The following is a 56,440-nucleotide window of genomic DNA, read 5'->3' as shown; positions in this document are numbered from 1 at the left end:
CAGAGCAGTGCATGGAGGCAATGCCCTGCAGCGGCAGCAGGTAGTTCATCACCGAGAACATCCCTTTCTTCATTTCGCCACCGTACCAGGTGCCGCCGATAAGCTGGATGCGCTCGGTCAGGTTGAAGGCGATGAAGTTTTCCGAGTTCAGGCCCTGCTCTTTCCACTGAGGGTTAGTGCATTTCGCACCGTTCATCACGATAAAATCAGGCTCGAAATCCTGTAATTCCTCATCGGTCGGGCGAATAAACATGTTCTTCACGAAATGCGCCTGCCAGGCAACTTCGGTAATGAAGCGCACTGAAAGACGGGTGTCGGCATTGGCGCCACAGAAGGCATCAATAATGAACAGACGCTTGCCGGAGAGTTGATGAGTGACGAGTCCTTTCAGATGCTGCCAGGTGTCCTGGGAGAGCGGCTTATTGTCGTTCTTCCCTTTACCGTTATCTGCCCACCACAGCGTATCGCGGGTGGTGTCGTCACGGACGATATACTTATCTTTCGGCGAACGGCCGGTAAAAATCCCGGTGTCCACGGCGATAGCACCAGTGTTCGTCAACACACCTCGCTCGTATCCTTCCAGTGCTGGATTGAGCTCTTCCTGATACAGCGTATCGTAATCGGGGTTGTAGACGATTTCCTGGACGTCGTTGATACCATAAGCCTTGAGATCTTGCGGGGTTAAATCTTTAACGCGCATGTCACTGCTCCTTAGCCAATATGTACTGCCTGAAATTGTAGGGTTTTTCTTAGGATGTTAACCGCGACGGGGCTCATAGATTTACGTATCTGGACAAAACCCTTCCTGACGGAAAACGCTGTGACTCCTGTCACGAAGCAGGGCGGATTATCGCAGGATTCGCTTTTTTGTGGGGGGAAATGTTCTCAAAAGGTTAAATCATGGAGTATTTAACCGGAAGAATGTGAATGTAATCGCATACATGTAAGAAAGTTACGTAAGGGTTACATTACGAAAAACGATTCAGCTTAAAGGCAAGTTTTCCCCTCACCGGAAGTGAGGGGAGGAGGCATTAATGAACCTGCGGGTCTGCCGGGGAGGCGTTGTTGCGGATCTCGGCGATGTCCATCGAATTGAACACGTAGTGAGAACCACAGTAGTCACAGTTCATATCGATTTCGCCGTCTTCAGCCATGATGCTGTCGATCTCTTCATCCGGCAGGGTACGCAGCGCGCCCGCACAGCGTTCACGAGAACAGGTACATTTGAACTCTACGTCCTGCGGATCGTACAGCGTCACCTCTTCTTCGTGGTACAGACGCCACAGCACTTCGTTCGCTGGCAGCGTGGACAGCTCTTCAGTTTTGATGGTTTCAGTCAGAGCCGCCAGATGATCGAAATCATTGCCCTGGGCATTCTGTGCAGGCAGCACCTGCAGCAGCATACCGCCCGCCGCCAGTTGGCCGTCCACCACGCCTGTGCGGATAAACAGGCGCGTTGGCAGCTGTTCGGAACGCATGAAGTAATCTTCCAGGCAGGCGGCCAAAGTATCGCCTTCCAGACCCACTACGCCCTGATAGCGCTCGCCTTCTTCTGGGGTAATCGTGATCACCAGGAAACCGTTGCCGACCAGCGTTTTAAGATCGGCACCTTCCGGGACTTCTCCCTGAACGCGAGCCACACCGCGCATCTGCTGCTGGTTATTGCCGTTGATCACCGCCAGCGTCATCGGGCCATCACCCTGCAATTGTACGGTGATGTCGCCTGCAAACTTAAGCGTTGCCGTCAGCAGGCTGGTCGCGACCAGCAGCTCGCCGAGGATGGTCTTCACCGGCTGCGGGTAGCTGTGGTTTTCCATAATCTGTTTCCAGGTTTCGGATACCGTAACCAGCTCGCCGCGAACGGCAAATTGCTCAAACAGATAGCGATGTAATTGGTCGTGTTGGGACATATTTTTCTCTCTTCGAACGGCGATTACTCATGTTCGCCGTGTTTAAATTTCATCAGGTCGCGACGTTCTTTTTTATCCGGTCGCCTGTCCGGATGCGGCATGGTCAGGGCATTCATCTTGCGCGCTAAAGCCACTTTCTCGCGCTTTTCGATGCTTTCGGCCGTCTCTTCATACATCAGGGCCGCAACGACAGCCGGGCGACGATTTTCGGTAACGGCTTTGACGATCACCGTGCGTTCATCGTTACCCTGGCGCAGTGTCAGCGTGGCGTTCAGTTCGACAAGCTTACTTGGTTTACTGCGTTGCCCGTTGTAATGGACCTTACCGCCATCGACCATTTCGCGGGCCAGAGCGCGTGTTTTATAAAAACGGGCGGCCCACAGCCATTTATCCAGTCTTACCCCCTCGGAGGGTTTATCTTTCATGGCGTCTCCTTCACGTTGAGTGAGGGGATCATCCGGCGATAGTCGTTGAGTGCCGGATGCCGCAGATAGCTTTTATCCGCCAGGCCGGAATCAGGATTCGTCACGCCCAGGCAATAGCGAATACCGAATTTTGCCGCCGAATCCAGAATCGGTTCACTGTCATCAATGAATAACGTTCTTTCTGGCTGCAAACCGGTCTCTTGTGCCACCGCCTGCCACAATCGCTGATCCTCTTTCGGATAACCAAATGTGTGGGTGGAAAGTAATAAATCAAGGTGCGACGCCAACCCGGTATGTTCGAGCTTCACCGCCAGATTGTGCGGATGCGCGTTAGTCAGCAGAATACGGCGCTTGCCACTTGCTTTCAGGGCATCGAGAAAAGGCACCGTATCTTCACGCAGCACCGCGTTCGGCCCTTGCGCGGTGGTCATAGCGCAAATATCCAGACCGAGCTTGTCGCTCCAGTAATCCAGGCAGTACCAGTTTAGCGTATGCTGCACGGCGTGATACTGCTGGCGAATATAATCCTGCGCTTCCGCCGGAGTGATGCCCTGCTGCGCGCCATAGGTTTCAGGCACTAGCTTTTGCCAGAAATGGGTGTCAAAGGCGAGGTCGAGCAGCGTGCCGTCCATATCCAGCAGGACGGTATCAACGTCCTGCCAGGCGATATCAAGATGCATGGGGGGAACTCTCCAGCGGAAATATACGTGCGCGACAGGTTAGCATAACTGTCGCGCAGCGGTATTATCCGATCAGGCTGTCAGGCGCGGCGATGAGCTTGGGATTGAGGCAGTTTTCATAGTATTGCTGAATCTCGGCCAGGCGCGTACGAGAGCGCTGATAGCGGCGCAGCGCAGCGATTCCGTTCCAGATAATGCACACCAGCATCGCCAACATCAGCAGGGTAGTGGCAATGTAACGCCATAATCCGGCGCTGTCCGGCATGCGGTGAAGTTCGACGTGGCGGGTGCCGTTGGCATCGGTAAAGATACCCGTCACAATGCCCTCAGCGCTGAACGGCGTTTGCATCAGCATTTGCGCCAGACGCTGGAACTCGCCCCATTGTTCCTGAGCCGGGTAATCATACAGCGCCACCGGCGGATAAGGCTGATCGACCAGATCGCTCCCTTCATCGCTGATAATCACGAAACCGCCCGGTGCCGGGCTGTTTAACGCCTGGGCCGCGCGGGTGGTTTCACGCATGACGAAAGGCGCGGTGGATGTGGCGACCAGATTCTCCAGTGATTCGGCACTCACCGGGCGCAGCAGAACGTTTACGCCGTCAAGTCGCCCTGCGTCAGCGCGTTTCACCAGCGCTTCCCAGTCTTTACTGTTCCCGAGATTGACCAACGCGTTTTTGAGGCGCACACACTCATCGTCGGCGGAACAGAGATCCTGCGTTTTCATCACGATGTCGCCGAAATCATCCAGCAGCACCATGCCTGATTTCTGAATCGCTGCGCGCAGAGACTGGCTGACGCGGGAATTGTCTTCCGGTTTTGGATGCAGTTGGCGGTTCAGAGCCTGAGTTAAAGCCGTTGCTTTGCCGACGGTGTCGGATTCCGGCAGCGGCAGCGGTGGGGCGTCATTCCAGACTATCTGCGAACAATCAAAAGGCGTGAACGGAGAATTTTGGCGCGTGTTCCAGGTCCCGGGCGCGTGGATATTACACATGCCCGTTCCTTTCAGCTTCAGCGTATCACCGACGCGAACGCCTGCATCTTCCAGTTGATTCACGCTGGTGGCTTCAATGGTTTGTGCGCCTTTGATCCATGACAGGGTGAATTTAATCGGCATATCGAGTGGCACCAGCAGAATCAACATCGCCAGCACCAGCGCAGCGCCACCGGCGATAACGGTACTGCGAAGCCAGTGCTGGAGCGGGAAGTTTTTGACTTCATCATGAAGGGACAGGAAACGCCCCTGGCGCACAACGTGGCGGTCGAGATAAATATCAATATCGGTTTTTTGCCCTAAATCCTGGGCAATCCACGGCTGCCAGTGGCGCGGATAGATGAGATCGATAATCCCGAGCGAGATGTTGTTGATATGTTCCTGATCGTTCTCGCCGAACAAACCCCAGCGCTTAGGCGTACCGCGTAAGCAGTGGATTTCGCGCAGCGTCGTTTTTGCCGGAGCCGCAAATAACCCCCACAGACCAGCGCCCAGCAGCAACAGTGCACCGCCCGCCAGCCAGGGTGCAAAAACGTCCGGTGCCATCAGGCAGAAGAAAAAGAGCACGAAAGCGGCAACGATCAGCACTGCCTCACGAATTCCGTCCGGACGGCTGAGGGCATACTCCTCGTGCGTTTCCTGGCGAATGTTAAGCAGTTCAATCTGTTCAGTTTCTTCACCACGAATTGACGCCTGTGTGGAGCTTGTGCGCTCCAGCGCAAAGCGCGGTGCTTCCTGAACATATTCACTCAGGGTGTGACCATTCAGAGCAATGACCAGCGGAATAGAATCTGTCGGGATCAGCTCAACGCTATTTTCATCATTGATGTATTGTTCCCAAAACGGCGGCAGATGCACTTCGACTGAATCGAGATAGTAGCGCCACTTGTTGGGATCGTCGGTGGTAATGCCATAGCGGGTGATCGAGCGCGTCACGCACAGCACGGTGTCGCTTTGCGCGTTGAGCGTCAGGGAGATCGGCGCAGCGCTGGCGCCGGTCGGGCCAGGTGTCTGCTGGACACGGTTCAACGTATCAAGATAGTTTTCAATTGCGCTGCGTTCTTCGGGCGCCAGTTTGCGCGTAGTTGCTCCGGCAAAGGCGTTTAAAAATGGCAGGCGATATCGCCGCTGTGCCCGGCGCCGGTATAACCAACCTGCGAGTAGTGCGCAGGCCAGCAGTGCAGCGAAAAATATCAAAATGGTGCTCATGCTTTCCCCATCTTACTAATTTACAGGTGTTGTCAGTTGCACCTTTTACAGTGAATGAGTCTCTGTGGTTGGCTATCGGCAAGCATGGAGTCGAACTTGAGCATTTTGAAGCGCATCCCAGTGACCGCAGATAATAGCAAAGGCAACCCTGGCGGGATATCAGCAAATTCCTGGAGTTATTTCAACCTCTTGACTTTTGCGCTGAAATGAGGATTAACTCACGCTAGGTTGCAAAAATGTAAATAAAGAGCGATTGACATTGCCGAAACCGTGCGGCATATCGCACAATGCACTCAGTTCACACAGCAAAGACCCGTCAAGATGAGCAAACCCTTACAAAAACCCACCATTTTGAATGTTGAAACCGTCGCCAAATCACGCCTTTTTACCGTGGAAAGTGTCGACCTGGAATTCAGCAACGGCGTGCGTCGCGTCTATGAACGTATGCGCCCGTCCACGCGCGAAGCGGTGATGATCGTTCCTATTGTTGACGATCACCTGATTTTGATTCGTGAATATGCGGTGGGGACAGAATCCTATGAATTGGGCTTCTCAAAAGGGCTTATCGACCCAGGTGAATCTGTTTTCGAAGCCGCGAATCGCGAGCTGAAAGAAGAAGTGGGCTTTGGCGCGAATGACCTTACGTTCCTGAAAAAGCTGAGCATGGCCCCGTCCTATTTCTCCAGCAAAATGAATATCGTGCTGGCAGAAGATCTCTATGCGGAAAAACTGGAAGGGGACGAGCCTGAGCCGCTGCCGCAGGTGCGCTGGCCGCTGGCGCATCTGATGGATTTGCTGGAAGACCCCGATTTTAACGAAGCCCGCAATGTCAGTGCGCTGTTCCTGGTGCGGGAGTGGTTGAAAGGGCAGGGGCGTTTGTAGCCCATAAAAAAAGCCGGGTGGCGGCTTCGCCTTACCCGGCCTACGATCAGGTTTTGTAGGCCCGGCAAGCAACGCGCCGCCGGGCATCAGGACCATCAGAACAGCTCGTGCGTCTCGCCGTTATCAATCAACTCGGTTCCCACCTCATGCACCGCCTGCGTCGTAGGCTGCGTGCCCTCAATGAAGAACTCCGCGCGGCTGTTGCCGCCGTTCGCTAACTGACCGGTGCTGCGATCGATATTTACCGTCACCACGCCAGGCGGCGGGGTAAGCGGCTGTTCCGGTACGCCCTCGAGAACCGCTTTCATGTAAGCGTCCCAGGCTGGCTGAGCACTCTTCGCGCCGCCTTCATAACCGGAAATCTGGTCCTTAATCGCCCCGGATGCTGACGTGCGGCCTAAATCACGACGGTGATCGTCAAAGCCAATCCACACGGAGGTCACCACGCCCGGGCCGTAACCGGAGAACCAGGCATCTTTCGAGCTGTTGGTGGTCCCGGTTTTACCGCCGATATCGTGGCGCTGTAAATCCCGACCCGCGCGCCAGCCTGTGCCCTGCCAGCCCGGCTCACCAAAGATGTTAGTGTTCAGGGCGCTCTTGATCAGGAACGACAGCGGCGTGTTGATCACGTGAGGAGCATATTCCTGCGCACCGCTCTGAGCGACCAGCGCCTGGTTAGCCTGCTCCAGCTGCGGTTGTGGCACGGTGGAATTCTGCTGCTCCTGAGACTGAGCCACGTCTTCCATGTCCTTGTTATCCAGTACGTTTGATTTTGGCGTATCGCCATAAATCACCGGAATATCGCATTCTGGACAGGCAATTTTCGGTTTCGCCTCAAACAGCACGCCGCCCTGATCGTTTTCAATTTTGCTGATGAAATACGGATCGACCAGGAAACCGCCGTTAGCCATTACCGAGTAACCGCGAGCTACCTGCAATGGCGTAAAGGACGCAGAGCCGAGCGCCAGGGATTCGGTATGCACAATGTTTTGCGCCGGGAAACCGAAACGTTGCAGATATTCTGCTGCGTAATCGACGCCCATTGCGCGCATCGCGCGGACCATCACCACGTTTTTGGACTGCCCCAGACCCTGACGTAAACGGATTGGACCGGAATACTCCGGCGGGGAGTTTTTCGGCTGCCAGTCAGAACCTGCACCTGCATCCCAGCGTGAGATCGGCACATCGTTGAGGATACTCGCCAGCGTCAGCCCTTTATCCATCGCCGCGGTGTACAGGAACGGTTTAATGTTCGACCCGACCTGACGCAGCGCCTGCGTGGCGCGGTTAAATTTGCTCTGATTGAAATCAAAACCACCGACCAGGGCCATCACGGCACCGTTTTGCGGATTGATTGACACCAGCGCGGAGTTCACGTCTGGAACCTGTGCCAGCCACCAGGCGTCATTCACCTGACGGACCCAGATTTGTTGTCCGGTTTGCACGACGTCGGTGACTTTACGCGGCGTCGGGCCTTGCGCCGTATCGGAGCGATACGGACGTGCCCAACGGATACCGTCCATTCGCAACGAAACAGAGGTTCCGTCGGCCATCATCGCGGTGGCTTCTTGCGGGTCAGCGCTGGTCACAACCGCCGGTAACAGTGGCCCGTAGGTCGGCAGTGTTTTCAACGAGTCGATGATTTTTTTGCTGTCCCATGCGCTTTCACCCACTTTCCACAGCACGTTCGACGGGCCACGGTAGCCGTGACGCATATCGTAATCCATCACGTTGTTACGCACCGCCTGCTGTGCCGCTTGCTGCACTTTGCGGGTGATGGTGGTGTAAATACGATAACCATCTTCGTACGCCTGCTCGCCATAGCGGCTCACCATTTCCTGGCGGACCATTTCCGTGAGATACGGCGCGGAGAAGGCGATTTCAGGAGCGTGATAGTTAGCGTCAATGGCTTCGTTACGCGCCTGATCGTACTGAGTCTGGCTGATATAGCCTTCGCTCAGCATACGCGACAGCACCACGTTACGACGTGCAGTCGCGCGGTCGAGGGAGTAGAGCGGGTTGAACGTTGACGGCGCTTTCGGCAGACCGGCGATCGTCGCCATTTCGCTTAAGCTCAGCTGTTCGACAGGTTTACCAAAATAGACCTGCGCCGCCGCGCCGACGCCGTACGCACGATAACCCAGATAGATCTTGTTGAGGTAAAGCTCGAGGATCTCGTCTTTGCTCAGCAGCTGTTCGATGCGGATGGCAAGGAACACCTCTTTGATCTTACGGGTCAGCGTTTTTTCCGGGCTCAGGAAGAAGTTACGCGCCAGCTGCTGCGTAATGGTACTGGCCCCCTGAGAGGCATGGCCGGAGAACAGCGCGACGCTTGCGGCACGGAAAATCCCCACTGGATCGACGCCGTGGTGTTCATAGAAACGACTGTCTTCCGTGGCGATAAAGGCTTTCACCATCACCGGTGGAATCTGGTTAAGGGTCAGCGGGATACGACGCTTCTCGCCGTACTGGGCGATGAGTTCGCCATCGGCGCTATAGACCTGCATTGGGATCTGGAGTCGCACATCACGCAGCGTGGCGACATCGGGTAGTTGCGGCTCAATATATTTGTACAAACCATAAATCGAGCCTGCTCCCAGCAGAATGCAACAGACTGCAAGGATGAATAAATACTTTACGAACTTCACTGGAGATTTCCCATTCAGTTTCACTTGGGCAGTTTCTAAACAATCGCGCGGTAGTATAAAGGCAAGCCTGAAGCATTGATAGAGCCGTCAACCTGACGGGCGATAAGGAGATCGTGAAGTATGGCTTTCAAAACATGGCGAACGGGTGTTCACATTCAACAAGATAGAGTTTTAGCCGCCTCTCTCACCCAAGAGCGCACCGGGTGGCGTTTGCGCCGCTGGTGGCAAATCCCTGTGGCAGCGGGTGTTATCCGCGATGGGCAAATTATTCAGCCGCAACAGCTGGTTGCGGCGCTTAAAGAATGGAGCCAGGCCTTACCCCATCATCACCGGCTCTTTATCGCGTTCCCCGCTGCCCGTACGCTGCAAAAGACGCTACCTTGCCCGGCGCTGACGTTACGCGACAGCGAGCAGGCTTCGTGGATTGCTTCTGCGATGTCACGCGAGCTGGAAATGCCACCCGACGCGCTCTGTTTTGACTACACACAGGACACCTTTAGCCGCTCATTTCAGGTGACAGCGGCGCAAAATAAAGAGGTTGCAGCGCTTTTGACGTTGGCAGAATCGCTGCGACTGCACGTTGCGGCCATCACGCCGGATGCTTCGGCGCTGGCGAACTTCCTGCCGCTTCTTGATCCGCCTGCCCAATGCGTGGCGTGGCGCGACGGCCAGCACTGGTTGTGGGCAATGCGCCATCAGTGGGGGAGAAAGACCGCTGATGAGGCGAAAAGTGTGGCCGATTTGGGCGCTTTGCTAGCGCTCAACCCTGATGACATCGCGCTTTTTGGCGTTGAACAACGCGATCCCTTCAGCGTGATTTCACACTGTCAGCCGCCGTTGCCCGAATGCGGAGCGGAATTTACCGTCGCCCTGGCCCTCGCGATGGGGGAATTGTTCGAGTGAAAATCACAAACTTTCTCCCCTGGCGGCACCGGCGACAACAACACTGCTGGCGTTTTTGGGGACTGCTGTTTATCGGCTCATTGCTTGTCTCTCTTGTGACGGTGATGAGCCTGCGAGCTGTCAATGGCCTGAAAACACGCGTGCTCGAAGCGCATCTGGCGAGTGAGACGGCGATTCATCAGGCATTGATCGCCCGCCGCGCGCAGCAGGCACCGCCGCGAACCCCAGAAACGGGAGTGCTCCACGCCAGAACGCAGGCCTGGCAAAAGGCGCTGGTTTCACTGGCGTCAATCATGCCGGATCAAGCCTGGCTGACACAGATGCGCTATCAGCAATCTCGTCTTGAATTGTCAGGCTATGCAGCAACGCAGTCCGCGCTCGTCGGGCTTGGGGAATCACTCAGGCAGTTGCCCGGTTTTAGCCTCGGGCCAGCAGGTGAAATGCTGCAGGATGCTCAGGGGCGCTGGACGTTCAGTTTTACCCTCACGAGCCAGGGGTGAAATGTGCACATCCTCCATGAACGCTGGTATTCGCTTCACCTGCGGACACGCATTTTGTGCTGGAGCCTGGGCTCTTGCCTGATGTTTTTAGGGACCTATCTGGCGCTGGTCCGCCCGACTATTCAGCCGCTGTTGCAACTCGAGGCAAAACGAAACCAGCTTTCTTCTGCCCAAACGGCACTGTGGGTAGTTGCGGCGCAGCCACCGCTCGCTCTGGCAGAGCCTACTGTTCAGGCCTCTATGCCCTTTTCGCCGCTGGATTTCCAGGCCGGTGGTGTGCGTCTGGTGCACTGGCTACCCGAGACAAAGGGCGGCGCGTTAACGCTGGATGCTGACTGGATGCAGATCCCCAATGTGTTTGAGCGGCTTGCACGGTGCGGGATGGACGTCAGCGCGTTTTCTGTGGTGCCAGGAGAGTCGACTCTGCGACTGGTTGTACAACTGGAGAGTCCCAATGCGAACTGAACTGCGCTGTTTGCTGATCTGTTCTCTGATTTTTATCACCGGAATGCGCGACCCCTTCCATCCGCCGGACGATCGCTGTTCAGCAGGAACGTTAGCGCACTGGCGATATCAAGGGCTAATCGAAAACGGAAATTCTGTAGGTATCGTTAAAGATGAACAGCAGCGCTGGCATCGCGTCAGGCAGCAAGAAAAGCTGCCTGCGGGTTGGCTCGTGCTCGCTGTCAATGAAATGGAAATGGTCGTCGGGCTTGGTGAAGAGTGTGAGCCGAAGGAGTGGCGATGGCAACGAGAAGGAACGAACAATGAAAATCGCAAAAATAGGGGTTCTGCTGGTGATGTTCAGCCTGCCGACGCAGGCCACCGCGCCGAAACCCGTCACGCTGGCGGTGGATGACGTCCCGGTGACGCAGATTTTACAGTCGCTGGTGGAGCTGGAAAACCGCAATCTGATTGTTTCGCCCGATGTCACCGGCACGCTGTCGCTGCATTTGACGCATGTACCGTGGCGGCAGGCGCTGCAAATCGTCGCGACGAGCGCCGGGCTGATATTGCGAGAAGAGGGCGGTATTTTTTATGTGAATACCGCCTCCTGGCAGCGTGAACAGCAGACGCAAAAAGAAGAAGAGCAAACACGCCTGAAGCTGAATGTACCCTTGGCCTCGCGCACGCTGTCTCTTGCCTACGCCGACGCAAGCGAATTACAGAAAGCGGCTGAAAAACAGCTCAGTCCAAAGGGAAGTCTCTCCGTGGACAAACGCACGAATCGCATTCTGGTGCGTGATATTCCCCCCGTCCTGGATGCCCTTCAGCACTGGGCAGAGTTGATGGATTTACCCGTCGCACAGGTGGAGCTGGAAGCACATATCGTCACGATCAATGAAAAAAGTCTGCGCGAGCTGGGCGTGAAATGGAATTTGGCAGAAGCGCAAAGCACCGGTTCGCCTGGGCAAATCACCACGCTAGGTGCTGATCTTTCCGTGGCTAACGCGACGACGCATTTAGGATTCAATATTGGTCGAATTGACGGCAGGCTTTTGGATCTGGAATTGTCTGCGCTGGAACAAAAGCAGCAGTTAGAGATCATCGCCAGCCCCCGGCTGCTGGCCTCTCATATGCAGCCCGCCAGTATCAAGCAGGGCAGCGAAATTCCGTATCAGGTTTCCAGCGGTGAAAGTGGAGCAACGTCGGTGGAGTTTAAAGAAGCGGTTCTCGGCATGGAGGTCACGCCCGTGGTGTTACCGAATGGTCGGGTGCGGCTCAAGCTGCACATCAGTGAAAACATGCCTGGGCAGGTTTTACAGCAGGCGGATGGCGAAACGCTGGCTATCGATAAGCAGGAAATTGAAACTCAGGTTGAAGTTAAAAGTGGTGAAACACTGGCGCTGGGCGGTATTTTCTCGCAAAAGAACAAAACAGGCAGTGACAGCATTCCTGGCCTCGGTCGTCTTCCCTGGGTTGGGCAACTTTTTCGCCATGACGGGAAGGATAATGAGCGGCGCGAGCTGGTGGTATTCATCACCCCACGTCTGATTAGTATTCAATAATGGTCACGATCCCCGCGAGGATTTTGCGTTCAGTTTGTTGCAGATGTTTGACGTGGGGCATGAATTAGCATACAAGGAGTACCGATTTGAGTTTCAGCTTCTCCTAATCTTACCTCTTGTTGCCTTAAGCATCTGGTGTGGTGATTTAATTCAGTTGCCAAACAAGCAGGACTACTGAGATAATTTTTAGTCTGACTCTCGCACTATCGCATATGAGGTTTCAGTTCATGTCCTGCTACGCTGTGTGTTTGCGCAGCGGGGATTACCATTAACGAATAGTCTTAGTAGTACCGAAAAAATGGCAGAGAAACGCAATATCTTTCTGGTTGGGCCTATGGGTGCCGGAAAAAGCACTATTGGGCGCCAGTTGGCTCAACAACTCAATATGGAATTTTACGATTCTGATCAAGAGATTGAGAAACGAACCGGAGCTGATGTGGGCTGGGTCTTCGATGTAGAAGGCGAAGAAGGTTTCCGTGACCGTGAAGAAAAAGTTATCAATGAACTTACGGAAAAACAGGGCATCGTGCTGGCGACTGGCGGTGGTTCTGTAAAATCTCGCGAAACCCGTAACCGTCTCTCCGCCCGTGGCGTTGTGGTCTATCTTGAGACGACCATAGAAAAACAGCTGGCACGTACACAGCGCGATAAAAAGCGTCCGTTACTGCAGGTTGAAACGCCTCCACGTGAAGTTCTGGAAGCATTGGCCGGTGAACGCAATCCACTGTACGAAGAGATTGCTGATGTGACCATTCGTACCGACGATCAAAGCGCTAAAGTAGTTGCAAACCAGATTATTCATATGCTGGAAAGCAACTGATTCTGGCTTTATATACACTCGCCCACGGGTATAAGCATTTAAGGTGGATGTCGCGTCATGGAGAGGATTACAGTTACTCTCGGGGAACGTAGTTACCCTATCACCATCGCGGCTGGCTTGTTTAACGATCCAGCTTCCTTCTTACCACTGAAAGCGGGTGATCAGGCTATGCTTGTCACCAACGAGACTTTGGCTCCGCTTTATCTCGACAAAATTCGTCATCTGCTGGAACAGGCAGGTGTGAAGGTCGACAGTGTGATTCTGCCTGATGGCGAGCAGTATAAAAGCCTGGCGGTACTTGATACCGTCTTTACCGCATTACTGCAAAAACCGCATGGTCGCGATACGACACTACTTGCCCTGGGCGGTGGTGTTGTTGGCGATCTGACGGGTTTTGCCGCGGCAAGTTATCAGCGTGGTGTTCGTTTTATTCAAATTCCTACCACGTTATTATCGCAAGTCGACTCCTCTGTTGGCGGCAAAACGGCCGTCAATCACCCGCTTGGCAAAAATATGATTGGCGCCTTCTACCAGCCCGCTTCGGTGGTGGTGGATCTCGACTGTCTGCAAACCCTGCCAAAACGCGAGCTGGCGTCTGGCCTCGCTGAAGTGATCAAATACGGCATTATTCTGGACAGTGAATTTTTCATCTGGCTGGAAGAGAATATGGATGCGCTGCTTAACCTTGACGGTCAGGCACTGGCATATTGCATCCGCCGTTGTTGTGAGCTGAAAGCCGAAGTCGTTGCAGCAGACGAGCGGGAAACCGGCTTACGTGCTTTACTGAATCTGGGGCATACGTTCGGTCATGCGATTGAAGCCGAAATGGGCTACGGCAACTGGCTTCACGGCGAAGCCGTCGCTGCGGGCATGGTCATGGCCGCTCGCACATCTGAACGTTTGGGTCAGTTCACCAAAGAAGAGACTCAACGCATCATCACGCTGCTGGAACGTGCGGGTTTACCCGTGACGGGCCCACGCGAAATGTCTTCGCAGGCGTATTTACCCCACATGATGCGTGATAAAAAAGTATTGGCTGGCGAGATGCGTTTAGTTCTCCCGCTGGCAATAGGGAAGAGTGAAGTGCGCGGCGGAGTGTCGCATGAAGTGGTTCTTGGCGCGATTGCTGATTGCCAGCAGGCGTAACAACTAGAAAGGTCTGGCTACTGTCAAAGGTAGCTATTTAGATTCAGGTGCAATGCAACGTCGTAAGCATGAGCCTTTGAGTGGGGTGTTAAATGGATGAATTCAAACCAGAAGACGAGCTGAAACCCGATCCCAGCGATCGTCGTACTGGTCGTTCTCGTCAATCTTCAGAACGTGATAACGAGCCGCAAATCAACTTTGACGATGTTGATTTGGATGCAGACGATCGTCGTCCGTCACGCAATCGCAACGCGCGTGATGAGCGAGAAGAAGAAGGTTATGAGTCCGAAGAAGATTCAATGGACGAAGAGCCTGTAGAGCGTCGCCCGCGCAAACGTAAAGCGGCAGCCAAAAAACCGGCTTCCCGCCAGTACATCATGATGGGCCTTGGCGTATTCGTACTGCTGCTGTTGATTATCGGCATCGGTTCTGCGCTAAAAGCACCGTCAACGAATTCAAACGAGCAGACACCTTCTGCCGAAAAGAGCATTAATCTTTCGGGGAACGACGCTGCCGATCAGGCCAATGGTGCACAACCTGCGCCAGGAACAACCTCTGCTGAGCAGACGGCGGGTCAGACCGCTAATGCCCCGCAGGATGTCTCCTTGCCGCCGGTTTCCTCGACGCCAACTCAGGGCCAGGCTCCTGCTACGCCTGAAGGCCAGCAGCGTGTTGAAGTCCAGGGTGACCTGAACAACGCGCTGACCCAGCCGCAGAGTCAGGATCAGGTGAATAACGTGGTGGCGAGCTCAACTTTGCCAACCGAGCCTGCGACCGTGGCTCCGATTCGCGGCGGTGCGGCTCAACCGCAAACCGCAGCAACGGAAACCAAACCGCGTCAGACTCAGACCCAAACCGCGCCGCGTCAGGAACGTAAACAGGCTGTCATCGAACCGAAGCGTGAAACCAAACCGCAGACGGTTGCGAAAACGCCAGAAGCGAAACCTGTTGCTCAGCCTAAGCAGACCGAAACCGCAGCCGTGAAAGCGCCTGCTGCAACGACGACTGCACCAAAAGCCACGGCGACCACCGCGCCAGCGGCCACTCCTGCACCAGCAGCCACGGCAACAGCCGGAGCAGCGACAGCAGGTAAAACAGCGGGCAACGTCGGTTCGTTGAAATCAGCGCCTTCCAACAACTACACGCTTCAGTTGAGCAGCTCTTCCAGCTACGACAATCTGAACGGCTGGGCGAAAAAATCCAATCTGAAAAACTATGTGGTTTATCAGACGACCCGCAACGGACAACCCTGGTATGTGCTGGTAAGCGGTGTGTACGCGTCTAAAGACGAAGCAAAACGTGCAGTAGCGGCGTTACCTGCTGATGTTCAGGCGAAAAACCCGTGGGCGAAACCGATTCATCAGGTTCAGGCTGATTTGAAGTAATGGTTAAAGCGCAGGATGCTGTCGGAGCTTTTTCCACAGCCGGAGAAGGTGTAATCAGTTAGTCAGCATGAAAAAAAATCGCGCTTTTCTAAAATGGGCAGGGGGGAAATACCCCCTGCTAGACGATATTAATAAACACCTGCCGAAAGGCGAGTGTCTTATCGAGCCCTTTGTGGGCGCTGGGTCGGTGTTCCTGAACACCGACTTTTCTCGCTATATCCTCGCGGATATCAATAACGATCTCATTACCCTCTACAAAATCGTTAAGACTCAAACAAACGAGTATATCGATGAGGCGCGTAAACTTTTTACGCCTGAGAACAACAACCCGGACGCTTACTACCAGTACCGCGCTGAGTTTAACCAAAGCACGGATACGTTCCGTCGTGCACAGTTGTTCTTGTATCTGAACCGTCATGGCTACAACGGTCTTTGCCGGTACAATCTGAAGGGTGAATTCAACGTGCCGTTTGGCCGCTACAAACGCCCATACTTTCCGTTGGCCGAGTTGCAGCACTTTGCGGAAAAAGCACAGAAAGCGGAATTCCACTGCATCTCCTATGAGAAATGCATGGAAATGGCCAATGCGGATTCTGTGGTCTATTGCGATCCGCCGTATGCGCCGCTTTCGGCGACTGCCAATTTCACCGCCTATCACACCAACAGTTTTAGCCCGAAAGAGCAGGCGCATCTGGCAGAAATGGCGGAAAAGCTGGTCAGTAAGCAAATCGCGGTGTTAATTTCGAACCACGACACGCCGGATACCCGCGAGTGGTACAAAGCGGCGAACGATCGTATTCAGCTTAAAGTGCGGCGCAGCATCAGCAGTAACGGCGGCACGCGTAAAAAGGTGGACGAACTGCTGGCGCTTTATCGCCCCTGAGCCGTTTCGCCCGCCGGTAAACACATTTCAAGGAGATGCGGATGAAACAGTTTTTGATTGCTCCCTCAATTCTGTCGGCCGATTTTGCCCGCCTGGGTGAAGACACGGCTAAAGCGCTGGCTGCCGGTGCAGATGTGGTCCACTTCGACGTGATGGACAACCACTACGTGCCAAATCTGACTATCGGTCCGATGGTCCTGAAAGCACTGCGTAACTATGGCATCACCGCTCCGATTGACGTTCACCTGATGGTGAAGCCGGTCGATCGTATCGTCCCGGATTTTGCCGCAGCCGGTGCCAGCATCATTACCTTCCATCCCGAAGCCTCCGAGCACGTCGATCGCACCCTGCAACTGATCAAAGAAAATGGCTGTAAAGCGGGCCTGGTGTTTAACCCAGCGACGTCGCTTAGCTATCTGGATTACGTGATGGATAAGCTGGATGTCATCCTGCTGATGTCCGTAAACCCAGGCTTTGGCGGCCAGTCCTTTATCCCGCAAACGCTGGATAAACTGCGCGAAGTCCGTCGTCGTATTGATGAGTCTGGCTATGACATCCGCCTTGAAGTGGATGGCGGTGTGAAGGTGAATAATATTGGCGAAATCGCCGCTGCCGGGGCGGATATGTTCGTCGCGGGTTCGGCCATTTTCGACCAACCGGATTACAAAAAAGTCATCGACGAAATGCGCGGTGAACTGGCAAAGGTAAGTCATGAATAAGTTGCAGGCAATTCGAGGCGTTGCGTTCGACCTCGACGGTACGCTGGTAGACAGCGCGCCGGGTTTGACCAGTGCGGTGGATCAGGCGCTGTATGCGCTGGAGTTGCCTGTCGCGGGTGAAGATCGTGTAGTTACCTGGATTGGTAACGGTGCCGACGTGCTGATGGAACGCGCCCTGACCTGGGCGCGCCAGGAGCGCGCGATTTTGCGTGCTGCGCAGGGCAAACCCGGCGTGGACCATGCGGATATCCCACAGGACGAACAGCTGCGTGTCCTGCGTAAGCTGTTCAACCGTTATTATGAAGAGACCGTGGAAGAGGGCAGCTTCCTGTTCCCGGACGTGGTCGAAACCCTGAGCGCCTTGCATTCCAACGGCATGCCGCTGGCGCTGGTGACCAACAAACCGACGCCGTTTGTCGCCCCGCTGCTGGAAGCACTGAACATCGCGAAGTACTTCTCCGTGATCGTCGGTGGTGATGACGTACAAAATAAAAAGCCGCATCCTGAACCTATCCTACTGGTGGCAGGAAAACTGTCGTTAGCGCCTGAACAGCTGCTCTTTGTCGGCGATTCGCGTAATGATATTCTGGCGGCCAAAGCGGCAGGGTCCCCTTCCGTAGGCTTAACCTATGGCTATAACTACGGTGAAGCCATCACGCTGAGTGAGCCGGACGTGGTGTTCGATCACTTCAAAGATTTACTGCCCGCACTCGGGCTATCGCACAGTGAACATCAGGAATCGAAAAATGACTAAACCCATCGTATTTAGTGGCGCACAGCCTTCAGGTGAATTGACCATTGGTAACTACATGGGTGCGTTGCGTCAGTGGGTCAACATGCAGGATGACTATCACTGCATCTATTGCATCGTGGATTTACACGCGATTACCGCACGTCAGGACCCTGAGAAACTGCGCAAAGCGACGTTGGATACGCTGGCGTTGTACCTGGCTTGTGGCATCGATCCTGAGAAAAGCACCATCTTCGTACAGTCACACGTGCCGGAACATGCACAGCTGGGCTGGGCGCTGAACTGCTACACCTATTTCGGTGAGCTGAGCCGTATGACCCAGTTCAAAGATAAATCCGCACGCTATTCCGAAAACATCAACGCCGGTCTGTTTGACTACCCGGTGCTGATGGCGGCTGACATTCTGCTGTATCAGACCAACCAGGTCCCAGTGGGCGAAGATCAGAAACAGCATCTGGAACTGAGCCGCGATATTGCTCAGCGCTTTAACGCTATTTATGGCGATATCTTTAAAGTGCCTGAGCCGTTCATTCCGAAATCTGGCGCGCGTGTGATGTCTCTGCTTGAGCCGACCAAGAAAATGTCCAAATCTGACGATAACCGCAACAACGTGATCGGCCTGCTGGAAAACCCGAAAGATGTGGTTAAGAAGCTGAAACGTGCAGTGACGGACTCCGATGAGCCACCTGTGGTGCGTTATGACGTGCAGAACAAAGCGGGTGTTTCCAACCTGCTGGATATCCTCTCCGGTGTGACGGGTCAGAGCATCCCTGAACTTGAGCAGCATTTTGAAGGCAAAATGTATGGTCATCTGAAGGGTGAAGTGGCTGACGCGGTTTCTGGCATGTTGACCGATCTGCAGGAGCGTTATCACCGTTTCCGTAATGACGAAGCGTTCCTGAATCAGGTGATGCGTGACGGCGCGGACAAAGCCAGTGCGCGCGCGTCTGAAACGCTGAAAGCGGTTTATCAAGCAATTGGATTTGTCGGCAAGCCGTAATCTGTTTGTTGTTGCCGGATGGCGGCTTCGCCTTACCCGGCCTAAATACCTGTTTTCGTAGGCCGGGTAAGCGCAGCGCCACCCGGCGAGAAAACCGCACAGAACCCATAAAAAAACCGGGAAATTCCCGGTTTTTTTATACCTGCAACAGACCTACGGCTGAGGTTGTGCCGCACCGCAGCCGCCAATCATTTTAGAAATCGAGATCGCTGGATGCAGGAAGTAATCGTAGGTACAGTTGTTTTTGGTGTTTTGAACGCTACCTGAGCAAGCCGTCAGGGTCGATAACAGGCCAACTAAAATAGCGGCCTTTGCCAGTTTAAACATACACTTTCCTTGTTGTTGAGAAACGTCTTTTGGATGTACTACGAGGGAGGCGGTATGTTATCGACAGGCGTAAGTGGGGAGTAGTCCAGTTAAGGACTACTCTTTGAAGTATAAATATGCAGATATTTTAGTGGTTTGAGAACCAGTTCAGCTTTTCACGCAGTTCGACGACGCGGCCAACAATGATGAGCGCGGGGCTTTCGACCTGCTGTGCCAGTTCACCCAGCTGTGTCAGGACGCCGCTTACGACGCGCTGTTTAATGGCGGTGCCGTTCTCTACCAGTGCCACCGGCATATCGTCCTCCATGCCGTGTTCTTGCAGTTTTGCCTGAATCGTCGCGGCCTGATTTAGCCCCATATAGAACACCAGCGTCTGTTTTTCTGCGGCCAGATTATGCCAGTCCAGTTCGCTGCCGGTTTTCAGATGGCCTGTCACCAGGCGTACACTTTGGGCGTAATCGCGATGGGTCAGCGGAATGCCGGAATAGGCCGAACAGCCGGAGGCCGCAGTAATTCCAGGAACCACTGAGAACGGAATACCCGCATTACACAGGGTTTCCAGCTCTTCTCCGCCACGACCAAAGATAAACGGATCGCCGCCCTTCAGACGGACAACACGTTTTCCTTTTTGCGCTTCCCGCAGCAGAATTTGGTTAATCTCTTCCTGCGGAACGCAGTGATATCCTGCGCGCTTACCCACGAAGACGCGGTCGGCATCGCGACGTACCAGATTCATGATGTCATCAGAGACCAGACGATCGTAAACCACAATGTCCGCTTGCTGAATCTGCTGTAGCCCTTTAAGGGTTAATAGGCCCGCGTCTCCTGGCCCAGCCCCGACCAGCACCACTTCACCGCGATGATCTAGCGGCTCAGTCATCAGGCGCTCGGTAGTTTCTTCGATGGCTTTTTGATCCTGATTAGCCAGCGACTGCGCCAGACGGTCATTCACGAAGAATTTTTCCCAGAAGCGACGGCGTTCGCCCACGGTGGCGAAGGTTTTTTTCACCCGCGAACGCAGCTGGCCCGCATAATGAGCCACCTGACCAAGATGTTGGGGCAATATCGATTCGAGTTTCTCGCGCAGCAAACGCGCCAACACCGGCGAGGTACCGCCGGATGAGACGGCTACCATGAGTGGCGAGCGGTCGATAATCGACGGCATGATAAAGCTGGCTTCTTTTGGCGCGTCGACCACATTGCAGAAAATACGTCGAGTCTCACAGGCATCGCTGACGCGCTGATTAACTGCATCGTCATCTGTGGCGGCGATCGTCAGCCAGCAGGTATCGAGCAGCGTTTCGTTAAACTCGCCCGGAACCAGCGTCAGCATGCCAGCCTGCGCCCACAGGGTAAACTGCGGGTCAAAGGCCAGTGCGTTCACAGTGAGTCGGGCTCCTGCATCTAACAACAGACGCGCTTTGCGTTCAGCGACATCGCCACCGCCAACCAGCAGGCAGTCACGATTGCGTAATTGACAGAAAATCGGCAGGTGATCCACGACATTACCTCTTAGGAGTTGGCTTTCGCCTGAACAGTTGCGATTGTGACCGGAGTCGGGCGCTCCGCTTTGCGAATAGCATACCCGTAACGACAAAAGTGATACAGAAAATAACGGGAGGCATTGCACCTCCCATTTTTCGTTAGCCTTTCAGCTGCACCTGGCCGTCTTTTACGCGGACGTCGTAGTGCTTCACGGAATGGCTCTCATCTTCCATGCAATGTCCGTCGGTGAGACGGAAACGCTGTTTTTTCAGCGGGCTGGCAACCCACAGTTCGCCCTGATGTTCCGCGATCAGACCGCGAGACAACACGCTGGCCTCAAAGAACGGGTCGATATTGCTGATAGCGAATACCTGTTCGTCGTGGCGCGGGCGGAAGATTGCCACATGCTCTTTACCGAGCAGTGCGCACACGCCGGTTGCCGGAATGATGTCGTCGATTTTGCAGATGTTTACCCACTGGCTCATACGTTTTCCTCCACCAGAGTCACCGGAATGCGCTCGTACGGCGTCGCCGGACGATGCTGTTCGCGCTCAGGCACCACCTGGACGTTCGGATCGCGCTGGGTGCTGTTGATAAAGTGTTTGAAGCGCACCTGTGCGGCTGGCGTGTTGACGGTTTCCGTCCACTCGCAAATCACCGCTTCGCGCAGACGTGCAATTTCTTCTTCGAGATGTTCGTTCAGACCGAGCTTGTCATCGATGATCACCGATTTCAGATACTCGATACCACCTTCCAGGTTATCCAGCCAGGATGCGGTACGGGTCAATTTGTCGGCGGTACGGATGTAGAACATCATGAAGCGGTCGAGATACTTCAGCAGCGTTTCGCGGTCGAGATCGGCGGCCAGCAGATCGGCGTGGCGTGGTTTCATCCCGCCGTTACCGCAGACGTACAGGTTCCAGCCTTTTTCGGTGGCGATGATACCCACGTCTTTACCCTGCGCTTCCGCACATTCACGGGTACAGCCGGAGACGCCGAACTTCATTTTGTGCGGAGTACGGATACCTTTGTAGCGGTTTTCCAGCTCCACGCCGAAGCCCACGCTGTCGCCCACGCCGTAACGGCACCAGGTGCTGCCCACGCAGGTTTTCGCCATACGCAGCGCTTTGGCATACGCGTGACCGGTTTCGAAGCCCGCTTCGATCAGCTGACGCCAGATTTCCGGCAGATCATCTTTCTGCGCACCAAACAGGCCGATACGTTGGGAGCCGGTAATTTTGGTGTACAGATTAAATTCGCGCGCCACGCGGCCCACGGCCACCAGCCCTTCCGGGGTGATTTCGCCACCGGCTGAACGTGGGATGACGGAGTAGGTTCCATCTTTCTGGATGTTGGCGAGGAAGTTATCGTTGGTGTCCTGCAGCGGCGTGTGTTCTGGCTTCAGGATGTATTCATTCCAGCAGGAAGCCAGCAGTGAACCGACGGTTGGTTTACACACTTCACACCCGTAGCCCTGGCCGTGTTTTTGCAGCAGTTCGTCGAAGGTTTTGATGCCTTCCACACGAATAAGGTGGTAAATCTCCTGGCGTGAGTAAGAGAAGTGCTCACACAGGTTGTTGTTCACTTCGATGCCCTGTTTCGCCAGTTCGGCGTTCAGCACCTGGGTCACCAGCGGAATACAGCCGCCGCAGCCGGTCCCGGCTTTGGTTTCGGCTTTCAGCGCCGCCACGGTGTGACAGCCTTTGTTGATCGCGGAGATCAACATGCCTTTGGTGACGTCGAAGCAGGAACAAATCTGCGCGCTGTCCGGCAGTTTATCCACGCCGATTGACGGTTTGCCACTGGAGGCGTGAGCAGGCAGGATCAGGGCGTCCGGGTTTTCCGGCAGTTCGATAGCATTCAGCATCAGTTGAAGCAGGTTGCCGAAATCACTGGTATCGCCCACCAGCACCGCCCCCAAGAGGGTTTTGTTGTCCTGGCTGACAATCAGACGTTTGTAGACTTCTTTGTTTTCGTCGAGGTAAACGTAGCTGCGACAGCCTGGGGTGCGACCGTGCGCATCGCCGATGCCGCCAACATCCACGCCGAGCAGTTTCAGCTTGGCGCTCATGTCCGCGCCGGTGAAGGCATTTTCGTTACCGAGGATGTGGTCCACGGCGACCTGCGCCATTTTATATCCCGGTGCTACAAGGCCGTACACGCGGTTGCTCCAGCTGGCACATTCGCCGATGGCGTAGATGTCCGGGTCGGAGGTCTGGCAAGAATCATTAATCATGATCCCGCCGCGCTGCGCTACGGCCAGACCGCACTGGGTCGCCATTTTGTCGCGCGGGCGGATACCGGTGGAGAAGACGATGAAGTCCACTTCCAGCTCGCTGCCATCGGCGAAGCGCATGGTTTTACGCGCGTCGGTGCCTTCCTGAACGATCTCTTTGGTGTTTTTGCTGGTGTGAACTTTCACACCCATGCTCTCGATCTTACGGCGCAGCTGATCGCCGCCCATATGGTCGAGCTGTTCGGCCATCAGCATCGGGGCAAATTCGATGACGTGGGTTTCGACACCTAAGTTTTTCAGCGCGCCTGCGGCTTCGAGGCCGAGCAGACCGCCGCCGACCACTGCACCGCGTTTGCTACGACGTGCGCAGGATTCGATCGCTTTAAGGTCTTCAATGGTACGATAAACGAAGCAATCCTGAGTTTCCGAGCCTTTGATTGGCGGGATCCACGGATAAGAGCCAGTCGCCATGATCAACTTATCGTAAAAAACCGTACGGCCAGCACTGGAGTGAATCACTTTTTCCTGGCGGTTGATGGTGATGGCGCGTTCGCCCACCAGCACTTTTACGCCGTGCTTCTCGTAGAAGCCTTCACGCACCAGAGAAAGCTCTTCAGCGGTATGGTGAGAGAAGTAGGAAGAGAGGTGGACACGATCGTATGCTTTACGGGGTTCTTCACAGAAGACGGTAATATCGAACTGGGCAGCGTCAGCTTTATCGAGAAGATCCTCAATAAAGCGATGGCCGACCATGCCGTTACCAATAATAGCGAGTCTGACTTTGCTCATTTTTGCCTCGATTTCTTTTCTATTACTGCCTACCTTAACGATTCAGCAGGGGCGCTTATTGATACAAATCAAATACGCCTTTAACTACTCCTTAGTGGGTATATTGCTGATTTGTCAGGATTTTTATAAGTCTCGGAAATAGCACGCTTTTCACGAGCGTCTAATTTCTATACGAATTAGGGGGCTAATGATTAAGATGACGTACCCCTTAATTTCAGCCGCGTTTTTCGGGAGAAAGGTATGACGACAACACCGCTTTGGCTCGTTCAGAATGTTCGGTTACCGGGCCGGGAAGGGTTATGGCAAATTGGCATTGAGAATGGCCGATTTACTGAGGTAACCCCGATGAGCGACGCGCATGACGAAAGCTACGAGGTCCTCAACGCCCGTGGCGGGCTGGCGATCCCGCCGTTTATTGAGCCGCATATTCATCTCGATACCACCCAGACCGCGGGCGAACCCAGCTGGAACCAGTCCGGGACGCTGTTTGAAGGCATCGAACGCTGGGCAGAGCGTAAGGCGCTGCTGAGTCACGAGGACGTCAAAGCCCGCGCGTGGAAGACGTTGAAGTGGCAAATTGCCAACGGCATCCAGTTTGTGCGCACCCACGTGGATGTCTCCGATCCGACGCTTACCGCCCTGAAAGCGATGCTGGAAGTGAAACAGGAAGTTGCGCCGTGGGTGACGCTGCAAATCGTCGCCTTCCCGCAGGAGGGAATTCTCTCTTACCCCAACGGTGCGGCACTGCTGGAAGAGGCGTTACAGCTGGGTGCTGATGTGGTCGGGGCGATTCCGCACTTTGAGTTCACTCGCGAGTATGGCGTGCAGTCTCTGCACATCGCTTTCGAGCTGGCGAAAAAATATGACCGCCCGCTGGATATTCACTGCGATGAAATCGATGACGAGCAGTCGCGCTTTGTCGAGACGGTTGCCACGCTAGCCTACGAGGCGGGTATCGGCCATCGCGTCACGGCCAGCCATACCACGGCGATGCACTCCTACAACGGGGCGTACACCTCGCGCCTGTTCCGCCTGCTGAAAATGTCGGACATCAACTTTGTCGCCAACCCGCTGGTGAATATCCATCTGCAGGGGCGTTTTGACGATTATCCGAAGCGCCGGGGGATTACCCGCGTGAAAGAGTTACAAGAGGCGGGAATTAACGTCTGCTTTGGTCATGATGACGTCTTTGACCCGTGGTATCCGCTGGGGACCGGCAATATGCTGCAGGTGCTGCACATGGGGCTGCACGTCTGCCAGATGATGGGCTACGGGCAAATCGACAGCGGACTGAACCTGATCACCCATAACAGCGCCAGAACCTTTGGCCTGAAGGATTACGGCATCGAAAAGGGCAATCCGGCGAACCTGATTATTCTGCCTGCGGAGAGCGGGTTTGAAGCGGTGCGCTGCCAGGTACCGGTGCGCTGGTCGATTCGTCAGGGAAGAGTGATTGCTACCACGCAGCTGGCGCAGACGTGGATACAAACGGATAGCGGGGGAGAGGAGGTGAGTTTTACCCGAAACAGCCCCTTCGCCGGTAGCAAAGGGGCGTAGGGACTTAGTGAGAAGCCGCTGCCGTGTTGTGCTGACGGTGGCGGGTGACAAAGCCCAGAATCAGACACATCACGAACACAACTGCATACAGGCCGTTCGCCGTGTGCAGGGCAGCCAGGGGGCCGCTGTGGGCGACGATCGGGCCAGTGACCACGAAGGTCAACATGGTGCCGATGGTGCCGCAGGTCAGCACAAAGTTGACCAGCTTCGGCGAGGCTACTTTGGTTTGCAGGGAGCCGAGTGTAATGATCGAGGTGTAAATCGCGCTGGAGAAGAAGCCGAGGGTCAGAATGAACCACGGCATATGATCCGGTGATCCGTTGATGAACAGATACATCAGCACGGTCGCCAGGCCAGCCAGCACGGTCAGGATGCGCTGCAGATCGAAGAAGCGCAGGATGAAGCTAAACGCCCACATGCCGAACATGTACGACATCCAGAAATCGCTCACCAGTTTACCCGCATCGTTCAGGCTCATGCCCAGACCTTTGGCGTACTCCGGTACCCAGGAGATAAAGCCCAGCTGACCGAGGATGTAGCACAGGGCGGCAACGGAGAGGAACAGCACGCCGATGCCCCATTTCTCTTTCACCACCGGCTCGGCACTCTGCTCGGCTTTTTTGCCCAGCACCGGGAAATCACAGCCGAAAGTCAGAATAAAGATTGCCACGTACACCAGGCCGATACAGGCATAAACCCAGTACCACTCGATGCTGCGTGCCAGCAGAACGGCGGCAACCATCGGGAAGATCATCCCCGCCATGCTGAAGAACGAGTCGGTGAACAGCAGACGCGCGCCGCGCTGGCGGCCTTCATACATATGGGTAATCAGGAAGGTCCCGATGGACATGGTGATCCCGCTGACCAGGCCGAGTACGAACATCGACGCCGAGAACAGCGCGATGCTGTGGCTGATCATCAGGCCCGCTACGGCGGCGACCATCAGCACAAAGCCGAAGCGCAGCTGCGTTTTCAGCGGCACGATTTCCATCAGCCAGGCGTTTAAGAAGATAGAGATCAAGATCCCGGCGTTCAGAAAGGTAAAGGTGTTGCTCATGCTGGAAACCGGTAACTGGAAATAATCGGCAATATTGCCCATTACCATTCCGGTGACGATCACCAGTGCGCCGGTGAGGGCGTAGGAGAAGAAGCTGATCCATGTGAGCTTGATGCGGTTGCTGTTAGTCATGTCTGCCTTGTATAAGTACGTAAAACGCGTTGACCGCGCCGAGTGCGGGCAGATTTTAGTCATTAAAGTGATCTATTTAAATCTTTTCTGAAAATTATGATCATCGTTGCAGTTTTTCTTATGAGGTAAATCACCTTTTTACCCGGAGGATTCAACTGTTTGCACCGTTACAACTGTTTCAAATTCGTAAAATTAGGTAAAAGGCTGGCCTCCGTCCATACTGCTCTTTAGAATCAAGACACTTGCCTTATTTACTGCGCTTTCTTAAGGAATTCTCATGCTCAAATCCACTCTGGCGGCTGTCGCAGCTGTGTTTGCACTTTCTGCTGTCTCTCCTGCTGTTCTGGCAGCGAAAGGTGACCCCCATGTTTTGCTGACAACTTCCGCCGGGAATATTGAGCTGGAACTGAATAGCCAGAAAGCTCCTGTTTCTGTGAAAAACTTCCTCGATTACGTGAACAGTGGTTTTTATAACAACACCACCTTCCACCGCGTGATCCCTGGCTTTATGCTTCAGGGCGGCGGTTTTAACGAGCAGATGCAGCAGAAACAGCCGAACGCGCCGATCAAAAACGAAGCCGACAATGGCCTGCGTAACACCCGTGGCACCATCTCTATGGCACGTACCGCGGACAAAGACAGCGCAACCAGCCAGTTCTTCCTGAACGTCGCCGATAACGCCTTCCTCGATCACGGTCAGCGTGATTTTGGTTATGCGGTATTTGGTAAAGTTGTGAAAGGGATGGATGTGGCCGACAAGATTTCTCAGGTACAGACTCACGATGTTGGTCCATACCAAAATGTTCCGACAAAACCGGTAGTTATCCTCTCCGCAAAAGTGCTGCCGTAAGTTTCTCCTCTGCGGGCATTCTCGCCCGCATTGCTTGCTCCTCCCTGCGAAAGCGCAGTTTGCTGCTTATACTTGTGGCAAACGGACACATTCAGGGAGGCGTTAAGTGAAAAAACTCACCGATAAACAAAAGTCCCGTCTCTGGGAGCAACAGCGAAATGCCAATTTCCAGGCCAGCCGACGTCTCGAAGGGGTCGATAGCCCATTAGTCACGCTCAGCGCGCAGGAAGCTGAAGTGCGTCTTGAGGAACTCAGGAGGCACTATGAGCGATAAAATTGGCGACGACCGCGACCCGTACCTCTATCCCGGCCTGAATGTGATGCGCAATGTGCTCAGTATTCGCCAGGCGGAGCGACTGGCGCAGGCGTCTTACGAACTGACGGCGCTGCGTGCTGCCACGTTGCCTCTCGGCCCTCCGGCGCGCGGTTTGCCGCATCTCTGTGCCATTCATCGACATCTCTATCAGGATATTTTTAGCTGGGCAGGTGCAATTCGTGAAGTCGATATCTATCAGGGTGATACTCGTTTTTGCCACTTCGCCTATATCGAAAAAGAGGGCAACGCCCTGATGCAGGATCTGGAAGAAGAAGGCTATCTGGTGGGTCTCGATCGCGAGGAATTCATTGCTCGTCTCAGCCACTACTACTGTGAGATTAACGTCCTGCACCCGTTCCGCATTGGCAACGGCATCGCCCAGCGCGTCTTCTTTGAGCAACTGGCAATCCATGCGGGCTATCAACTGAGCTGGCGGGGCATCGACCCGGACGAATGGGCGGCGGCTAACCAGAGCGGGGCGATGGGCGATTTGACCGCGCTTACCGCCATCTTTGCCAAAGTAGTGAGCGAAGCGCGGGAAACTGAGTAGAATAGGGCGGCTATTTTTGTCCCGGAGCCGCCATGATCCTGCTGATTGATAACTACGATTCCTTTACCTGGAACCTTTACCAGTACTTTTGTGAACTGGGGGCAGAGGTTATCGTCCGGCGCAACGACGACATCACGCTTGCCGATATCGACGCGCTGGCCCCGCAGAAAATCGTCATTTCACCGGGGCCGTGTACGCCCGACGAATCGGGAATTTCCCTGGATGTCATTCTCCATTACTCCGGCAAACTGCCGATCCTCGGCGTCTGTCTGGGGCATCAGGCTATCGCCCAGGTGTTCGGCGCGACCATTGTGCGTGCCGAACGGGTGATGCACGGCAAAACCTCGCCGGTGACCCACACCGGATCCGGCGTGTTTCGCGGGCTGAATAATCCGCTGACGGTCACGCGCTATCACTCGCTAGTGATTGACCCGCCTACGCTTCCCGACTGCTTTGAAGTCACCGCCTGGAGCGACACCCAACAGATCATGGGCATTCGCCATCGCGAGTGGGATCTTGAAGGGGTGCAGTTCCATCCGGAGAGCATTCTGAGCGAACAGGGCCACCAGCTTCTCGCCAATTTCCTCCATCGCTGAATTTTTATTGCCTTGTTGTGATTTTTTATGCATATTTTGTGATTATATTTTCACAATCAATGTGACATAAAACGGACGGGTATGACATGGCAACTGAACAACCTGCAATTACGCGCGCAACATTCGATGAAGTGATTCTGCCCATTTATGCACCGGCGGAGTTTATCCCGGTCAAAGGGAAAGGCAGTCGGGTTTGGGATCAACAGGGTAAAGAGTACGTTGATTTCGCGGGCGGTATTGCGGTGACGGCGCTGGGGCACTGCCATCCGGCGCTGGTTGAAGCGCTGAAAACCCAGGGCGAAACCCTGTGGCACACCAGCAACGTGTTCACCAACGAACCGGCGCTGCGTCTGGGGCGTAAGATAATCGACGCCACCTTTGCCGAGCGTGTGCTGTTCATGAACTCCGGCACCGAAGCCAATGAAACCGCCTTTAAGCTGGCGCGTTATTACGCCTCGACGCGTCACAGTCCGTACAAAACCAAGATTATTGCCTTCCATAATGCCTTCCACGGTCGTTCGCTGTTTACGGTTTCGGTGGGCGGGCAGCCGAAGTATTCCGACGGTTTCGGCCCGAAACCGGCTGATATCATCCATGTGCCGTTTAACGATCTGCACGCCGTGAAAGCGGTGATGGACGATCACACCTGCGCAGTGGTGGTTGAGCCGATCCAGGGCGAGGGCGGCGTGATGGCCGCAACGCCGGAGTTCCTGAAAGGGCTGCGCGAACTGTGCGATGAACATCAGGCGCTGCTGGTGTTTGATGAAGTGCAAAGCGGCATGGGGCGTACCGGCGATCTGTTCGCCTACATGCACTACGGCGTGACACCGGATATTCTCACCAGCGCCAAAGCACTCGGCGGCGGCTTCCCGGTTAGCGCGGTGCTGACTTCGCAGGAGATCGCGTCGGCCTTCCACGTCGGCTCGCACGGTTCCACCTACGGCGGCAACCCGCTGGCGTGCGCTATCGCCGGGGCGGCGTTTGATATTATCAATACGCCGGAAGTGCTGAACGGTGTGAATGCGAAGCGCGAGCAGTTTGTGCAGCATCTCCAGCAGATTGACGCACAATATGACGTGTTCAGCGATATTCGCGGCATGGGTCTTTTAGTCGGGGCTGAACTGAAGCCGCAGTACAAAGGCCGCGCGCGTGATTTCCTCCACGCCGCTGCGCACGAAGGCGTGATGGTGCTTAATGCGGGGCCAGATGTGATGCGCTTTGCGCCGTCGCTGGTGATTGATGGGCAGGATATCGACGACGGCATGCATCGCTTTGCCAGTGCGGTGAAGAAGATCGTTCAGGGATAGTGGAAATTGCCGGGTGGCGGCTTCGCCTTACCCGGCCTACGGGGCGTATACCATCACGATTCTTTGCGTCGCAAAATCCGCGTCAACCAAACCCCGTGATGCGGACGCTGACGCCATGCCACCGACGAAATGGTGTGCATGGTGTTCAAATGCCCCAATACGCGCTGCAAATGCTGCTCCAGAGTGCTCATCGGGCCGTGTGTTAACGTCTCTGGCGCTTCAAGAATATTTGAATCCCCGGACTCCCCCGGCGCGTCATATTCCAGACGCTGCTGGCAACGTTGCAAGGCAATTTCACACGACTGCAAATAGCGCTGCGCCAGATCCGGTGTCAGCATTGTGTGCTCGCGCGCCAGGGTGGTCATCGCGTTGATATGCTCGACGATAAACTGGCTGTGCGTGACCCATAGCTTCATATCCGCCAGATAGTGAGAATTAAAGCCCGGCTCCTGCATCGCCTGGTTGAGGGAGTTAAACAGCGCGTTGTGTGCCTGGTTGACCTTCATGCGCTGATAGGCCAGCGGCGATGCTTTAGGATCGTCGCTCAGGATCAGCCGAATCGCCTGCTGATCGGCTTCGAGCGCGTCATGGGCGTTCTGGCGTAACAGTCCGCTTTGCCACTGTGGCCACAGCCAGACCATCCCGCCAAAGGCGATCAGACAGCCAATCAGCGTATCGACCAGTCGCGCGACAATATACTGCTCGCCGTTCAGGGTCAGCAGTTGCAGGGTATACACTGCCGTCACCGTAAACCCGACCATCGCCCAGCCGTAGTTTTTACGGATAATCAAATACCCCACCAGAGTGATCACCAGCATCCCCAGCAGGGTGTAGCCATCGGGTACGTGGAAGTGTAGCGTCACCCCAGCAATCACCAAACCCGCGAACGTGCCGAGTGCCCGATGCAGAATGCGCACCCGCGTGGCGCCATATCCGTTCTGAGTGACAAACAGCACGGTCATTAAAATCCAGTAGGGTTTGGGTAAGTGCAGCGCCACGCCCATCAGGCTGGCCGCGCTGAGCATCACGCTGATGCGCGCGGCATTGCGCAGAGCGGCGGATTTCAGCGACAGATAGCTTTTGAGTGCGGGCAACAGCGGCAGCCGTTTTTGCTTATCGGCCATCAGGTCACGTGCATAGAGCGGACGCTGAGTTCTCAACACCCGCGCGATACGGCTGAAATGCCAGGCGCAAAACTGTCCGACCGGGTTATCCGGGTGCTGGCGCGCAATTTTCTCTAGCGCACCCAGCTGTTTATCCATCGTAAAGCGGGTCGGGTAGCGGTGATAAAGAATATCGTCCGCCAACACGCGCAGGCGAGTCGCGACCGTCTGGGCATTCCAGCGCAGCACTGCTTCGGCGTGGCTGCGCTCTACCAGTTTTTGCACCTCCTGTGGATGATGCAAGCTGACTGAGATATGTTCCTGCAGATCCAGCCCGACCTGGAAGGTACGCAGCAGGCGTTTGTATTCATGATTTTTATTGGCCGCCAGCATGTGCAGTTGTTGGTAACACTGGCTGATTAAATCGACCACTTTTTGCTGGCGCGACAGCAGCGGCGGCAATGATTTTTCCGGGTCTGCGTGCTGGGTCAGCAGGGTGTATTTCGCTTCGCAATAATCGGCGAGCTGAACGTACAGCAGGCTCAGGGATTCTCGCAGCGGCTGTTCCCGCCACATCCAGAACCAAAACCAGTTAAAAAGCCCGTACCACAGCGTGCCGGCGGCGTAGATCAGCAGCGGCTCCCAGACGGGCATATTCCCGGCGAGGCTCAGCGTGAATATCGCTGCAATCAGTGACGCGGGCAGCAGGCGGGCGTGAAGTGCGCTGATCTCCGCCGTGACGCCCAGCGTCATCGCCAGCACGGTCAGGATTAAAGGCAGCGGGATATCGCGGGCCAGCAGCAGCTGTACGGCGAGGCTACACCCGGCAAACAGGCAGCCGCCGATAATCAGGCGTTTGAAAAAACGTTTGTGGGGAGTATCCAGACCGGCAATGTTGCAGCAGGCAGGAACAAGAGAAAAAAGCAGCCCCTGTTGCAGATGGCCCAGGACTAAACCAATGGCCACGGGAAGACATAACACCAGGGTTTGACGTAGTGCGTAGTTAACTTCCGGGTGATAAATCAGCCTGCGCCACATAATCGTCAGAGACAAAAACGGCGTGACACCTTGCGATGGCACGCCGTTTTTTCCGGAATTAACGCGTTCCGTAAACCACGATTGTTTTACCGTGGGCGGAGATCAGGTTTTGATCTTCCAGCATTTTCAGGATACGGCCAACGGTCTCACGAGAACAGCCGACGATCTGACCAATTTCCTGACGGGTAATTTTAATTTGCATACCGTCCGGGTGGGTCATGGCGTCAGGTTGTTTCGCCAGGTTCAGCAGTGTCTGCGCGATGCGGCCAGTAACGTCGAGGAAAGCGAGGTTGCCCACTTTCTCGGAAGTGACCTGCAGGCGGCGAGCCATCTGCGAAGAAAGACGCATCAAAATGTCCGGGTTGACCTGGATCAGCTGGCGGAATTTCTTGTAGGAGATCTCAGCGACTTCACATGCGGATTTTGCGCGCACCCAGGCGCTACGTTCCTGGCCTTCTTCAAACAGGCCCAGTTCACCGATGAAATCGCCCTGGTTCAGATAAGAAAGGATCATCTCTTTCCCTTCTTCATCTTTGATCAGCACTGCCACCGAGCCTTTGACGATGTAATACAACGTTTCCGCTTTTTCACCCTGGTGAATCAGCGTGCTCTTCGATGGGTACTTATGAATGTGGCAATGAGACAAGAACCATTCGAGAGTCGGGTCTGTTTGCGGTTTGCCAAGCACCATGCGCTGTTATCCTCTGTTATAAGCTGTCTCAGAGTCAAAATCGCATCCTGACTCTGGGGTTGCAATCGAATTCTTACCCGTACCTGGGAAGTTGGCTGTCACAATGTTTGCAGCCAGTAAAGTTTGATGTCCTCTGCATACATGTGTAACGTCAATGTATTACTGTAGCATCGAGACTGTTTTAGCATAGCTTTAGCCGCGTGTCTCCTGGTGTCTCGCTTCAGCATGATGCAGGTCGCCTTCCGTTGCGAGAATTGTAACGCACGCGTAATCTGTTCTGAAAAATGCAACTTTGGAGTTAATGAAAATGCAAGCGCGTGTGAAATGGGTTGAAGGTTTAACGTTCCTTGGCGAATCCGCTTCAGGGCACCAGATTTTGATGGACGGTAACTCCGGAGATAAAGCGCCAAGCCCGATGGAAGTGGTGCTGATGGCCGCTGGCGGATGCAGTGCGATCGACGTGGTGTCGATCCTGCAAAAAGGCCGTCACGATGTGACCGACTGCGAAGTGAAACTGACGTCAGAACGTCGTGAGGAAGCGCCACGTCTGTTTACGCACATCAATTTGCATTTTATCGTCACCGGTAAAGAGCTGAAGGATGCCGCGGTGTCCCGCGCGGTAGATTTGTCTGCGGAGAAGTACTGCTCTGTGGCGTTGATGCTGGAAAAAGCGGTAAAGATTACGCATTCGTATGAAGTGATTGAAGCCTGATTCGTTGGCGGGTGGCGCTTCGCTAACCCGCCCGACAAAGGCAATATCTGCGGTATTTTGCCGGATGGCGCTACGCTTACCGGGCCTACAAAAGCCTGAATGTAGGCCGGATAAGCGCAGCGCCATCCGGCAACAGACTTCAGGCGATCTTCTTGCCTTCCATCAGCCGTTGCACCAGCGGCATCATGATCAATTCCATCGCCAGCCCCATTTTGCCACCCGGCACCACCAGCGTATTGATGTGCGAGATAAACGAGCCCTGCAGCATCGCCAGCAGCCACGGATAATCAATATCGTCCAGATTGCGGAAGTGGATCACCACAAAACTCTCGTCCAGCGAAGGGATCGTTTTTGCCGCAAACGGGTTGGACGTGTCCACTGTGGGAACGCGCTGGAAGTTGATATGAGTGCGGGAAAACTGCGGCGTCAGGAAGTTAATGTAATCTTCCATCGAACGCACTACCGAATCCATCACCGCCTCGCGCGAATGGCCGCGCTCGCTCATGTCGCGGGTCAGCTTCTGAATCCACTCCAGATTGACAATCGGCACCACGCCGACCAGCAAATCCACGTGGCGCGCCACGTCGTGCTGCGGGGTCACCACGCCACCGTGTAATCCCTCATAAAACAGCACATCGGTCGGTTCCGGCAGCGGCTGCCACGGTGTGAAGGTACCAGGCACCTGATTCCACGGCACCGCTTCGTCATAGGTGTGCAGATATTTGCGTGACTGACCTTTACCCGTATGTCCGTAATCCTGGAAAGTCTGTTCCAGCAGGCCAAAGTCGTTAGCGTCTGGCCCGAAATAGCTAATGTGCTTGCCTAAATCGCGGGCCTTGCGGATAGCCATGTCCATTTCAGGACGGGTGAAGCGATGAAAACTATCGCCCTCCACCTCGGCAGCACGCAGATTGAGCTGCGCGAAGATCTTGCGAAAAGCGAGGCTGGTGGTTGTGGTTCCCGCACCACTCGAACCCGTGACGGCAATAACCGGATGTCTGGCGGACATAGCAACTCCCTGACTGGAAAGATGGAACAATCAACCGCGAAACTGATTGCGCGGCATGATATTGACGGTTTCGTGCAGTTCTGACCACACCAGCAACACCTCGCCACTTTGTAGCTGCCGTTTTACATCGGCGACCTTTTGTTCAAGCGAACGTTCATGTTCACCATAATCGGTGCCTTCGCGTAATACAAAGCTTTCAATCAGGCTATCCAGCGTTTCGGGAGCCAGATCCTGCCAGGGAATCATCATTTTACTCTCTCCAGAAAAGGGGTTAACCAGTCGGGGATGCGCGACTCCAGCCACATTTTCGGGCGGCGCAACGTGCCGCCGATAAAGCCGACGTGGCCGCCGTGCTCCGTCAGTTGATACTGCACGTTTGCAGGCAGATGTTCCGGCGCGGGAATCGAGTGATGATCCATAAAAGGATCGTCCTTCGCATGGATGATCAGCGTCGGTTTGGTTATCTGGTTCAGCAACGGCATGGCGCTACACTGACGATAATAGTCGATGGCGTCAGCAAAGCCGTGGATCTTCGAGGTGATCATATCGTCAAACTCGCGCAGGCGACGCATACGCTTCAGCTGTTGCAGGCTGATCGGCAGGGTATCTGGATAGGCCTTCAGCTTACGTGCGGCGTTAGCCTTGAGTAAGTTCAGCAGGTAGCGCTGATAGACGCGTGAAAAGCCCTTTTCCATATGATAGCTGCACTGCTCAAGCATAAACGGCGCGGAGACGATCACCGCCGCATCCAGTGGGACCGTGTCGCTCTCTTTAGCCAGCAGGCAGGCGAGCATATTGCCACCCAGGGAATAGCCCACAGCGGCGGTCGGCACGCTGCCGTAGCTGTTCTTCAGCCAGTGCAAAAACCAGGTGCCGTCTTCGGTTTCACCGGAGTGATAAATGCGCTCGCGACGATTCGGTTCACCGCTACAGCCGCGAAAATGCATCACCACGCCGAGCCAGCCACGCTCTTTTGCCGCGTTAATCAGGCCGTGGGCATACGGGCTGTGGAGACTGCCTTCCAGACCGTGAAACAACACCAGACGCGGTTTATGTTTAGCCTTTTCAGGATCTTCGCTCCAGGCTAAATCCACGAAATCACCGTCCGGCAGGTCGAGACGCTGCCAGTGCGGCGTAAACTGCAGTTTTCGGCGCAGCAGCCTCGGCAGCATGGTCTGCAGGTGTGGGTTCGCCACACCCCGCATGGGCACGAAGTCTGCGCTCTCAGCGCCTGCGATCTCGAAATCTGATGGAATAATTTGGGTCATAACGATGCAATGTTAATTCTTGTCAGCCATTTACTATACCTGCCGAATTGTACCCTGTTTATGAAAACGAGGGGCGTTTACCTCTGATTTAGCTCTTTCTGCCGCCTCTGACATTTTTTCGCGCAATGTGAACTGATCTCGATCACAAATCTTTACCTCGATTATTACTCTCAGGCTAATGATTCCACTCTACGCTTAATTGATGCCTTTCTCACCAGAGCGCACACTTTGTTCAGCGTTAAGCAAATCAGAATGATGTGCTGAATCAGGAGGTTAATAATGTTATCTGGGCAAACATCCGCCCGTGTCTGGAACACGCGACGCACTGAAAAAGCGCGCCGCCTGGCTTCTGTCCCGGTGCAAGGCAAGGTTCTGCCAACCGACGATCTTGTCGCCATGCTGGAAAAACTGATTGCGCCGGGCGACAAAGTCGTTCTGGAAGGCAACAACCAAAAGCAGGCCGATTTTCTGTCCCGCTCTCTGGCCGAAGTGAATCCGCAAATCGTTCACGACCTGCATATGATCATGCCAAGCGTCGGTCGCAGCGAACATCTCGACATCTTTGAAAAGGGCATCGCCCGCAAGCTCGATTTCTCTTTCTCCGGCACCCAAAGCCTGCGTATTTCGCAGCTGCTGGAAGACGGTCAGCTCGAAATCGGCGCGATCCACACTTACATCGAGCTTTACTCCCGCCTGTACGTCGATCTCTCGCCAAACGTGGCGCTGATTGCCGGGTTTAAAGCTGACCGAAAAGGCAATCTTTACACCGGTGCGAGCACCGAAGACACCCCCGCGCTGGTTGAAGCCGCTGCGTTCCACGACGGGATCGTTATCGCCCAGGTGAATGAGCTGGTGGATGATGAATGCGATCTGCCGCGCGTGGATATTCCGGGCTCGTGGATTGATTACGTGGTGGTGGCCGACAAGCCGTTCTTCATCGAACCGTTATTTACCCGCGACCCGCGCCTCATCAAGCAAGAACATATCCTGATGGCGATGATGGCGATTAAAGGCATCTACGCGGAACACCAGGTGCAGTCTCTCAACCACGGTATCGGTTTTAATACCGCCGCAATTGAGCTGCTGTTGCCTACTTACGGCGAACAGCTCGGCCTGAAAGGCAAAATCTGTAAACACTGGACCCTGAACCCGCATCCAACGCTGATCCCGGCGATTGAAAGCGGCTGGGTCGAGAGCGTGCACTGCTTCGGCGGCGAACTGGGGATGGAAGAGTACATCCGCGCTCGCCCGGACGTGTTCTTTACCGGTGCCGACGGCTCGATGCGCTCTAACCGCGCGTTCTGCCAGCTGGCGGGCCAGTATGCGGTCGACATGTTTATCGGTTCGACCTTACAGGTGGATGGCTACGCCAACTCCTCGACCGTGACCCGCGGTCGTCTGTCGGGCTTCGGCGGCGCGCCAAATATGGGCCACGATCCGCACGGTCGTCGTCATGCCACACCTGCGTGGCTGAACATGATTACCGAACCAGACCCGATGCAGCGCGGTAAAAAGCTGGTGGTGCAGATGGTCGAAACTTTCCAGGCGGGCGTGAAACCGACCTTCGTGGAAAAACTCGACGCTATTGAAGTCGCGAAATCCTCCGGGATGCCGCTGGCACCGGTGATGATCTACGGCGATGACGTGACCCACGTGCTGACCGAAGAGGGGATTGCGTACCTCTATCGCGCCGAAAATCTCGAAGAGCGCCGCGCGATGGTCGCCGCGGTTGCCGGGATCACCGACATCGGTCTGGGTGTGGACGCCAAACGCGTCGCCGCACTGCGCCAGAGCGGCAAAGTGGTTTACCCGGAAGATATGGGCATTCGTCGCACCGACGCGACCCGTTCTCTGCTGGCAGCCGGCAGTGTGTCTGACCTCGTTGAATGGTCAGGTGGTCTTTATAACCCACCTGCGAAATTCCGGAGCTGGTAATGAAACTTCTGCCCCAGATTCAGGTTGAAGGCGGTGCCGAATGGCTGGCGCGAACCGCCACGCAGTGTCTGATTGACGAAGCACGATTAAGCCCGAAACCCGGTCTGGTGGACAGTCGGGGGAGCGGTGCGCACCACGATCTTTCGCTCGCATTGATGGAGCGGTCCGCGCATAGCCTGACCCCGACGTTTCAGGCGTTGGCGCAACAAAGCTGGCAGCGTCCGGCGGACATTGCGCTCAGGCAAACCATCGGGCGACTGGGCCGTGAAGGCGAGCAGCAGATGATGTTCGCCACCGGCGGCGTGAATACGCACCGGGGCGCTATCTGGGCGCTCGGACTGCTGGTGAGCGCGGTAGCGATGCTCGGCGGTGACGCCAAACCGCAGACCATCGCCATGACGGCGGCGGAACTGGCAAAACTGCCGGATGATGCAGCACCGAAAGTGTTCAGCAAAGGGCTTCGCGCCACGCATCGGTATCGCGTACCGGGTGCGCGTGAAGAGGCGCAGCAGGCGTTCCCGCATATTTTACAGCGCGCGCTGCCCCAGCTTCGTCTTAGCCGACTGAACGGCAGCAGTGAAACGCACGCCCGGCTCGATGCGCTGATGGCCATCATGACCTCGCTCACCGACACCTGCGTGCTGTCCCGCGCCGGAATGGAAGGGCTGGACGCGATGCAGGATGGCGCTCGCGCCGTGCTTCATGCGGGCGGAAGCGCACTACCTGAAGGCCAGCGCGCCCTTGCGGTGCTCGACCGCCAGATGCTGGCGCTGAATGCCTCACCGGGTGGTGCCGCCGATCTGCTCGCCGCCACGTTGTTCCTCGACCGTGTCGAGACGCCTTATTCAAAGCATTAAGAGGATGTTATGGAAAAAATCACATTAACCGTGCCCGCCACCCGCGCATTGAGCGGCAGGGCGCTGGCAGGGGTTGTCGGTTCCGGTGATATGGAAGTGTTATTCACCGCCGACCCGAGCCAGACCTTAACCATCAATATCACCACGTCCGTCGACAACAGCCGTGGTCGCTGGGAAGCGCTGTTCAGCCGTCTGCAAACTGTGAGCAGCCTGCCTGGCGGGACGCTGACCATTCACGACTTCGGCGCAACTCCAGGCGTGGCACGCATTCGTATCGAACAGGTATTTGAAGAGGTGAGCCATGCGTGACGATCGCAGTTTTATCGAATTAAAAGCGCGTCAGCGTGCGCAAACGTTGCTGGATGACGGCAGCTACCGTGAACTGCTGGACCCGTTTGAAGGCATCACCTCGCCGTGGCTCGGCGCACAGGGCATCGTCCCGCAGGCGGATGACGGCATGGTGGTCGCGAAAGGCACTATTAACGGCCAGCCTGCGGTAGTCGTGGCGATTGAAGGCGCGTTTCAGGGCGGCAGTATGGGCGAAGTGTCCGGTGCCAAAATGGCAGCAGCGCTGGAGCTGGCGGCAGAAGACAACCGCAACGGCATCCCAACGCAGGCCGTGCTGTGCCTCGAAACCGGCGGCGTGCGCTTGCAGGAAGCCAATCTCGGCCTGGCGGCGATTGCCGACATTCATGCGGCAATTGTCGATTTACGTCGCTATACCCCGGTTGTTGGGATTGTCGCCGGTACCGTCGGCTGCTTCGGCGGGATGTCTATCGCTGCGGCGCTGTGTAGCTATCTGATTGTCACCCGCGAAGCGCGTCTCGGTCTGAACGGCCCGCAGGTTATCGAGCAGGAAGCCGGAATCGAAGAGTACGACTCCCGCGACCGTCCGTTTATCTGGAGCATGACCGGCGGCGAGATCCGCTATCAAAGTGGTCTGGTGGATGCGCTGGTGGGCGATGGCGTGAACGCTGTGAAACAGGCAATGAACGACGCGATTGCCAAAGGCGTTCCGGCGAAACATCGCACCGATAACTATGACGATTATCTGAATCGTTTGAGCCAGTTTGATACCCGCAAACAGGCGGATACCGAACAGATCCATGCCCTTTTTGCCCGGGAGGTGAAATGATGACTAACTCAATCAGCCGTGGCGAATTATGGCTGCAAACTCTCGCCCCGAATGCTCCACGTCTGCCAGGTTTGTGCCCGTCAGTACAGGCAGCTGATGGTGAACTGAACGGCGAAAGCGTGCGTTATGTCGCCGTGGTGCCAGATGCGAACAACCATTTCCCACGCGCTGCGCAGGGTGAAGTGGGGCTGCTGGAAGGCTGGACGCTGGCGAAAGTGGTCAGCGAAACCATCGCGGCGGACGCCGATAAAGCCGTCAAACGCCCGATTGTGGCGGTGATTGACGTGCCGAGCCAGGCGTATGGTCGCCGCGAAGAGGCGTTCGGTATTCATCAGGCGCTGGCCGGTGCGGCTGCGGCGTATGCCAATGCGCGTCTGGCCGGTCATCCGGTGATTGGCCTGATCGTCGGCAAAGCGATGTCTGGCGCGTTTCTGGCGCACGGCTACCAGGCAAACCGCCTGATTGCGTTCAACGACAAAGGCGTGCTGATTCATGCGATGGGCAAAGAGTCCGCCGCGCGTATCACCCTGCGTACCGTCGAGGCGCTGGAAAAACTGGCGGCCACCATTCCGCCAATGGCCTATGACATTAGCAACTACGCCACCCTCGGGCTGCTCGCCGATCTGCTGGATATCAGCAATCCGGACGCACCTTCCGACACCGATCTGGCGCAGGTGAAAACCACTCTGCAACAGGCCATCAACGACGCGCGTCAGGACACCACGCTGAAAAGCCGTTTGGGTGCTGATAATCGCCGCAGCTCTGCTCTGGTACGCGAACGTATGCGAGCAAGCTGGTAAGTAGAAAAAGACCTGCCAGATGTCTGGTCCTCGTGGGCGCAACCGCTGCGCCTGCGTGGGAACCTGCATCCTGAAAAATAATAATCATCGCGTCAGTGCTTATTTTTTACTCATTACAGGTGATATATGACTTACGTAATTGTTCATGCTCTTGCTCCGATTTTCGTCATCATGCTGCTGGGATTCTGGGCCGGTAAGGCCAAAATGGTCGACAACAAAAATGTCTCCCTGCTGAATATCTTTGTTATGGACTTTGCGCTGCCCGCCGCGCTGTTTAGCGCGACCGTACAAACGCCGTGGACCGGCATCCTCGCTCAGTCACCGCTGATTCTGGTGCTCACTTTGGCGATGTGGATTACCTACGCGGCGATCTATTTCCTCGCCACTAAAGTCTTTAAAAAATCACCGCAAGATGCGGCTGTGCTGACGTTAACCGTTGCGCTGCCAAACTATGCGGCGCTCGGTCTGCCGATTTTGGGCAGCGTGCTGGGTGAAGGTTCGGCAACGTCGCTCTCCGTGGCGGTGTCTATCGCCTGTGGTTCTGTGCTGATGACGCCGTTCTGCCTGCTGATTCTGGAGCGTGAAAAAGCGCGCGCCGAAGGCAATAACAGCGGTTCGACGCTGGCGATGCTGCCGGTACTGATGTGGCGCTCTATCAAGAAACCGATCGTGATGGGCCCGCTGCTGGGTGTGATTCTCTCGGCTATCGGCATCAAAATGCCGGAACTGATTCTCGCGGCCATTAAACCGCTGGGCCTGGCGGCGACCGCGGCGGCGCTGTTCCTGACCGGGGTGATCCTCTCTGCGCGTAAGCTGCAAATCAACACGATGGTCATCACGTCAACCATCGCCAAATTGCTGATTCAACCGGCGATTGCCTGGGGTCTAGTGCTGATTTTCGGCCTGCACGGTTCTGTGGCCATCACCGCGATCCTGATGATTGCCCTGTCCGCCGGTTTCTTCGGCGTGGTGTTCGGCAACCGTTTTGGTGTGCAGTCGCCTGATGCAGAAGCGGTGCTGCTGTTGAGCTCGGTCCTGTGTATCCTGTCTCTGCCGCTGTTTATCTCGCTGACTTCAGGAATGTAATCATGACCACAACATTACGCCCGCACGATCTTATCTGGCTTACCGCGCGCGACGCGCTGGAAGGTATCACCGAATCCTGGGTGGATGGCGTGTGGCATACCGGTTTGCCTGTGGTGGTGCGGCGTGATGTTGACGGCAACGGGCGCATACCTGTCGGTGTGCGCGGTCTGAAACGCGATCAGCGTGCTGCCGGATGGGTGAAGCCCGAATGCGTGACGCGCGTGGCGTCGCCAGAGGACCTGAGTGCGGCCACCGATTTGCTGCGCTCGCCGTTTATCACTCAGCCCCCGGTTCAGGTGGCGTTCCAGCTGGCGCAGCAAGCGTGGCCGTGGACGTGGGGTATCACGGGAAGTACCGGATACGCGCTGGCCACGGGCGTGCCGGTGATACATGCCGACAGCGATCTCGACCTGCTTATCCGCGCGCCACAGCCGTTAACGGCGGAGGAATTAGAACGCTGGGCGGGACAGCTTCGCCATGCGCTGTGCCGCGTGGACACGCAGGTAGAAACGCCAGCAGGCGGTTTTGCCCTGAACGAGTGGCTTCGCGACGGTAAAGCGCTGCTGAAAACGCACACCGGGCCGCGCCTGGTGGCCGATCCGTGGAACAGGGAGGCGTGATGAAAATTTTGTTTACCTTTCCGGGACAGGGAACGCAGCGTGCAAGCATGCTGCAGGACCTTCCGGGAACGGAGCTGGAGATAGCGCGCGAAGTCTTAGGCGCAGAAGCCGATTTACTCGATTCCCCCGAGGCGCTGCAACATACCCGCGCGGTGCAGCTTTGTCTGCTGATTGCAGGCGTTGCCTGGGCTCGCGAACTGGAGCGACGCGGCGTTACGCCGGATATCGTCAGCGGTCTGTCGATTGGTGCTTATCCTGCTGCGGTGATCGCCGGTGCGCTGGAGTTTACTGACGCACTAAGGCTGGTGGCACTGCGCGGTGATTTGATGGAACAGGCGTATCCGCACGGCTACGGCCTGACGGCTATCATGGGTCTGCACTTGTCGCAGGTCGAGAGTCTGATCCTCGACACGGGCTGTTATATCGCCAACCTGAATGCGGAAACGCAGATTGTGATTGCCGGTTCCGATGAGGGAATGGCGCAGGTGGCAAAACGCGCGCTGGAGAAGGGGGCGAATAAAGCCCATCAGCTGGCGGTGAGCGTGCCGTCGCATTGTGAATTGCTCGCAGTTCCGGCGCAGAAACTGGCTGCGGCGTTCAGCGAGGTGACACTTTCTCGCCCGCGTTATGCGTATCTCAGCGGCAGTACCGGACGGGTAATGTGGCAGCCGGAAAAGATCGCGGATGATTTGGCAATGAACATGGCACGCACGGTGCGCTGGCAGGAGGCGGTGATTTCCGCCAACGAACGCGAAGCGCGGCTGGCAATCGAGATGCCGCCCGGCGGTGTGTTGACGTGTCTGACGCGACAGGCATCGTGGGACGGTGAAGCGGTTTCGCTGGAGCGCAGTGGCGTGGACGTGGCGGTGCATCTGGCGAAGCGGCTGCGCGGGTAGCCTTTTTGCCGGGTGGCGGCTGCGCCTTACCCGGCCTACAAGGGCAAATCGTAGGCCCGATAAGCGTAGCGCCATCGGGCAGAAAAAATCAGGCATTCTCCTGCAAACTGCGCGCATACATCCGCCCTTCGGCGGCTAACGCTCGCAGGCTGGGGTCTTGCTCGCGGTTGCGGGCAAACACAATCGCAATCAACTGCTGCATCTGGTACGGCTGTGCCAGCTTCAGCAGTTGCACCGAATTCTCGTACACCTTTTTCATCCTGCCCGGCATCAGCGTAAAGCCCACGCCCGCCTGCACCAGACTTAACATCGAGAAGATATCATTCACGCGAGTGACGATTTCCGGCTCAAATCCGGCAATATGGAACGCGTCCTGAAAACCAGCGTAGGTCGCAAACCCTTCTGCCAGCGAGACGAACTTCTGATCTTTGTAATCGCGCAGATCTGCCAGCCCGCGGCTGTTCAGTTTGGCGGAGGCAGGAGCAGCGAGGAAAATATCGTCGTGGAACAGGGGCAGTACTTCGAGGGTGTTGCGGTCGATATCGCTTTCGGAAATGGAGATCAGAATCGCGTCCAGCGAGCCTTCGTCAAGCAGATGGAGCAGGGTGTCGTTAGAGCCCATCGTCAGATCCATTTCCAGATCCGGACGGCGCAGCTTCATCCCCATAATCAGACGCGGCACAGTTTCCATCGTCAACGAATAGAGCGTACCGACGCGCAGACGTCCCTGACCAATTCCGGCGATTTTGCGCGACTCTTCCAGCCCGCGCTCCATCACCTGCATCACTTCCTGACAATACTCCAGCAGCGTCCAGGCGGAGGGCAGGGCAATCAGATTGCGCCCTTTATGGGTGAACAGCGGGCAGCGAACGTTCTCTTCCAGGGTGTGCAGGGCACGATGGACGCTCACACCGCTCAGGCCAAGCGCCTCGGCGGTGCGGGCGATATTGCCCTTTTCCATGAAGGTCATGAAAATACTCAGTTTGCGAAATGTGATGTCGCTCGTGATGTCGATAGTCATAACCCTCCGGTTTTCTTAATCGCTTTGCAGCATCTCTTCCAGCTGTTCCTGGGCGTCCAGCCACGCCATTTCACACTCTTCGAGGCCGGATTTGGTTTTAGCCTGAACTTGCAGGCACTCGGTCAGTTCAGCTTTACGCGCCTGATCGTACAGTCCGCTGTCGCCGAGTTTCTCTTCCACCGTGGCAAGCGCGGCGTGAAGTTTCTCCATCTCTTTTTCCAGACGGGTGATCTCTTTACGCAGCGGCTGCGTTTGGGTGCGCAGTTCTGCTTCGCGGCGCTTCTGATCTTTACGCGCCTGGGCGCTGTTGGCGTTGTCTTTCGCGTCGTCGGCAGGCTGGTTTTCCTGCTTTTGAACGTCGGTCAGCCACTGCTGATAATCTTCCAGATCGCCGTCGAATGGTTCAACTTTGCCATCGTGAACCAGATACAGATCGTCAGTAGTCGAGCGGATCAGGTGTCGGTCGTGCGAGACGACAACCAGCGCGCCTTCAAATTCGATCAGCGCTTCGGTCAATGCCTGGCGCATATCGAGATCCAGGTGGTTGGTCGGTTCATCAAGCAGCAGCAGGTTTGGACGCTGCCAGACGATCAGCGCCAGCACCAGACGGGCTTTTTCGCCGCCGGAGAAACGTTCGGTATTCTCGGTGACTTTATCGCCCTGGAAGCCAAAACCACCGAGGTAGTCGCGCAGCTTCTGCTCCATCTCCTGCGGGGCGAGGCGCGCCATGTGCTGGATTGGCGACTCATCGGCGCGTAAAAATTCCAGCTGATGCTGGGCGAAGTAGCCCAGCTTGATGCCCTTGGCCAGACCGATATCGCCGCTTACCGGGTTGAGTTCGCCTGCCAGCAGTTTGATGAGCGTGGATTTACCCGCGCCGTTACGGCCAAGCAGACCGATACGTGAACCTGGCACCAGGTTGAGTTTGATGGAGTCGAGAATAATGCGCTCGCCGTAACCCGCGCTGACCTTTTCCATTTTCAGTAGCGGATTCGGCAGGCTCTCCGGCGCGCGGAAGCTGAAGTGGAACGGGTTGTCCACGTGCGCCGGGGCGATCATCTCCATGCGTTCGAGCATCTTGATGCGGCTCTGGGCCTGTTTCGCTTTCGAGGCTTTGGCCTTAAAGCGATCGACGAAGCTTTGCAGATGGGCCACACGCTGCTGCTGGCTTTCATACATCGCCTGCTGTTGGGACAGGCGTGTGGCGCGCTGGCGCTCGAACGAACTGTAGTTGCCGGTGTATTCGAACATCGATTCCTGTTCGATATGAATGATTTTATCCACTACCGGATCGAGGAAGTCGCGGTCATGGGAGATCAGGATCAGCGTGCCCTGATAGCTTTTGAGCCATTTTTCCAGCCAGATCACCGCGTCGAGATCGAGGTGGTTGGTGGGTTCATCGAGGAGCAGTAAATCAGAGCGACACACCAGGGCTTGTGCCAGGTTCAGGCGCATACGCCATCCGCCGGAGAAATCGCTCACCGGGCGTTCGAGCTGTTCGTTGCTGAAGCCCAGACCGTGCAGCAGGCTAGAGGCGCGCGAGCGGATGGTCCACGCGTCGATAGCATCCAGTTTGCCGTGAACCGTGGCGATGGCGTGGCCGTCGTTACGCTCGTTGGCGGCGTTGAGTTCGGCTTCCAGCTTGCGGTATTCGCGGTCGCCGTCAATCACATAGTCGAGAGCCGGAACGCTCAGCGCCGGTGTTTCCTGGTTAACCCAGGCCAGCTGCCAGTTTCCAGGATAGGTGAAGCTGCCTGCATCGGCGCTCATCTCGTTTTTCAGAAGCGACAGCAGGGTGGATTTGCCGCAGCCGTTTTTGCCCACCAGACCGACTTTTTGCCCAGGGTTAATGGTGGCTGTAGCGTTGTCCAGCAGGACGCGTACGCCGCGACGAATTTGTAACGAGGAGAAAACAATCATAGAGCGCCGTGTGTTCCGACTATGTTAAGTTGTCATTATAATGGTGTTAGATGTAGTGCCGCGCTAAGCGCAGGCGTGCCATGTTAGCCGAAAATGGCCATGATGACGACCCGGGAGGGGAATGATGTCCCAGACAGCGAAAGTGCTGCTGCTGTATGCCCATCCGGAATCAGAGGACTCGGTCGCCAACCGGGTTTTGCTCAAACCGGCTCGACAGCTCAGCAATGTAACGGTGCACGACCTGTACGCGCACTATCCCGATTTTTTTATTGATATCCCGCACGAGCAGGAGCTGTTGCGTCAGCATGACGTGATTGTGTTCCAGCATCCGCTTTATACCTACAGTTGTCCGGCGTTGCTGAAAGAGTGGCTGGACCGGGTGTTGACCCGCGGTTTTTCCAGTGGACCAGGGGGAAACCAGCTGGCGGGAAAGTACTGGCGGAGTGTCATCACTACCGGTGAACCCGAGAGCGCCTACCGCCACGACGGGTTAAACCGCTATCCCATGAGCGATATTCTGCGCCCTTTTGAGTTGACGGCGGCCATGTGTCGCATGCAGTGGATGAGCCCGATTGTGGTGTATTGGGCGCGTCGCCAGCCTTCTCAAGAGCTGGCAAGTCACGCCAAAGCCTACGGCGACTGGCTGGCCTCACCGATTCTGACAGGAGGCCGCTGATGGAAGGTTCCGATCTGTTACTGGCTGGCGTGCTGTTTCTTTTTGCAGCGGTGGTCGCGGTGCCCGTAGCCTCCCGGCTGGGTATCGGTGCGGTGCTGGGTTATTTGCTGGCGGGGATTGCGATTGGCCCGTGGGGGCTGGGGTTTATCAGCGACGTCGATGAGATTCTGCACTTCTCCGAATTAGGCGTTGTGTTCCTGATGTTTATCATCGGGCTGGAGCTGAACCCGGCGAAGCTCTGGCAACTGCGGCGATCGATTTTCGGCGTGGGCGCCGCGCAGGTGCTGTTCAGCGCGGTTATCCTCGGCGGATTGCTGATGCTCACCCAATTTAAATGGCAGGCGGCGGTGATCGGCGGGATAGGGCTTGCGATGTCTTCGACGGCGATGGCGCTGCAGCTGATGCGCGATAAGGGGATGAATCGCAACGAATCGGGCCAGCTCGGGTTTTCGGTTTTGCTGTTTCAGGATTTAGCGGTGATTCCGGCGTTAGCGCTGGTACCGCTGCTCGCCGGTTCCGGAGACGATCACTTTGACTGGATGAAGGTCGGCATGAAAGTGCTGGCGTTCGCGGGCATGCTGATTGGTGGGCGCTATCTGCTGCGCCCGGTGTTCCGCTTTATTGCGGCGTCCGGCGTGCGCGAAGTGTTTACCGCGGCGACCTTGCTGCTGGTGCTGGGTTCGGCGCTGTTTATGGATGCGCTGGGGCTGTCGATGGCACTCGGGACGTTTATTGCGGGCGTGCTGCTGGCGGAAAGTGAATATCGCCACGAGCTGGAAACGGCTATCGATCCGTTTAAAGGGCTGCTGTTAGGGCTGTTCTTTATCTCGGTGGGGATGGCGCTCAACCTTGGCGTGTTATACACCCATCTGCTGTGGGTGGTGCTCAGTGTGGCGGTGTTGGTGGCGGTGAAAACCGGCGTGTTATACGTGCTGGCGCGCATTTACCGTCTCAGAAGCTCGGAGCGCATGCAGTTTGCGGGCGTGCTGAGTCAGGGCGGGGAGTTCGCCTTTGTGCTTTTCTCCACTGCATCGTCGCAGCGTTTATTTCAGGACGATCAGATGGCGCTGTTGCTGGTGACGGTAACGCTCTCAATGATGACCACGCCGCTACTGATGAAGCTGATTGATAAATCCTTGTCGCGGCGCTTTAACCCGCCGGAAGACGAGGGCGAAACGCCGTGGGTGGATGACGACAAGCCGCAGGTGATTGTGGTGGGATTTGGTCGTTTTGGGCAGGTGATAGGCCGTTTATTGATGGCCAACAAAATGCGCATTACGGTGCTGGAGCGCGATATCAGCGCGGTCAACCTGATGCGTAAATACGGTTACAAAGTCTATTACGGCGACGCTACTCAGCTTGAGCTGTTACGTTCGGCGGGTGCGCAGGCGGCGGAGTCTATCGTCATCACCTGTAACGAGCCGGAAGACACCATGAAGCTGGTGGAACTGTGCCAGCAGCATTTTCCGCACCTGCATATTCTGGCTCGCGCCAGAGGTCGTGTAGAGGCGCACGAGCTATTGCAGGCGGGTGTAAAGAATTTCTCACGCGAAACCTTTTCCAGCGCGCTGGAACTGGGTCGCAAAACGCTGGTGTCGCTGGGGATGCATCCGCATCAGGCGCAGCGCGCACAGTTGCACTTCCGCCGTCTCGATATGCGCATGCTGCGCGAGCTGATGCCGGTCCACAGCGATACGGCGCAGATCTCCCGCGTGCGGGAAGCGCGTCGTGAACTGGAAGAGATCTTCCAGCGGGAAATGCAAAAGGAACGACGTCAGCTGGACGGCTGGGATGAATTTGAATAGAGGAAAAAGTATGCCAGTACGTAAACGTTTTATTGCAGGCGCAAAATGTCCGTCCTGCCAGGCACAAGATACCCTGGCCATGTGGCGCGAAAATAATATTGATATTGTTGAATGTGTTAAGTGCGGGCATCAGATGCGTGAAGCGGACAAAGAGGTTCGCGAGCATGTTCGCAAAGAAGAGCAAGTGATCGGGATTTTTCATCCAGACTAGCGATATGCCCTGAGTTTTTTTAAGCTAAAGGGTACACGGGTGCAGATTTCCGCTACAATCTGCGCCAGCAATTTTCCCACGCTCAGGAGATATCATGAAAGTAGCAAAAGACCTGGTGGTCAGCCTGGCCTATCAGGTACGTACAGAAGACGGTGTGTTGGTTGATGAGTCTCCGGTGAGTGCGCCGCTGGACTACCTGCATGGTCACGGTTCCCTGATTTCCGGCCTGGAAAACGCGCTGGAAGGTCATGTTGTTGGCGACAAATTTGATGTTGCTGTAGGCGCGAACGACGCTTACGGTCAGTACGACGATAATCTGGTTCAGCGCGTTCCTAAAGACGTGTTCATGGGCGTTGACGAGCTGCAGGTTGGCATGCGCTTCCTGGCGGAAACCGACCAGGGTCCAGTACCGGTAGAAATTACCGAAGTAGAAGACGAGCACGTCGTGGTTGACGGTAACCACATGCTGGCTGGTCAGAATCTGAAATTCAACGTAGAAGTTATCGCGATTCGTGAAGCGACCGCTGAAGAACTGGCTCATGGCCACGTTCACGGTGCGAACGGTCACGACCACGATCACGACCACGACGGTTGCTGCGGTGGTCACGGCCACGATCATGACCACGGTCATGAGCACGGCAAAGGTGGTTGTGGCGGTAACGGTGGTTGCGGCTGCCACTAATCGCTGACACCAATAAAAAAGCGGGATTTAATCCCGCTTTTTTTACGCCTCAATAATGAGGGGGTGGCGTCTCTTCGGCCTGCGAAGCGATGTGTGATGATTGACTCGCTTTCACTTTTTCCGTTAACAGACGCAGAAGATCGCGCAGTTTGGCCATTTCCAGTTCGTGAGCTGTCACGGTCTGGTTCAGCTCATCTATGGTAACTTCTTGAAAAGCCAGGCGGCTTTCCAGCTCGGCCAGCCGCGCTTCCATCGTAGTTTCTTGCATGATTGACCTCTCTGTAGTTTCGCACGCCTTAGGCGTTGGCGGCGGCGAATTTTACCCGAGTTTACGCCTCTGTAAAGCATCCTGCCTTAATGCAAGAAACTTATTTAAACAAAAATAGTCTGAAAAGAGGCGAGTTTAGGGAGAGTCTGTCTGTAGATTTCTTCTGCAACGTTCTATAGTACGCTTCTCATATACGTTTATTGCCGGGGTGAGAGGCCCCGGACCTGGAGAAATGGATGAAATCACTGTTTAAAGTAACGCTGCTGGCGACCACGATGGCCGTCGCACTGAATGCGCCGCTGTCTTTCGCTGCTGATACCGCTGCGAAACCTGCTGCTAGCGCAGACAGCAAAGCTGCGTTCAAAAATGACGACCAGAAATCAGCCTATGCGCTGGGCGCATCTCTGGGTCGTTACATGGAAAACTCTCTCAAAGAGCAAGAGAAACTGGGCATCAAACTGGATAAAGACCAGCTGATCGCCGGTGTTCAGGATGCGTTTGCAAACAAGAGCAAACTGTCTGACCAGGAAATCGAACAGACTCTGCAGGCTTTCGAAGCTCGCGTGAAGGGCGCTGCTCAGGGCAAAATGGAACAAGACGCAAAAGACAACGAAGCGAAGGGCAAAGCCTACCGCGATACTTTTGCTAAAGAGAAGGGTGTGAAAACCTCTTCTACCGGTCTGCTGTATAAAGTAGAAAAAGCCGGTACAGGCGATGCACCGAAAGACAGCGATACCGTGGTGGTTAACTACAAAGGTACCCTGATCGACGGTAAAGAGTTCGATAACTCTTACACCCGTGGTGAGCCGCTCTCCTTCCGTCTTGACGGTGTTATCCCAGGCTGGACCGAAGGCCTGAAAAACATCAAGAAAGGCGGTAAAATTCAGCTGGTGATCCCACCGGATCTGGCTTACGGCAAAACCGGCGTTCCGGGTATTCCGGCTAACTCCACTCTGGTCTTCAATGTTGAGCTGCTGGACATCAAACCAGCACCGAAGGCAGATGCCAAACCAGATGCTGCAGCAGATGATAAAGCTGCAGACGCAGCGAAGAAGTAAAATGCTGAAAACCGCCGCCTTTAAGGCGGCGGTTTTTTTATTGTGGGGCAGATATAATTAACACTGGAAAGCGTTACCTACGCTGTATTAATTTAGTTGTCCGTGTAAATATGAGCCTGCCCTGACAACCTAATGACAGGCTCCTGAAAAGGAGTGTTTTTTTCATGTCCAGGTCGCTTTTAACCAACGAAACCAGTGAGCTTGATTTGCTGGATCAACGTCCTTTCGACCAGACCGACTTCGATATTCTCAAATCCTACGAAGCGGTGGTGGACGGGTTAGCGATGCTCATTGGCTCCCACTGCGAAATCGTATTGCACTCCCTGCAAGATCTGAAATGTTCCGCCATCCGCATTGCTAATGGTGAGCACACTGGCCGCAAAATTGGATCGCCAATTACCGACCTTGCACTGCGTATGCTGCACGACATGACCGGCGCGGACAGCAGCGTCTCCAAATGTTATTTCACTCGTGCCAAAAGCGGCGTTCTGATGAAATCAGAAACGATCGCTATCCGTAACCGCGATCACCGCGTAATCGGACTGCTGTGTATTAACATCAATCTCGATGTTCCGTTCTCTCAAATCATGAGCACTTTTGTTCCGCCTGAAACGCCGGAAGTGAACTCGTCGGTAAACTTTGCTTCTTCTGTCGAAGACCTCGTGACTCAGACGCTGGAGTTCACCATCGAAGAAGTGAATGCCGATCGCAACGTCTCGAACAATGCCAAGAACCGTCAGATTGTGCTGAACCTCTATGAGAAAGGCATCTTCGACATTAAAGATGCGATTAACCAGGTAGCCGATCGCCTGAATATTTCCAAGCACACGGTGTATCTCTACATCCGCCAGTTCAAAAGCGGTGATTTCCTGGGGCAAGAAAAGTAATGCGTTTTGCCATCATGGTGACGGGACCGGCTTACGGTACCCAGCAGGCCAGTAGCGCTTTACAATTTGCTGAGGCGTTGTTGGCTGCCGGGCATCAACTGAGCAGTGTGTTTTTCTATCGCGAAGGGGTCTACAACGCCAATCAATTGACCTCGCCTGCGTCGGATGAATTTGATCTGGTTCGCGGCTGGCAGAAACTCAATGAGCAGCAGGGCGTCGAGCTGCACATCTGCGTAGCGGCGGCCTTGCGTCGCGGCGTGACGGATAAAGCGGAAGCCGAGCGCCTGGGCCTTGCGGGGGCGAATCTTCAGCCTGGATTTTCTCTCAGCGGATTAGGCGCGCTGGCGCAAGCAGCGTTGACCTGCGACCGGATGGTACAATTCTGATGAACCGCATTGCTTTTGTCTTTACTTCTGCTCCACACGGCAGCGCAGCCGGCAGAGAAGGGCTTGATGCGCTTCTGGCGACGTCTGCTCTGACGGAGGATATCGGCGTGTTCTTTATCGGTGATGGTGTGTTCCAGCTTTTAGCCGGGCAGCAGCCGCAAAAGATCCTCGCACGAGATTATATCGCGACCTTTAAAGTTCTTCCGCTTTATGACATCGAGACATTTTGGGTCTGTGCGGCCTCTTTAAAAGCGCGCGGACTGGATGAAAATACAGCGATGGTCCTGGATGCTACGATTATTGCGCCAGAAGATTTACGCGAACAACTCTCCCATTATCATACTGTTCTGACTTTCTGAGGCCGACATGCTCCATACCTTGCGCCACTCCCCGTGGCAATGCGATATCGAAGGGTTGCTGAGAATGCTGGGTGAAGGCGACGATTTGTTGCTGATTCAGGACGGTGTTCTGGCCGCAATTGAAGGCAGCCGCTTTGTTGAAATTCTCAACAATGCCCCCATTACAGTCTCTGCGCTAAAGGAAGACATTGATGCGCGCGGTCTTGTTGGTCAAATTTCAGCCAAAATCGACGCGGTTAGCTATACTGATTTCGTCAATCTCACGGTGAAACACACAACTCAAATGAGTTGGTGAGGCGAGATCGCTGTATATTTCTTGACACCTTTTCAGCGTGGCCCTAAAATTTCGCGTCCTCATATTGTATGAGGTCGATTTATTACGTGTTTACGAAGCAAAAGCTAAAACCAGGAGCTATTTAATGGCAACAGTTAACCAGCTGGTACGCAAACCACGCGCTCGCAAAGTTGCAAAAAGCAACGTGCCTGCGCTGGAAGCCTGCCCGCAGAAACGTGGTGTATGTACCCGTGTATATACCACCACTCCTAAGAAACCAAACTCCGCACTGCGTAAAGTATGCCGTGTGCGTTTGACCAACGGTTTTGAAGTGACTTCCTACATCGGTGGTGAAGGTCACAACCTGCAGGAACACTCCGTGATCCTGATCCGTGGCGGTCGTGTAAAAGACCTTCCGGGTGTTCGTTATCACACCGTTCGTGGTGCGCTCGACTGCTCCGGTGTTAAAGACCGTAAGCAAGCTCGCTCCAAGTATGGCGTGAAGCGTCCTAAGGCTTAATGGTTCTCCGTTAAGTAAGGCCAAACTGATTTATCTTAATGTCAAACTAAACTCTTTGAGTTTTGGACAATCCTGAATTAACAACGGAGTATTCCCATGCCACGTCGTCGCGTCATTGGTCAGCGTAAAATCCTTCCAGATCCTAAGTTCGGATCAGAACTGCTGGCAAAATTTGTAAATATCCTGATGGTAGATGGTAAAAAATCTACTGCAGAAGCAATCGTATACAGCGCGCTGGAGACCCTGGCTCAGCGTTCTGGTAAAAATGAACTGGAAGCTTTCGAAGTCGCTCTCGACAACGTTCGCCCAACTGTAGAAGTTAAGTCCCGCCGCGTTGGTGGTTCTACTTATCAGGTTCCAGTTGAAGTTCGTCCGGTTCGTCGTAATGCTCTGGCAATGCGTTGGATCGTTGAAGCTGCTCGTAAACGCGGTGATAAATCCATGGCTCTGCGTCTGGCGAACGAACTTTCTGATGCTGCAGACAACAAAGGTACTGCAGTTAAGAAACGTGAAGACGTTCACCGTATGGCAGAAGCCAACAAGGCGTTCGCACACTACCGTTGGTAATCCCTTCGGAGTCATAGTCACCAGGCGGGCGCTTCAGAGAAGCCGCCCGCTCTGGGTTACTTAACTGAACGCCAAAGAATCAAACGAGGAATCAAATGGCTCGTACAACACCCATCGCACGCTACCGTAACATCGGTATCAGTGCGCACATCGACGCCGGTAAAACCACTACTACCGAACGTATTCTGTTCTACACCGGTGTAAACCATAAAATCGGTGAAGTTCATGACGGCGCAGCTACCATGGACTGGATGGAACAGGAGCAGGAGCGTGGTATTACTATCACCTCCGCAGCGACTACTGCATTCTGGTCAGGTATGGCTAAGCAGTATGAACCGCATCGCGTAAACATCATCGACACCCCGGGCCACGTTGACTTCACTATCGAAGTTGAACGTTCCATGCGTGTTCTTGATGGTGCAGTAATGGTTTACTGCGCAGTTGGTGGTGTTCAGCCACAGTCTGAAACCGTATGGCGTCAGGCTAATAAATACAAAGTTCCACGCATCGCGTTCGTTAACAAAATGGACCGTATGGGTGCTAACTTCCTGAAAGTTGTTGGTCAGATCAAAACCCGTCTGGGCGCGACTCCGGTTCCGCTGCAGCTGGCAATTGGTGCTGAAGAAGGTTTCACCGGTGTTGTTGACCTGGTGAAAATGAAAGCCATCAACTGGAACGAAGAAGATGCAGGCGTCACCTTCGTTTATGAAGATATCCCAGCAGACATGCAAGAACTGGCCGAAGAATGGCACCAGAACCTGATCGAGTCCGCTGCAGAAGCTTCAGAAGAGCTGATGGAGAAATACCTGGGTGGTGAAGAACTGACTGAAGAAGAGATCAAGAAAGCTCTGCGTCAGCGCGTTCTGAACAACGAAATCATCCTGGTAACCTGTGGTTCTGCGTTCAAGAACAAAGGTGTTCAGGCAATGCTGGATGCGGTAATTGATTACCTGCCATCCCCAGTAGATGTTCCTGCGATCAACGGTATCCTGGACGACGGTAAAGACACTCCGGCTGAACGTCACGCAAGTGATGAAGAGCCGTTTGCTGCACTGGCGTTCAAAATCGCTACCGACCCGTTCGTCGGTAACCTGACGTTCTTCCGCGTGTACTCTGGCGTGGTTAACTCCGGTGACACCATCCTGAACTCCGTGAAAGCGGCACGTGAGCGTTTCGGTCGTATCGTACAGATGCACGCGAACAAACGTGAAGAGATCAAAGAAGTTCGTGCGGGCGACATCGCTGCAGCTATCGGTCTGAAAGACGTGACTACTGGTGACACCCTGTGTAACCCAGATCACCCGATCATTCTGGAGCGTATGGAGTTCCCAGAGCCGGTAATCTCTATCGCCGTTGAACCGAAAACCAAAGCTGACCAGGAAAAAATGGGTCTGGCTCTGGGCCGTCTGGCTAAAGAAGACCCATCATTCCGCGTATGGACTGATGAAGAATCTAACCAGACCATCATCGCTGGTATGGGTGAACTGCACCTCGACATCATCGTTGACCGTATGAAGCGTGAATTCAACGTTGAAGCTAACGTGGGTAAACCTCAGGTTGCTTACCGCGAAGCGATTCGTGCGAAAGTTACCGATGTTGAAGGTAAACACGCTAAGCAGTCTGGTGGTCGTGGTCAGTACGGTCATGTTGTCATCGACATGTACCCACTGGAGCCGGGCTCAAATCCGAAAGGTTACGAGTTCATCAACGACATCAAAGGTGGTGTAATTCCTGGCGAATACATCCCTGCCGTTGATAAAGGCATCCAGGAGCAGCTGAAGTCTGGTCCACTGGCTGGTTATCCGGTAGTAGATCTGGGTGTGCGTCTGCACTTCGGTTCTTACCATGACGTTGACTCCTCTGAACTGGCGTTTAAACTGGCCGCTTCTATTGCCTTCAAAGATGGCTTTAAGAAAGCGAAACCAGTTCTGCTTGAGCCTATCATGAAGGTTGAAGTTGAGACTCCGGAAGAGAACACTGGTGATGTCATCGGTGACCTTAGCCGTCGTCGTGGTCAGCTGAAAGGTCAGGAATCTAACGCTACTGGCGTTCAGATTCATGCTGAAGTTCCGTTGTCTGAAATGTTCGGATACGCAACTCAGCTGCGTTCTCTGACCAAAGGTCGTGCGTCTTACTCCATGGAATTCCTGAAGTATGATGATGCGCCTAACAACGTTGCTCAGGCCGTAATCGAAGCCCGCGGCAAATAAGCCCGGGTTTAAAAACCAAAATCCCGTGTCCCCTCGGTGAGGGGGCACTATAGTAAGGAATATAGCCGTGTCTAAAGAAAAATTTGAACGTACAAAACCGCACGTCAACGTTGGTACTATCGGCCACGTTGACCACGGTAAAACTACCCTGACTGCTGCAATCACTACCGTTCTGGCTAAAACCTACGGTGGTTCTGCTCGTGCATTCGACCAGATCGATAACGCACCAGAAGAAAAAGCTCGTGGTATCACAATCAACACTTCCCACGTTGAATATGACACCCCGACTCGCCACTACGCACACGTAGACTGCCCAGGCCACGCCGACTATGTTAAAAACATGATCACCGGTGCTGCTCAGATGGATGGCGCAATCCTGG

General features: G+C 55.1%; 60 protein-coding genes (1 of these 60 cut by a window edge). 41 read left to right on the top strand and 19 right to left on the bottom strand.

Annotated elements, in window-relative coordinates; genetic code table 11:
- The 5 genes from pckA to C3708_RS11495 form a co-directional block, all read right to left on the bottom strand.
- On the bottom strand, positions 1-700 hold the 5' portion of the coding sequence (gene pckA / locus C3708_RS11515) for a phosphoenolpyruvate carboxykinase (ATP) (RefSeq protein WP_103948195.1). Its footprint begins 917 nt before the window's first position; 700 of the gene's 1,617 nt are visible here — the first part of the coding sequence; its start codon is at positions 698-700; its stop codon lies beyond the left edge, outside the window.
- Positions 701-1,031: 331 nt separating this feature from the next.
- Complete coding sequence (gene hslO, locus C3708_RS11510) at positions 1,032-1,910, bottom strand: Hsp33 family molecular chaperone HslO (protein ID WP_095283722.1); 879 nt, start codon at positions 1,908-1,910, stop codon at positions 1,032-1,034.
- A gap of 23 nt (positions 1,911-1,933) precedes the next feature.
- A complete protein-coding gene (gene hslR, locus C3708_RS11505; protein ID WP_103949389.1) occupies positions 1,934-2,335 on the bottom strand; it encodes a ribosome-associated heat shock protein Hsp15 in 402 nt (133 codons plus the stop codon).
- On the bottom strand, positions 2,332-3,015 hold the full coding sequence (yrfG, locus tag C3708_RS11500) for a GMP/IMP nucleotidase (protein ID WP_103948197.1): 684 nt from the start codon (positions 3,013-3,015) through the stop codon (positions 2,332-2,334). Before yrfG ends, hslR begins: the two co-directional genes overlap by 4 nt.
- 64 nt (positions 3,016-3,079) lie before the next feature.
- Positions 3,080-5,218, bottom strand: coding sequence for an intracellular growth attenuator family protein (locus tag C3708_RS11495; RefSeq protein WP_095283719.1), 2,139 nt, complete (start codon positions 5,216-5,218; stop codon positions 3,080-3,082).
- A gap of 321 nt (positions 5,219-5,539) precedes the next feature.
- Here C3708_RS11495 and nudE point away from each other — a divergent pair, with 321 nt between their 5' ends.
- Positions 5,540-6,100 (top strand): ADP compounds hydrolase NudE, encoded by a 561-nt coding sequence (nudE, locus tag C3708_RS11485; RefSeq protein WP_103948198.1) that lies wholly within the window; start codon positions 5,540-5,542, stop codon positions 6,098-6,100.
- Between the two features lie 95 nt (positions 6,101-6,195).
- Here nudE and mrcA read toward each other — a convergent pair whose 3' ends face one another.
- Positions 6,196-8,748 (bottom strand): peptidoglycan glycosyltransferase/peptidoglycan DD-transpeptidase MrcA, encoded by a 2,553-nt coding sequence (gene mrcA, locus C3708_RS11480; RefSeq protein ID WP_103948199.1) that lies wholly within the window; start codon positions 8,746-8,748, stop codon positions 6,196-6,198.
- Between the two features lie 120 nt (positions 8,749-8,868).
- Here mrcA and C3708_RS11475 point away from each other — a divergent pair, with 120 nt between their 5' ends.
- The 12 genes from C3708_RS11475 (at position 8,869) to trpS (ending at position 18,864) form a co-directional block, all read left to right on the top strand.
- Positions 8,869-9,651, top strand: coding sequence for a pilus assembly protein PilM (locus tag C3708_RS11475; RefSeq protein ID WP_103949388.1), 783 nt, complete (start codon positions 8,869-8,871; stop codon positions 9,649-9,651).
- The gene (locus tag C3708_RS11470; protein WP_158251363.1) at positions 9,648-10,151 is read left to right on the top strand and encodes a PilN domain-containing protein; all 504 of its coding nucleotides are present in this window, start codon (positions 9,648-9,650) and stop codon (positions 10,149-10,151) included. Before C3708_RS11475 ends, C3708_RS11470 begins: the two co-directional genes overlap by 4 nt.
- Positions 10,152-10,154: 3 nt before the next feature.
- Positions 10,155-10,616 carry a HofO gene (locus C3708_RS11465; protein WP_133159671.1) on the top strand — a complete coding sequence of 154 codons (462 nt, stop codon included), beginning with the start codon at positions 10,155-10,157 and terminating at the stop codon, positions 10,614-10,616.
- Positions 10,606-11,010: a HofP DNA utilization family protein gene (locus C3708_RS11460; protein WP_165790655.1), complete on the top strand. Its 405-nt coding sequence runs from the start codon at positions 10,606-10,608 to the stop codon at positions 11,008-11,010. Before C3708_RS11465 ends, C3708_RS11460 begins: the two co-directional genes overlap by 11 nt.
- Entirely contained in the window at positions 10,919-12,160 is a 1,242-nt protein-coding gene (gene hofQ, locus C3708_RS11455) for a DNA uptake porin HofQ (RefSeq protein WP_103948204.1), read from the top strand. The genes C3708_RS11460 and hofQ overlap by 92 nt, the downstream gene beginning before the upstream one ends.
- Positions 12,161-12,458: 298 nt before the next feature.
- Positions 12,459-12,980, top strand: coding sequence for a shikimate kinase AroK (gene aroK / locus C3708_RS11445; RefSeq protein ID WP_010436374.1), 522 nt, complete (start codon positions 12,459-12,461; stop codon positions 12,978-12,980).
- Positions 12,981-13,037: 57 nt separating this feature from the next.
- A complete protein-coding gene (gene aroB, locus C3708_RS11440) occupies positions 13,038-14,126 on the top strand; it encodes a 3-dehydroquinate synthase (RefSeq protein ID WP_095283711.1) in 1,089 nt (362 codons plus the stop codon).
- A gap of 92 nt (positions 14,127-14,218) precedes the next feature.
- Positions 14,219-15,511 carry a cell division protein DamX gene (gene damX, locus C3708_RS11435; protein ID WP_103948205.1) on the top strand — a complete coding sequence of 431 codons (1,293 nt, stop codon included), beginning with the start codon at positions 14,219-14,221 and terminating at the stop codon, positions 15,509-15,511.
- A gap of 67 nt (positions 15,512-15,578) precedes the next feature.
- On the top strand, positions 15,579-16,394 hold the full coding sequence (gene dam / locus C3708_RS11430; protein ID WP_095283709.1) for an adenine-specific DNA-methyltransferase: 816 nt from the start codon (positions 15,579-15,581) through the stop codon (positions 16,392-16,394).
- 41 nt (positions 16,395-16,435) lie between these two features.
- A complete protein-coding gene (rpe, locus tag C3708_RS11425; protein WP_095283708.1) occupies positions 16,436-17,113 on the top strand; it encodes a ribulose-phosphate 3-epimerase in 678 nt (225 codons plus the stop codon).
- Positions 17,106-17,867 (top strand): phosphoglycolate phosphatase, encoded by a 762-nt coding sequence (gene gph, locus C3708_RS11420; RefSeq protein ID WP_095283707.1) that lies wholly within the window; start codon positions 17,106-17,108, stop codon positions 17,865-17,867. The genes rpe and gph overlap by 8 nt, the downstream gene beginning before the upstream one ends.
- Positions 17,860-18,864, top strand: coding sequence for a tryptophan--tRNA ligase (gene trpS / locus C3708_RS11415; RefSeq protein WP_103949386.1), 1,005 nt, complete (start codon positions 17,860-17,862; stop codon positions 18,862-18,864). The genes gph and trpS overlap by 8 nt, the downstream gene beginning before the upstream one ends.
- A gap of 153 nt (positions 18,865-19,017) precedes the next feature.
- On the opposite strand, the gene C3708_RS11410 is transcribed toward trpS, so the two are convergent.
- From C3708_RS11410 to nirB, 4 genes are all read right to left on the bottom strand, one after another.
- Positions 19,018-19,191, bottom strand: a complete 174-nt coding sequence (locus C3708_RS11410; RefSeq protein WP_095283705.1) for a DUF4223 family protein — start codon at positions 19,189-19,191, stop codon at positions 19,018-19,020.
- 127 nt (positions 19,192-19,318) lie between these two features.
- The gene (gene cysG, locus C3708_RS11405) at positions 19,319-20,692 is read right to left on the bottom strand and encodes a siroheme synthase CysG (RefSeq protein WP_095283704.1); all 1,374 of its coding nucleotides are present in this window, start codon (positions 20,690-20,692) and stop codon (positions 19,319-19,321) included.
- 142 nt (positions 20,693-20,834) lie between these two features.
- Entirely contained in the window at positions 20,835-21,161 is a 327-nt protein-coding gene (nirD, locus tag C3708_RS11400) for a nitrite reductase small subunit NirD (RefSeq protein WP_095283703.1), read from the bottom strand.
- Positions 21,158-23,701, bottom strand: coding sequence for a nitrite reductase large subunit NirB (gene nirB, locus C3708_RS11395; protein WP_103948207.1), 2,544 nt, complete (start codon positions 23,699-23,701; stop codon positions 21,158-21,160). Before nirB ends, nirD begins: the two co-directional genes overlap by 4 nt.
- Before the next feature lie 240 nt (positions 23,702-23,941).
- Here nirB and C3708_RS11390 point away from each other — a divergent pair, with 240 nt between their 5' ends.
- Positions 23,942-25,258, top strand: a complete 1,317-nt coding sequence (locus C3708_RS11390) for a cytosine deaminase (RefSeq protein WP_103949385.1) — start codon at positions 23,942-23,944, stop codon at positions 25,256-25,258.
- Positions 25,259-25,262: 4 nt separating this feature from the next.
- Here the strand turns inward: C3708_RS11390 and tsgA are convergent, their stop codons facing one another.
- On the bottom strand, positions 25,263-26,447 hold the full coding sequence (gene tsgA, locus C3708_RS11385) for an MFS transporter TsgA (RefSeq protein ID WP_095283700.1): 1,185 nt from the start codon (positions 26,445-26,447) through the stop codon (positions 25,263-25,265).
- 277 nt (positions 26,448-26,724) lie between these two features.
- Here tsgA and ppiA point away from each other — a divergent pair, with 277 nt between their 5' ends.
- The 5 genes from ppiA to C3708_RS11360 all read left to right on the top strand — a co-directional run bounded on the left by ppiA (position 26,725) and on the right by C3708_RS11360 (position 30,066).
- Positions 26,725-27,297, top strand: coding sequence for a peptidylprolyl isomerase A (gene ppiA, locus C3708_RS11380; RefSeq protein ID WP_095283699.1), 573 nt, complete (start codon positions 26,725-26,727; stop codon positions 27,295-27,297).
- A gap of 106 nt (positions 27,298-27,403) precedes the next feature.
- Positions 27,404-27,571, top strand: coding sequence for a YhfG family protein (locus C3708_RS11375; RefSeq protein ID WP_095283698.1), 168 nt, complete (start codon positions 27,404-27,406; stop codon positions 27,569-27,571).
- A complete protein-coding gene (locus tag C3708_RS11370; protein ID WP_103949384.1) occupies positions 27,561-28,163 on the top strand; it encodes a putative adenosine monophosphate-protein transferase Fic in 603 nt (200 codons plus the stop codon). Before C3708_RS11375 ends, C3708_RS11370 begins: the two co-directional genes overlap by 11 nt.
- Positions 28,164-28,195: 32 nt before the next feature.
- Positions 28,196-28,759: an aminodeoxychorismate synthase component 2 gene (gene pabA, locus C3708_RS11365; RefSeq protein WP_103949383.1), complete on the top strand. Its 564-nt coding sequence runs from the start codon at positions 28,196-28,198 to the stop codon at positions 28,757-28,759.
- Between the two features lie 86 nt (positions 28,760-28,845).
- Positions 28,846-30,066, top strand: coding sequence for an aspartate aminotransferase family protein (locus C3708_RS11360; RefSeq protein WP_103949382.1), 1,221 nt, complete (start codon positions 28,846-28,848; stop codon positions 30,064-30,066).
- A gap of 53 nt (positions 30,067-30,119) precedes the next feature.
- Here C3708_RS11360 and C3708_RS11355 read toward each other — a convergent pair whose 3' ends face one another.
- Together C3708_RS11355 and crp are read right to left on the bottom strand one after the other, a co-directional pair.
- Positions 30,120-32,207 (bottom strand): YccS/YhfK family putative transporter, encoded by a 2,088-nt coding sequence (locus C3708_RS11355; protein WP_103948226.1) that lies wholly within the window; start codon positions 32,205-32,207, stop codon positions 30,120-30,122.
- 58 nt (positions 32,208-32,265) lie between these two features.
- Entirely contained in the window at positions 32,266-32,898 is a 633-nt protein-coding gene (gene crp / locus C3708_RS11350) for a cAMP-activated global transcriptional regulator CRP (protein ID WP_003852956.1), read from the bottom strand.
- A gap of 307 nt (positions 32,899-33,205) precedes the next feature.
- Between crp and C3708_RS11340 the strand changes: the two genes are divergently transcribed.
- A complete protein-coding gene (locus C3708_RS11340; protein ID WP_095284404.1) occupies positions 33,206-33,610 on the top strand; it encodes an OsmC family protein in 405 nt (134 codons plus the stop codon).
- 139 nt (positions 33,611-33,749) lie between these two features.
- Here C3708_RS11340 and C3708_RS11335 read toward each other — a convergent pair whose 3' ends face one another.
- The 3 genes from C3708_RS11335 to C3708_RS11325 are packed head-to-tail and all read right to left on the bottom strand — an operon-like array spanning position 33,750 to position 35,887.
- Positions 33,750-34,619, bottom strand: coding sequence for a phosphoribulokinase (locus tag C3708_RS11335; RefSeq protein WP_095283694.1), 870 nt, complete (start codon positions 34,617-34,619; stop codon positions 33,750-33,752).
- Positions 34,620-34,649: 30 nt separating this feature from the next.
- Entirely contained in the window at positions 34,650-34,868 is a 219-nt protein-coding gene (locus C3708_RS11330; protein WP_095283693.1) for a YheU family protein, read from the bottom strand.
- The gene (locus C3708_RS11325) at positions 34,865-35,887 is read right to left on the bottom strand and encodes a hydrolase (RefSeq protein ID WP_103949381.1); all 1,023 of its coding nucleotides are present in this window, start codon (positions 35,885-35,887) and stop codon (positions 34,865-34,867) included. Before C3708_RS11325 ends, C3708_RS11330 begins: the two co-directional genes overlap by 4 nt.
- A gap of 279 nt (positions 35,888-36,166) precedes the next feature.
- On the opposite strand from C3708_RS11325, the gene mdcA reads away from it, so the two are divergent.
- The 8 genes from mdcA to mdcH all read left to right on the top strand — a co-directional run bounded on the left by mdcA (position 36,167) and on the right by mdcH (position 43,216).
- Positions 36,167-37,822 carry a malonate decarboxylase subunit alpha gene (gene mdcA, locus C3708_RS11320; RefSeq protein WP_103949380.1) on the top strand — a complete coding sequence of 552 codons (1,656 nt, stop codon included), beginning with the start codon at positions 36,167-36,169 and terminating at the stop codon, positions 37,820-37,822.
- On the top strand, positions 37,822-38,679 hold the full coding sequence (locus C3708_RS11315) for a triphosphoribosyl-dephospho-CoA synthase (RefSeq protein WP_103949379.1): 858 nt from the start codon (positions 37,822-37,824) through the stop codon (positions 38,677-38,679). Before mdcA ends, C3708_RS11315 begins: the two co-directional genes overlap by 1 nt.
- Positions 38,680-38,688: 9 nt before the next feature.
- Positions 38,689-38,988 (top strand): malonate decarboxylase acyl carrier protein, encoded by a 300-nt coding sequence (mdcC, locus tag C3708_RS11310; RefSeq protein WP_103949378.1) that lies wholly within the window; start codon positions 38,689-38,691, stop codon positions 38,986-38,988.
- Entirely contained in the window at positions 38,981-39,814 is an 834-nt protein-coding gene (locus C3708_RS11305) for a biotin-independent malonate decarboxylase subunit beta (protein WP_095283688.1), read from the top strand. Before mdcC ends, C3708_RS11305 begins: the two co-directional genes overlap by 8 nt.
- The gene (gene mdcE / locus C3708_RS11300; RefSeq protein WP_103948227.1) at positions 39,814-40,614 is read left to right on the top strand and encodes a biotin-independent malonate decarboxylase subunit gamma; all 801 of its coding nucleotides are present in this window, start codon (positions 39,814-39,816) and stop codon (positions 40,612-40,614) included. The genes C3708_RS11305 and mdcE overlap by 1 nt, the downstream gene beginning before the upstream one ends.
- Positions 40,615-40,740: 126 nt before the next feature.
- Complete coding sequence (locus C3708_RS11295) at positions 40,741-41,700, top strand: AEC family transporter (RefSeq protein ID WP_103948216.1); 960 nt, start codon at positions 40,741-40,743, stop codon at positions 41,698-41,700.
- 2 nt (positions 41,701-41,702) lie between these two features.
- Positions 41,703-42,320 (top strand): malonate decarboxylase holo-ACP synthase, encoded by a 618-nt coding sequence (locus C3708_RS11290; RefSeq protein WP_103949377.1) that lies wholly within the window; start codon positions 41,703-41,705, stop codon positions 42,318-42,320.
- Positions 42,320-43,216: a malonate decarboxylase subunit epsilon gene (mdcH, locus tag C3708_RS11285; RefSeq protein ID WP_103949376.1), complete on the top strand. Its 897-nt coding sequence runs from the start codon at positions 42,320-42,322 to the stop codon at positions 43,214-43,216. The genes C3708_RS11290 and mdcH overlap by 1 nt, the downstream gene beginning before the upstream one ends.
- Positions 43,217-43,304: 88 nt before the next feature.
- Here mdcH and C3708_RS11280 read toward each other — a convergent pair whose 3' ends face one another.
- On the bottom strand, positions 43,305-44,237 hold the full coding sequence (locus C3708_RS11280; protein WP_103949375.1) for a LysR family transcriptional regulator: 933 nt from the start codon (positions 44,235-44,237) through the stop codon (positions 43,305-43,307).
- A 15-nt stretch (positions 44,238-44,252) separates the two neighbouring features.
- A complete protein-coding gene (locus tag C3708_RS11275) occupies positions 44,253-46,157 on the bottom strand; it encodes an ABC transporter ATP-binding protein (RefSeq protein ID WP_095283683.1) in 1,905 nt (634 codons plus the stop codon).
- A gap of 121 nt (positions 46,158-46,278) precedes the next feature.
- On the opposite strand from C3708_RS11275, the gene kefG reads away from it, so the two are divergent.
- The 4 genes from kefG to slyD all read left to right on the top strand — a co-directional run bounded on the left by kefG (position 46,279) and on the right by slyD (position 49,531).
- Positions 46,279-46,833 (top strand): glutathione-regulated potassium-efflux system ancillary protein KefG, encoded by a 555-nt coding sequence (gene kefG, locus C3708_RS11270; protein ID WP_103948220.1) that lies wholly within the window; start codon positions 46,279-46,281, stop codon positions 46,831-46,833.
- The gene (gene kefB / locus C3708_RS11265; RefSeq protein WP_095283681.1) at positions 46,833-48,638 is read left to right on the top strand and encodes a glutathione-regulated potassium-efflux system protein KefB; all 1,806 of its coding nucleotides are present in this window, start codon (positions 46,833-46,835) and stop codon (positions 48,636-48,638) included. The genes kefG and kefB overlap by 1 nt, the downstream gene beginning before the upstream one ends.
- A gap of 10 nt (positions 48,639-48,648) precedes the next feature.
- Complete coding sequence (locus C3708_RS11260) at positions 48,649-48,849, top strand: YheV family putative zinc ribbon protein (RefSeq protein ID WP_095283680.1); 201 nt, start codon at positions 48,649-48,651, stop codon at positions 48,847-48,849.
- Positions 48,850-48,943: 94 nt separating this feature from the next.
- A complete protein-coding gene (gene slyD / locus C3708_RS11255) occupies positions 48,944-49,531 on the top strand; it encodes a peptidylprolyl isomerase (protein ID WP_095283679.1) in 588 nt (195 codons plus the stop codon).
- Positions 49,532-49,580: 49 nt separating this feature from the next.
- Here slyD and C3708_RS11250 read toward each other — a convergent pair whose 3' ends face one another.
- Positions 49,581-49,799 (bottom strand): protein SlyX, encoded by a 219-nt coding sequence (locus C3708_RS11250; protein WP_095283678.1) that lies wholly within the window; start codon positions 49,797-49,799, stop codon positions 49,581-49,583.
- 236 nt (positions 49,800-50,035) lie between these two features.
- Here C3708_RS11250 and fkpA point away from each other — a divergent pair, with 236 nt between their 5' ends.
- From fkpA to C3708_RS11205, 9 genes are all read left to right on the top strand, one after another.
- A complete protein-coding gene (gene fkpA / locus C3708_RS11245; RefSeq protein WP_095283677.1) occupies positions 50,036-50,857 on the top strand; it encodes an FKBP-type peptidyl-prolyl cis-trans isomerase in 822 nt (273 codons plus the stop codon).
- Between the two features lie 164 nt (positions 50,858-51,021).
- Complete coding sequence (locus C3708_RS11240) at positions 51,022-51,744, top strand: transcriptional regulator (protein ID WP_095283676.1); 723 nt, start codon at positions 51,022-51,024, stop codon at positions 51,742-51,744.
- Entirely contained in the window at positions 51,744-52,130 is a 387-nt protein-coding gene (tusD, locus tag C3708_RS11235; protein ID WP_103948224.1) for a sulfurtransferase complex subunit TusD, read from the top strand. The genes C3708_RS11240 and tusD overlap by 1 nt, the downstream gene beginning before the upstream one ends.
- A complete protein-coding gene (gene tusC / locus C3708_RS11230; protein ID WP_095283674.1) occupies positions 52,130-52,489 on the top strand; it encodes a sulfurtransferase complex subunit TusC in 360 nt (119 codons plus the stop codon). Before tusD ends, tusC begins: the two co-directional genes overlap by 1 nt.
- Positions 52,490-52,496: 7 nt before the next feature.
- Positions 52,497-52,784 carry a sulfurtransferase complex subunit TusB gene (tusB, locus tag C3708_RS11225; protein ID WP_095283673.1) on the top strand — a complete coding sequence of 96 codons (288 nt, stop codon included), beginning with the start codon at positions 52,497-52,499 and terminating at the stop codon, positions 52,782-52,784.
- A gap of 124 nt (positions 52,785-52,908) precedes the next feature.
- Positions 52,909-53,283: a 30S ribosomal protein S12 gene (gene rpsL / locus C3708_RS11220; RefSeq protein ID WP_000246815.1), complete on the top strand. Its 375-nt coding sequence runs from the start codon at positions 52,909-52,911 to the stop codon at positions 53,281-53,283.
- Between the two features lie 96 nt (positions 53,284-53,379).
- Positions 53,380-53,850, top strand: a complete 471-nt coding sequence (gene rpsG, locus C3708_RS11215; protein ID WP_004106370.1) for a 30S ribosomal protein S7 — start codon at positions 53,380-53,382, stop codon at positions 53,848-53,850.
- 95 nt (positions 53,851-53,945) lie between these two features.
- Positions 53,946-56,060 carry an elongation factor G gene (fusA, locus tag C3708_RS11210; protein ID WP_095283672.1) on the top strand — a complete coding sequence of 705 codons (2,115 nt, stop codon included), beginning with the start codon at positions 53,946-53,948 and terminating at the stop codon, positions 56,058-56,060.
- Positions 56,061-56,127: 67 nt separating this feature from the next.
- The coding region (locus C3708_RS11205; protein WP_020686859.1) for a GTP-binding protein at positions 56,128-56,440 on the top strand (313 nt) is incomplete at its 3' end.

It is taken from the genome of Lelliottia sp. 7254-16, from assembly GCF_002922995.1.
GTDB lineage: Bacteria > Pseudomonadota > Gammaproteobacteria > Enterobacterales > Enterobacteriaceae > Enterobacter > Enterobacter jeotgali.
Note: the sequence above shows the minus strand (reverse complement) of the source record. Positions and strands in the feature narration are given on the sequence as shown.

Coding starts and splice junctions, on each gene's coding strand:
- hslO (WP_095283722.1), bottom strand. CDS start 1,910: ATGTCCCAACACGACCAATTACATCGCTATCTGTTTGAGCAATTTGCC.
- hslR (WP_103949389.1), bottom strand. CDS start 2,335: ATGAAAGATAAACCCTCCGAGGGGGTAAGACTGGATAAATGGCTGTGG.
- yrfG (WP_103948197.1), bottom strand. CDS start 3,015: ATGCATCTTGATATCGCCTGGCAGGACGTTGATACCGTCCTGCTGGAT.
- C3708_RS11495 (WP_095283719.1), bottom strand. CDS start 5,218: ATGAGCACCATTTTGATATTTTTCGCTGCACTGCTGGCCTGCGCACTA.
- nudE (WP_103948198.1), top strand. CDS start 5,540: ATGAGCAAACCCTTACAAAAACCCACCATTTTGAATGTTGAAACCGTC.
- C3708_RS11475 (WP_103949388.1), top strand. CDS start 8,869: ATGGCTTTCAAAACATGGCGAACGGGTGTTCACATTCAACAAGATAGA.
- C3708_RS11460 (WP_165790655.1), top strand. CDS start 10,606: ATGCGAACTGAACTGCGCTGTTTGCTGATCTGTTCTCTGATTTTTATC.
- hofQ (WP_103948204.1), top strand. CDS start 10,919: ATGAAAATCGCAAAAATAGGGGTTCTGCTGGTGATGTTCAGCCTGCCG.
- aroK (WP_010436374.1), top strand. CDS start 12,459: ATGGCAGAGAAACGCAATATCTTTCTGGTTGGGCCTATGGGTGCCGGA.
- aroB (WP_095283711.1), top strand. CDS start 13,038: ATGGAGAGGATTACAGTTACTCTCGGGGAACGTAGTTACCCTATCACC.
- damX (WP_103948205.1), top strand. CDS start 14,219: ATGGATGAATTCAAACCAGAAGACGAGCTGAAACCCGATCCCAGCGAT.
- dam (WP_095283709.1), top strand. CDS start 15,579: ATGAAAAAAAATCGCGCTTTTCTAAAATGGGCAGGGGGGAAATACCCC.
- rpe (WP_095283708.1), top strand. CDS start 16,436: ATGAAACAGTTTTTGATTGCTCCCTCAATTCTGTCGGCCGATTTTGCC.
- gph (WP_095283707.1), top strand. CDS start 17,106: ATGAATAAGTTGCAGGCAATTCGAGGCGTTGCGTTCGACCTCGACGGT.
- trpS (WP_103949386.1), top strand. CDS start 17,860: ATGACTAAACCCATCGTATTTAGTGGCGCACAGCCTTCAGGTGAATTG.
- C3708_RS11410 (WP_095283705.1), bottom strand. CDS start 19,191: ATGTTTAAACTGGCAAAGGCCGCTATTTTAGTTGGCCTGTTATCGACC.
- nirD (WP_095283703.1), bottom strand. CDS start 21,161: ATGAGCCAGTGGGTAAACATCTGCAAAATCGACGACATCATTCCGGCA.
- nirB (WP_103948207.1), bottom strand. CDS start 23,701: ATGAGCAAAGTCAGACTCGCTATTATTGGTAACGGCATGGTCGGCCAT.
- C3708_RS11390 (WP_103949385.1), top strand. CDS start 23,942: ATGACGACAACACCGCTTTGGCTCGTTCAGAATGTTCGGTTACCGGGC.
- tsgA (WP_095283700.1), bottom strand. CDS start 26,447: ATGACTAACAGCAACCGCATCAAGCTCACATGGATCAGCTTCTTCTCC.
- ppiA (WP_095283699.1), top strand. CDS start 26,725: ATGCTCAAATCCACTCTGGCGGCTGTCGCAGCTGTGTTTGCACTTTCT.
- C3708_RS11370 (WP_103949384.1), top strand. CDS start 27,561: ATGAGCGATAAAATTGGCGACGACCGCGACCCGTACCTCTATCCCGGC.
- pabA (WP_103949383.1), top strand. CDS start 28,196: ATGATCCTGCTGATTGATAACTACGATTCCTTTACCTGGAACCTTTAC.
- C3708_RS11360 (WP_103949382.1), top strand. CDS start 28,846: ATGGCAACTGAACAACCTGCAATTACGCGCGCAACATTCGATGAAGTG.
- C3708_RS11355 (WP_103948226.1), bottom strand. CDS start 32,207: ATGTGGCGCAGGCTGATTTATCACCCGGAAGTTAACTACGCACTACGT.
- crp (WP_003852956.1), bottom strand. CDS start 32,898: ATGGTGCTTGGCAAACCGCAAACAGACCCGACTCTCGAATGGTTCTTG.
- C3708_RS11340 (WP_095284404.1), top strand. CDS start 33,206: ATGCAAGCGCGTGTGAAATGGGTTGAAGGTTTAACGTTCCTTGGCGAA.
- C3708_RS11335 (WP_095283694.1), bottom strand. CDS start 34,619: ATGTCCGCCAGACATCCGGTTATTGCCGTCACGGGTTCGAGTGGTGCG.
- C3708_RS11330 (WP_095283693.1), bottom strand. CDS start 34,868: ATGATGATTCCCTGGCAGGATCTGGCTCCCGAAACGCTGGATAGCCTG.
- C3708_RS11325 (WP_103949381.1), bottom strand. CDS start 35,887: ATGACCCAAATTATTCCATCAGATTTCGAGATCGCAGGCGCTGAGAGC.
- mdcA (WP_103949380.1), top strand. CDS start 36,167: ATGTTATCTGGGCAAACATCCGCCCGTGTCTGGAACACGCGACGCACT.
- C3708_RS11315 (WP_103949379.1), top strand. CDS start 37,822: ATGAAACTTCTGCCCCAGATTCAGGTTGAAGGCGGTGCCGAATGGCTG.
- mdcC (WP_103949378.1), top strand. CDS start 38,689: ATGGAAAAAATCACATTAACCGTGCCCGCCACCCGCGCATTGAGCGGC.
- C3708_RS11305 (WP_095283688.1), top strand. CDS start 38,981: ATGCGTGACGATCGCAGTTTTATCGAATTAAAAGCGCGTCAGCGTGCG.
- mdcE (WP_103948227.1), top strand. CDS start 39,814: ATGACTAACTCAATCAGCCGTGGCGAATTATGGCTGCAAACTCTCGCC.
- C3708_RS11295 (WP_103948216.1), top strand. CDS start 40,741: ATGACTTACGTAATTGTTCATGCTCTTGCTCCGATTTTCGTCATCATG.
- C3708_RS11290 (WP_103949377.1), top strand. CDS start 41,703: ATGACCACAACATTACGCCCGCACGATCTTATCTGGCTTACCGCGCGC.
- mdcH (WP_103949376.1), top strand. CDS start 42,320: ATGAAAATTTTGTTTACCTTTCCGGGACAGGGAACGCAGCGTGCAAGC.
- C3708_RS11280 (WP_103949375.1), bottom strand. CDS start 44,237: ATGACTATCGACATCACGAGCGACATCACATTTCGCAAACTGAGTATT.
- C3708_RS11275 (WP_095283683.1), bottom strand. CDS start 46,157: ATGATTGTTTTCTCCTCGTTACAAATTCGTCGCGGCGTACGCGTCCTG.
- kefG (WP_103948220.1), top strand. CDS start 46,279: ATGATGTCCCAGACAGCGAAAGTGCTGCTGCTGTATGCCCATCCGGAA.
- kefB (WP_095283681.1), top strand. CDS start 46,833: ATGGAAGGTTCCGATCTGTTACTGGCTGGCGTGCTGTTTCTTTTTGCA.
- C3708_RS11260 (WP_095283680.1), top strand. CDS start 48,649: ATGCCAGTACGTAAACGTTTTATTGCAGGCGCAAAATGTCCGTCCTGC.
- slyD (WP_095283679.1), top strand. CDS start 48,944: ATGAAAGTAGCAAAAGACCTGGTGGTCAGCCTGGCCTATCAGGTACGT.
- C3708_RS11250 (WP_095283678.1), bottom strand. CDS start 49,799: ATGCAAGAAACTACGATGGAAGCGCGGCTGGCCGAGCTGGAAAGCCGC.
- fkpA (WP_095283677.1), top strand. CDS start 50,036: ATGAAATCACTGTTTAAAGTAACGCTGCTGGCGACCACGATGGCCGTC.
- C3708_RS11240 (WP_095283676.1), top strand. CDS start 51,022: ATGTCCAGGTCGCTTTTAACCAACGAAACCAGTGAGCTTGATTTGCTG.
- tusD (WP_103948224.1), top strand. CDS start 51,744: ATGCGTTTTGCCATCATGGTGACGGGACCGGCTTACGGTACCCAGCAG.
- tusC (WP_095283674.1), top strand. CDS start 52,130: ATGAACCGCATTGCTTTTGTCTTTACTTCTGCTCCACACGGCAGCGCA.
- tusB (WP_095283673.1), top strand. CDS start 52,497: ATGCTCCATACCTTGCGCCACTCCCCGTGGCAATGCGATATCGAAGGG.
- rpsL (WP_000246815.1), top strand. CDS start 52,909: ATGGCAACAGTTAACCAGCTGGTACGCAAACCACGCGCTCGCAAAGTT.
- rpsG (WP_004106370.1), top strand. CDS start 53,380: ATGCCACGTCGTCGCGTCATTGGTCAGCGTAAAATCCTTCCAGATCCT.
- fusA (WP_095283672.1), top strand. CDS start 53,946: ATGGCTCGTACAACACCCATCGCACGCTACCGTAACATCGGTATCAGT.